This window comes from Polaromonas jejuensis NBRC 106434 (assembly GCF_001598235.1).
GTDB classification, from domain to species: Bacteria; Pseudomonadota; Gammaproteobacteria; order Burkholderiales; family Burkholderiaceae_C; genus Polaromonas; species Polaromonas jejuensis.
Genome location: NZ_BCYO01000013.1, coordinates 1 through 54,782, shown reverse-complemented (window position 1 = coordinate 54,782; position 54,782 = coordinate 1). Strand labels below are relative to the sequence as shown.

Annotated in this window: 55 protein-coding genes, 1 tRNA gene and 3 pseudogenes (1 of these 59 running past the window's edge); 24 read left to right on the top strand and 35 right to left on the bottom strand. The window is 61.2% G+C overall.

Translation table 11 applies throughout. The features are described 5' to 3' along the window. The 6 genes from PJE01S_RS24565 to PJE01S_RS15250 all read right to left on the bottom strand — a co-directional run. Window positions 1-3,018: the 5' portion of a PilC/PilY family type IV pilus protein gene (locus tag PJE01S_RS24565; protein ID WP_157090349.1), read on the bottom strand. 1,581 nt of this gene lie to the left of the window's left edge; the window shows 3,018 of its 4,599 coding nt (coding positions 1-3,018); it begins with the start codon at window positions 3,016-3,018; its stop codon lies off the left edge, out of view. Between the two features lie 22 nt (window positions 3,019-3,040). Further along, window positions 3,041-3,715 (bottom strand): pilus assembly PilX family protein, encoded by a 675-nt coding sequence (locus tag PJE01S_RS15270; RefSeq protein WP_157090348.1) that lies wholly within the window; start codon window positions 3,713-3,715, stop codon window positions 3,041-3,043. Then, window positions 3,640-4,677, bottom strand: coding sequence for a PilW family protein (locus PJE01S_RS15265; protein ID WP_068834493.1), 1,038 nt, complete (start codon window positions 4,675-4,677; stop codon window positions 3,640-3,642). The genes PJE01S_RS15270 and PJE01S_RS15265 overlap by 76 nt, the downstream gene beginning before the upstream one ends. A 1-nt stretch (window position 4,678) precedes the next feature. Continuing rightward, on the bottom strand, window positions 4,679-5,146 hold the full coding sequence (gene pilV / locus PJE01S_RS15260; protein ID WP_169804388.1) for a type IV pilus modification protein PilV: 468 nt from the start codon (window positions 5,144-5,146) through the stop codon (window positions 4,679-4,681). 10 nt (window positions 5,147-5,156) lie between these two features. After that, the gene (locus PJE01S_RS25765) at window positions 5,157-5,786 is read right to left on the bottom strand and encodes a GspH/FimT family pseudopilin (RefSeq protein WP_068834491.1); all 630 of its coding nucleotides are present in this window, start codon (window positions 5,784-5,786) and stop codon (window positions 5,157-5,159) included. Between the two features lie 62 nt (window positions 5,787-5,848). Beyond that, window positions 5,849-6,274, bottom strand: a complete 426-nt coding sequence (locus PJE01S_RS15250) for a type IV pilin protein (RefSeq protein ID WP_068834490.1) — start codon at window positions 6,272-6,274, stop codon at window positions 5,849-5,851. A gap of 156 nt (window positions 6,275-6,430) precedes the next feature. Between PJE01S_RS15250 and PJE01S_RS15245 the strand changes: the two genes are divergently transcribed. The 5 genes and pseudogenes from PJE01S_RS15245 (at window position 6,431) to PJE01S_RS25990 (ending at window position 10,354) form a co-directional block, all read left to right on the top strand. Beyond that, window positions 6,431-7,012, top strand: coding sequence for a hypothetical protein (locus PJE01S_RS15245; RefSeq protein ID WP_157090347.1), 582 nt, complete (start codon window positions 6,431-6,433; stop codon window positions 7,010-7,012). Window positions 7,013-7,164: 152 nt separating this feature from the next. Then, a pseudogene (locus PJE01S_RS25995) lies at window positions 7,165-8,018 on the top strand (IS630 family transposase); the annotation flags it as partial. 433 nt (window positions 8,019-8,451) lie between these two features. Then, complete coding sequence (locus PJE01S_RS15225; RefSeq protein WP_068834486.1) at window positions 8,452-9,753, top strand: aminotransferase class V-fold PLP-dependent enzyme; 1,302 nt, start codon at window positions 8,452-8,454, stop codon at window positions 9,751-9,753. Between the two features lie 126 nt (window positions 9,754-9,879). Further along, window positions 9,880-10,182: a hypothetical protein gene (locus PJE01S_RS15220; RefSeq protein WP_068834485.1), complete on the top strand. Its 303-nt coding sequence runs from the start codon at window positions 9,880-9,882 to the stop codon at window positions 10,180-10,182. 40 nt (window positions 10,183-10,222) lie between these two features. Continuing rightward, on the top strand, window positions 10,223-10,354 hold the full coding sequence (locus tag PJE01S_RS25990; protein ID WP_339374673.1) for a hypothetical protein: 132 nt from the start codon (window positions 10,223-10,225) through the stop codon (window positions 10,352-10,354). A 108-nt stretch (window positions 10,355-10,462) separates the two neighbouring features. On the opposite strand, the gene queF is transcribed toward PJE01S_RS25990, so the two are convergent. The 7 genes from queF to PJE01S_RS15185 all read right to left on the bottom strand — a co-directional run bounded on the left by queF (window position 10,463) and on the right by PJE01S_RS15185 (window position 16,611). Beyond that, window positions 10,463-11,308, bottom strand: a complete 846-nt coding sequence (gene queF, locus PJE01S_RS15215) for an NADPH-dependent 7-cyano-7-deazaguanine reductase QueF (protein ID WP_068834484.1) — start codon at window positions 11,306-11,308, stop codon at window positions 10,463-10,465. 6 nt (window positions 11,309-11,314) lie between these two features. Continuing rightward, the gene (locus tag PJE01S_RS15210) at window positions 11,315-12,223 is read right to left on the bottom strand and encodes an alpha/beta fold hydrolase (RefSeq protein WP_068834483.1); all 909 of its coding nucleotides are present in this window, start codon (window positions 12,221-12,223) and stop codon (window positions 11,315-11,317) included. Between the two features lie 130 nt (window positions 12,224-12,353). After that, a complete protein-coding gene (locus PJE01S_RS15205; protein WP_068834482.1) occupies window positions 12,354-13,223 on the bottom strand; it encodes a 2OG-Fe(II) oxygenase in 870 nt (289 codons plus the stop codon). Between the two features lie 23 nt (window positions 13,224-13,246). Then, on the bottom strand, window positions 13,247-14,023 hold the full coding sequence (yaaA, locus tag PJE01S_RS15200) for a peroxide stress protein YaaA (protein WP_068834481.1): 777 nt from the start codon (window positions 14,021-14,023) through the stop codon (window positions 13,247-13,249). Window positions 14,024-14,120: 97 nt separating this feature from the next. After that, window positions 14,121-14,711, bottom strand: a complete 591-nt coding sequence (locus tag PJE01S_RS15195; RefSeq protein ID WP_068834550.1) for a DUF3501 family protein — start codon at window positions 14,709-14,711, stop codon at window positions 14,121-14,123. 23 nt (window positions 14,712-14,734) lie between these two features. After that, complete coding sequence (locus PJE01S_RS15190) at window positions 14,735-16,084, bottom strand: (Fe-S)-binding protein (protein WP_068834480.1); 1,350 nt, start codon at window positions 16,082-16,084, stop codon at window positions 14,735-14,737. 104 nt (window positions 16,085-16,188) lie between these two features. Next, the gene (locus PJE01S_RS15185) at window positions 16,189-16,611 is read right to left on the bottom strand and encodes a rubrerythrin family protein (protein ID WP_068834479.1); all 423 of its coding nucleotides are present in this window, start codon (window positions 16,609-16,611) and stop codon (window positions 16,189-16,191) included. A gap of 633 nt (window positions 16,612-17,244) precedes the next feature. Here PJE01S_RS15185 and PJE01S_RS15180 point away from each other — a divergent pair. Both PJE01S_RS15180 and galU read left to right on the top strand, forming a co-directional pair. Further along, window positions 17,245-20,151, top strand: a complete 2,907-nt coding sequence (locus PJE01S_RS15180) for a valine--tRNA ligase (protein WP_245660796.1) — start codon at window positions 17,245-17,247, stop codon at window positions 20,149-20,151. Window positions 20,152-20,193: 42 nt separating this feature from the next. Continuing rightward, window positions 20,194-21,090, top strand: a complete 897-nt coding sequence (gene galU / locus PJE01S_RS15175) for a UTP--glucose-1-phosphate uridylyltransferase GalU (protein ID WP_068834478.1) — start codon at window positions 20,194-20,196, stop codon at window positions 21,088-21,090. 55 nt (window positions 21,091-21,145) lie between these two features. Here the strand turns inward: galU and PJE01S_RS15170 are convergent, their stop codons facing one another. The 3 genes from PJE01S_RS15170 to cysM all read right to left on the bottom strand — a co-directional run bounded on the left by PJE01S_RS15170 (window position 21,146) and on the right by cysM (window position 22,981). After that, window positions 21,146-21,373, bottom strand: coding sequence for a sulfurtransferase TusA family protein (locus tag PJE01S_RS15170; protein ID WP_068834477.1), 228 nt, complete (start codon window positions 21,371-21,373; stop codon window positions 21,146-21,148). 71 nt (window positions 21,374-21,444) lie between these two features. Continuing rightward, a complete protein-coding gene (locus PJE01S_RS15165) occupies window positions 21,445-21,978 on the bottom strand; it encodes an NUDIX hydrolase (protein ID WP_068834476.1) in 534 nt (177 codons plus the stop codon). A gap of 100 nt (window positions 21,979-22,078) precedes the next feature. After that, window positions 22,079-22,981: a cysteine synthase CysM gene (gene cysM, locus PJE01S_RS15160; protein WP_068834475.1), complete on the bottom strand. Its 903-nt coding sequence runs from the start codon at window positions 22,979-22,981 to the stop codon at window positions 22,079-22,081. 39 nt (window positions 22,982-23,020) lie between these two features. Between cysM and PJE01S_RS15155 the strand changes: the two genes are divergently transcribed. Then, a tRNA-Leu gene (locus PJE01S_RS15155) sits at window positions 23,021-23,105 on the top strand. Window positions 23,106-23,342: 237 nt separating this feature from the next. Here the strand turns inward: PJE01S_RS15155 and PJE01S_RS15150 are convergent. Both PJE01S_RS15150 and PJE01S_RS15145 read right to left on the bottom strand, forming a co-directional pair. Beyond that, entirely contained in the window at window positions 23,343-23,738 is a 396-nt protein-coding gene (locus PJE01S_RS15150) for a tautomerase family protein (protein ID WP_068834474.1), read from the bottom strand. Window positions 23,739-23,925: 187 nt separating this feature from the next. Further along, window positions 23,926-24,144 carry a hypothetical protein gene (locus tag PJE01S_RS15145; protein ID WP_068834473.1) on the bottom strand — a complete coding sequence of 73 codons (219 nt, stop codon included), beginning with the start codon at window positions 24,142-24,144 and terminating at the stop codon, window positions 23,926-23,928. Between the two features lie 76 nt (window positions 24,145-24,220). Here PJE01S_RS15145 and ssb point away from each other — a divergent pair. Then, window positions 24,221-24,465 (top strand): annotated as a pseudogene (ssb, locus tag PJE01S_RS24550) (single-stranded DNA-binding protein); the annotation flags it as partial. Window positions 24,466-24,477: 12 nt separating this feature from the next. Here the strand turns inward: ssb and PJE01S_RS15135 are convergent. After that, a complete protein-coding gene (locus tag PJE01S_RS15135; protein ID WP_068834471.1) occupies window positions 24,478-24,699 on the bottom strand; it encodes a hypothetical protein in 222 nt (73 codons plus the stop codon). Between the two features lie 76 nt (window positions 24,700-24,775). Between PJE01S_RS15135 and PJE01S_RS25985 the strand changes: the two genes are divergently transcribed. Next, complete coding sequence (locus PJE01S_RS25985) at window positions 24,776-25,282, top strand: DNA cytosine methyltransferase (RefSeq protein ID WP_068834470.1); 507 nt, start codon at window positions 24,776-24,778, stop codon at window positions 25,280-25,282. Further along, entirely contained in the window at window positions 25,219-25,782 is a 564-nt protein-coding gene (locus PJE01S_RS25980; RefSeq protein ID WP_068834469.1) for a DNA cytosine methyltransferase, read from the top strand. Before PJE01S_RS25985 ends, PJE01S_RS25980 begins: the two co-directional genes overlap by 64 nt. A gap of 97 nt (window positions 25,783-25,879) precedes the next feature. Here the strand turns inward: PJE01S_RS25980 and PJE01S_RS15120 are convergent, their stop codons facing one another. After that, the gene (locus tag PJE01S_RS15120; RefSeq protein WP_068834468.1) at window positions 25,880-26,119 is read right to left on the bottom strand and encodes a DUF1488 family protein; all 240 of its coding nucleotides are present in this window, start codon (window positions 26,117-26,119) and stop codon (window positions 25,880-25,882) included. Between the two features lie 164 nt (window positions 26,120-26,283). On the opposite strand from PJE01S_RS15120, the gene PJE01S_RS15115 reads away from it, so the two are divergent. After that, window positions 26,284-27,477, top strand: a complete 1,194-nt coding sequence (locus PJE01S_RS15115) for an RtcB family protein (RefSeq protein ID WP_068834467.1) — start codon at window positions 26,284-26,286, stop codon at window positions 27,475-27,477. Window positions 27,478-27,647: 170 nt separating this feature from the next. Here PJE01S_RS15115 and PJE01S_RS25760 read toward each other — a convergent pair whose 3' ends face one another. After that, window positions 27,648-27,842 (bottom strand): hypothetical protein, encoded by a 195-nt coding sequence (locus PJE01S_RS25760; protein WP_157090346.1) that lies wholly within the window; start codon window positions 27,840-27,842, stop codon window positions 27,648-27,650. A 46-nt stretch (window positions 27,843-27,888) separates the two neighbouring features. Here PJE01S_RS25760 and PJE01S_RS15110 point away from each other — a divergent pair, with 46 nt between their 5' ends. Further along, window positions 27,889-28,785 (top strand): methylglyoxal synthase, encoded by an 897-nt coding sequence (locus PJE01S_RS15110; RefSeq protein ID WP_157090345.1) that lies wholly within the window; start codon window positions 27,889-27,891, stop codon window positions 28,783-28,785. A 305-nt stretch (window positions 28,786-29,090) separates the two neighbouring features. Beyond that, complete coding sequence (locus PJE01S_RS15105; RefSeq protein ID WP_245660795.1) at window positions 29,091-30,038, top strand: S1C family serine protease; 948 nt, start codon at window positions 29,091-29,093, stop codon at window positions 30,036-30,038. 100 nt (window positions 30,039-30,138) lie between these two features. Here the strand turns inward: PJE01S_RS15105 and PJE01S_RS15100 are convergent, their stop codons facing one another. Then, window positions 30,139-31,065, bottom strand: a complete 927-nt coding sequence (locus PJE01S_RS15100; protein ID WP_068834547.1) for an NAD-dependent epimerase/dehydratase family protein — start codon at window positions 31,063-31,065, stop codon at window positions 30,139-30,141. A gap of 85 nt (window positions 31,066-31,150) precedes the next feature. On the opposite strand from PJE01S_RS15100, the gene PJE01S_RS15095 reads away from it, so the two are divergent. Both PJE01S_RS15095 and PJE01S_RS15090 read left to right on the top strand, forming a co-directional pair. Beyond that, window positions 31,151-32,191 carry a CDP-6-deoxy-delta-3,4-glucoseen reductase gene (locus PJE01S_RS15095; protein ID WP_068834465.1) on the top strand — a complete coding sequence of 347 codons (1,041 nt, stop codon included), beginning with the start codon at window positions 31,151-31,153 and terminating at the stop codon, window positions 32,189-32,191. A 152-nt stretch (window positions 32,192-32,343) separates the two neighbouring features. Further along, window positions 32,344-33,336 carry a Bug family tripartite tricarboxylate transporter substrate binding protein gene (locus PJE01S_RS15090; protein WP_068834546.1) on the top strand — a complete coding sequence of 331 codons (993 nt, stop codon included), beginning with the start codon at window positions 32,344-32,346 and terminating at the stop codon, window positions 33,334-33,336. Window positions 33,337-34,007: 671 nt separating this feature from the next. On the opposite strand, the gene PJE01S_RS15085 is transcribed toward PJE01S_RS15090, so the two are convergent. The 5 genes from PJE01S_RS15085 to PJE01S_RS15065 form a co-directional block, all read right to left on the bottom strand. Beyond that, window positions 34,008-34,724 carry an ABC transporter ATP-binding protein gene (locus PJE01S_RS15085; RefSeq protein ID WP_068834464.1) on the bottom strand — a complete coding sequence of 239 codons (717 nt, stop codon included), beginning with the start codon at window positions 34,722-34,724 and terminating at the stop codon, window positions 34,008-34,010. A gap of 52 nt (window positions 34,725-34,776) precedes the next feature. Beyond that, window positions 34,777-35,544: an ABC transporter ATP-binding protein gene (locus PJE01S_RS15080; protein WP_068834463.1), complete on the bottom strand. Its 768-nt coding sequence runs from the start codon at window positions 35,542-35,544 to the stop codon at window positions 34,777-34,779. 12 nt (window positions 35,545-35,556) lie between these two features. Further along, window positions 35,557-36,642 (bottom strand): branched-chain amino acid ABC transporter permease, encoded by a 1,086-nt coding sequence (locus PJE01S_RS15075; protein WP_068834462.1) that lies wholly within the window; start codon window positions 36,640-36,642, stop codon window positions 35,557-35,559. A 39-nt stretch (window positions 36,643-36,681) separates the two neighbouring features. Continuing rightward, complete coding sequence (locus tag PJE01S_RS15070) at window positions 36,682-37,611, bottom strand: branched-chain amino acid ABC transporter permease (RefSeq protein ID WP_068834461.1); 930 nt, start codon at window positions 37,609-37,611, stop codon at window positions 36,682-36,684. Window positions 37,612-37,869: 258 nt separating this feature from the next. Continuing rightward, entirely contained in the window at window positions 37,870-39,168 is a 1,299-nt protein-coding gene (locus PJE01S_RS15065; RefSeq protein ID WP_068834545.1) for a replication-associated recombination protein A, read from the bottom strand. A gap of 301 nt (window positions 39,169-39,469) precedes the next feature. On the opposite strand from PJE01S_RS15065, the gene PJE01S_RS15060 reads away from it, so the two are divergent. Next, entirely contained in the window at window positions 39,470-39,925 is a 456-nt protein-coding gene (locus tag PJE01S_RS15060) for a GNAT family N-acetyltransferase (protein WP_068834544.1), read from the top strand. A gap of 59 nt (window positions 39,926-39,984) precedes the next feature. Here PJE01S_RS15060 and lolA read toward each other — a convergent pair whose 3' ends face one another. The 3 genes from lolA to PJE01S_RS15045 form a co-directional block, all read right to left on the bottom strand. Further along, a complete protein-coding gene (gene lolA / locus PJE01S_RS15055; protein ID WP_068834460.1) occupies window positions 39,985-40,629 on the bottom strand; it encodes an outer membrane lipoprotein periplasmic chaperone LolA in 645 nt (214 codons plus the stop codon). Window positions 40,630-40,634: 5 nt separating this feature from the next. After that, window positions 40,635-42,977 carry a DNA translocase FtsK gene (locus tag PJE01S_RS15050; protein ID WP_068834459.1) on the bottom strand — a complete coding sequence of 781 codons (2,343 nt, stop codon included), beginning with the start codon at window positions 42,975-42,977 and terminating at the stop codon, window positions 40,635-40,637. Window positions 42,978-43,054: 77 nt separating this feature from the next. Next, window positions 43,055-43,732, bottom strand: coding sequence for a Crp/Fnr family transcriptional regulator (locus PJE01S_RS15045; RefSeq protein ID WP_068834458.1), 678 nt, complete (start codon window positions 43,730-43,732; stop codon window positions 43,055-43,057). A 176-nt stretch (window positions 43,733-43,908) separates the two neighbouring features. Between PJE01S_RS15045 and trxB the strand changes: the two genes are divergently transcribed. The 3 genes from trxB (at window position 43,909) to rpmG (ending at window position 45,431) form a co-directional block, all read left to right on the top strand. Next, entirely contained in the window at window positions 43,909-44,853 is a 945-nt protein-coding gene (trxB, locus tag PJE01S_RS15040; protein WP_068834457.1) for a thioredoxin-disulfide reductase, read from the top strand. Window positions 44,854-45,018: 165 nt separating this feature from the next. Next, window positions 45,019-45,252, top strand: coding sequence for a 50S ribosomal protein L28 (rpmB, locus tag PJE01S_RS15035; protein ID WP_068834456.1), 234 nt, complete (start codon window positions 45,019-45,021; stop codon window positions 45,250-45,252). An 11-nt stretch (window positions 45,253-45,263) separates the two neighbouring features. Then, on the top strand, window positions 45,264-45,431 hold the full coding sequence (gene rpmG / locus PJE01S_RS15030) for a 50S ribosomal protein L33 (RefSeq protein WP_007863188.1): 168 nt from the start codon (window positions 45,264-45,266) through the stop codon (window positions 45,429-45,431). Window positions 45,432-45,698: 267 nt separating this feature from the next. On the opposite strand, the gene PJE01S_RS15025 is transcribed toward rpmG, so the two are convergent. Next, complete coding sequence (locus PJE01S_RS15025) at window positions 45,699-46,898, bottom strand: DesA family fatty acid desaturase (RefSeq protein WP_068834455.1); 1,200 nt, start codon at window positions 46,896-46,898, stop codon at window positions 45,699-45,701. A 198-nt stretch (window positions 46,899-47,096) separates the two neighbouring features. Next, window positions 47,097-48,353, bottom strand: coding sequence for an RsmB/NOP family class I SAM-dependent RNA methyltransferase (locus PJE01S_RS15020; protein ID WP_068834454.1), 1,257 nt, complete (start codon window positions 48,351-48,353; stop codon window positions 47,097-47,099). Between the two features lie 55 nt (window positions 48,354-48,408). Between PJE01S_RS15020 and PJE01S_RS15015 the strand changes: the two genes are divergently transcribed. Together PJE01S_RS15015 and PJE01S_RS15010 are read left to right on the top strand one after the other, a co-directional pair. Next, window positions 48,409-48,645: a DUF1653 domain-containing protein gene (locus PJE01S_RS15015; protein ID WP_068834453.1), complete on the top strand. Its 237-nt coding sequence runs from the start codon at window positions 48,409-48,411 to the stop codon at window positions 48,643-48,645. 45 nt (window positions 48,646-48,690) lie between these two features. Continuing rightward, window positions 48,691-50,307 (top strand): peptide chain release factor 3, encoded by a 1,617-nt coding sequence (locus tag PJE01S_RS15010; protein ID WP_068834452.1) that lies wholly within the window; start codon window positions 48,691-48,693, stop codon window positions 50,305-50,307. Window positions 50,308-50,420: 113 nt separating this feature from the next. Here the strand turns inward: PJE01S_RS15010 and PJE01S_RS15005 are convergent, their stop codons facing one another. Beyond that, entirely contained in the window at window positions 50,421-51,791 is a 1,371-nt protein-coding gene (locus tag PJE01S_RS15005) for an esterase-like activity of phytase family protein (RefSeq protein ID WP_068834543.1), read from the bottom strand. 403 nt (window positions 51,792-52,194) lie between these two features. On the opposite strand from PJE01S_RS15005, the pseudogene prfC reads away from it, so the two are divergent. Then, window positions 52,195-52,505: pseudogene (gene prfC / locus PJE01S_RS25205) on the top strand (peptide chain release factor 3); the annotation flags it as partial. A gap of 181 nt (window positions 52,506-52,686) precedes the next feature. Here prfC and PJE01S_RS14995 read toward each other — a convergent pair. After that, window positions 52,687-52,923, bottom strand: a complete 237-nt coding sequence (locus tag PJE01S_RS14995; protein ID WP_068834450.1) for a hypothetical protein — start codon at window positions 52,921-52,923, stop codon at window positions 52,687-52,689. Between the two features lie 2 nt (window positions 52,924-52,925). After that, on the bottom strand, window positions 52,926-53,954 hold the full coding sequence (locus PJE01S_RS14990) for a 1-aminocyclopropane-1-carboxylate deaminase (protein ID WP_068834449.1): 1,029 nt from the start codon (window positions 53,952-53,954) through the stop codon (window positions 52,926-52,928). A gap of 229 nt (window positions 53,955-54,183) precedes the next feature. Between PJE01S_RS14990 and PJE01S_RS14985 the strand changes: the two genes are divergently transcribed. Beyond that, complete coding sequence (locus tag PJE01S_RS14985; protein ID WP_068834448.1) at window positions 54,184-54,648, top strand: Lrp/AsnC family transcriptional regulator; 465 nt, start codon at window positions 54,184-54,186, stop codon at window positions 54,646-54,648. Window positions 54,649-54,782 lie beyond the last annotated feature (134 nt).

The window sequence follows — 54,782 nt, the reverse complement described above, 5'->3', positions numbered from 1 at the left end:
CAAAGCCTCGCCAGCCGCCCCGCCTGTCGCAACCGTCGTATTGGTTTGCGCGGTCGCACTAATGCAATCCGTGCCTGTAGCACAGAACTGGGATAGTCCGGTAATCTGGGTGGGAAATGACGGTGGTGAAGTGCTAATGTTGGGCGTGGTGAAATTGCTCTGCAGACTTGCAGCACCCAAAGCCGCCCATGTGAATGAAATCAGACCCGACGTCCCTTTGGTGTAGATATTGCGGCTGGTATAAGCCTTCGCGTCAAGCGAGGTCTGTGCTGACCAATCGTATTTGGTCGGATCGGGATTCATGTGGTCATAAGTCGGCACGCTGCCGTCACTCAGGCTCATGGTCTGACGGATCAGTTCACCGGACCACTCCACCGACTTGAAGTAGGAACTGAACTGAAAGTTGTTGTTGGAAGTGATCTTCGGGTTAGTGGTAGCCGCCGCGGCTGCGGTGCCGGGTTGCGGCGTGTTAATAATGACATTGAGCGAGCTTGAAAGCGCGTTCGCCAGCGTCGCCGGGTCAGTGGCGCTGAAGTAGTTACCATGTCCATTCACCGCCGCATGCCAAAGGTCGTCAACATTTTCGATCTGATCCGATCCGGGTGTAGGCCAATTACATGGTTTGCCATTAGCACTTTGCCACGAGCAGTTGGTTGATCCGGCAATATTGCCTTTCCACACGTCAAAATAATCACCGGCCGTGTCGGTCAGATAGGACGGCGAAAAAACCATCCTGCCGCGGGCGCCCAATCCCAAGGTAAAGGTGGTCATGTGTTGCCAAGTCGCAGTATCCAGCCCATTTGGGGGCACCTTATTCGCCAAACAAAGATCGTTAGCCGTTGTGGCTGGCGAAATAATCGGCCCTGTGCAGTTGCCTAGTGCACTGGTTCTCAAGTTAGTGTTGTAGTAGTAGGCGGCCACGTCCGCCAGGGTATCTGATGTCCCGCCAGCTGAGGTAACAGTCACGGTGGGCGTCCCCGCTGTCGGTCCCGTCGTCGCCACGACGGTGTAGGCGGGCGTCGTCCCACCGGACGTAGTTGTCGAAGTAATGGCTGGTGTGGTCGTGCCTGCAGCCGGGAGCGAAGCCGTGGCAGTGCAAACGTTGTTCGGGCTGGGGGTGCCTGCAGTCCATGATCCAAAAACATCCGATGTGGCGGGCGTCGTGGTCGTGCTTACGTTGCTTGTCAATGAGAATGTCGGGGTCGTCGGCGTAAGGGCACCTACCGTTCCGGGAACCCCGTTCGTGATGGTTTGAGTGGTGGTCTGAGACGCCGTGTAGCGGTCGACGTTTGTAGTCGTTGAACCTGAAATGGTTTCAGTTTGGGTATATGGTGTGGTTGTCACACTATTTCCGCTCACTGCGGCCGCGCCTGGACAAGCTAGCGGGGTATTGCTGGGGTAACCTGAATCAATTGCCTGCGCAGAAACGCAACTTGCAGCATTGGTATTTCCTGTTGTGCTGCTGACCAAGTACCAGGTAACGCCACTCGCATCGGTAACGGATGCATTTCCAATGGGAGAAACAGGGTTGTTGCTGCTGCTACCCCGACAAAACCAGGGATGAATGGAACTGCTGGACGTGCCGATGGCAATACAACGGTTGGAATCTGGGTTGGAACTGGAGGCTGTTGTTCCCAATCCTAGCAAGTGTGAACCGCTATAGGAGTTCCCGGCGTTTCCTTTGTCTTTGGCGCTGGTAGGGGCGGTAGCAATCAGGTTAGGTGGCGTACCGGAGGAAGTACAGGATGCCCCGATAGTCGTCGTGTACTTGGTCCATGTTCTGGTGGTTGTAGCGCCAGTGGTGACCGTTTTCCGATCCTGCGTGCTGGTGTACGGCGTCACGATGGTACTGGTGGATGTGGCGCCGTCGTTGTACGGTCGCGGCAGGCTCCCGTCCTGGTTGTCCATCGTCGTCGTACCGTCCAGCTTCTTGACGTTGCTGTCCGTGCCGTTCCAGAAACCGTCGGTGGAAAGGATGGTGTAATTCCGCTGGCAAGCGTACTGGACGGGATTGGTTACCGTGGTGCCATTGAGGTTTGTAATCTGTCCCGCGTACATTCTTCCGGCATTGGCAAGAGCCTCGCGCAAAGGTGTGCTGTTATTGGCTACGCTGCTGTAGAGCTTGGTGTACCAATTTGATTTTTGGCTGCTGTCAAAGTCGGCAATATTCAGAAAAGCCGGCGAGGCATTGTTGTCGATGGTCATGAAGCCGACGCGGAAATGACTGTTCAGCGTCTTGAATGCTCGACCAGACGCCGTTTTCATCATTAGCATGCGAGTCCTGTAGTAGCTATACCAGTTGGCGAAATTGGTTCGCTCATCCGTACCGCCCGGTCCCGAAGTTGCGCTTACAGTTTTCTTGGTAAAGAGGGTGTTGACTGCATTTGTGCCGTCGACTTTCGTCGTTGATCCGATAGTGCTGTTGCATTCCTTGTAAAAAATACCGTTGGTGCTGTAGTAATCTTTCTGCTTTGCAGTCGTCTGCGCACCCGAATAGACGTAGTAATACGCAGCCTGGGCTGTATCTATATTGTTGCTATTGATGTCCGCCTTGAAGCTCTTACTCAAATCAGTCGTGCCAGATCCCGTTTTGTATCCGTCTTTCCAAGCCGAGGTAAAACTGGAATTCGAATAACTTGTTCCTGTAGCATCCACCGGCGGGCTATAGGTGATCGCGGGGTTGTAATAAACGCCATTGCATTGGCTGCTCGGGAACCCATATTTTCCGGAGAAGTTGTTGGCATCATCGGGCATGAAGTCCCAGTCCATGCTCCCCGAATCGTCGAGCACAAACATCACGTTCGGTTTGACTTCGGTTGTCGCCGTGGCGTTTGTAAAGATCGGCCCTGTCGCAACGTCGGTCGTAGCCGCCAGTGCATCACCTGTGCCAGGCCAAACCTGCACCAGCCCGAAAAAAAGTAGAGGCAATAGCGTCCGACCGAAATGATTCAATACCCAATGATTTTTCATGTCAATTTCCGGTTGGTCGATCAATTGATGATCCATTTTGGATTTCATCGTGTTGTGCAGCCGACTTCCGTTACATGGAAACGATCGCCTGAACATAACTTGCGGTGTTTCGCGGGCCAACAACGCGCACAGTTATCCGGTAGTAGACCGCCGTGCTGAGCTGGATTGTGTCTTCTCCCGCGCCTTCGTTATTGCCGGCTGGGCTTGCGCCTGGTGGAATCGCGCAAAAAGCGCCGTTTCGGTTGCCGGTGGCGCTACACAAGCGCTGAATCACAAAGCTGATGGTGTTGCCCGACGCGTCCGGGGTGCCAGGCGAGGCACTGCACACCCCCCCGGCCATCGGCAATAGACATACCCCGTTGGCGGACAGGTCGGCCCAGAGTTTTTCACCAAGATGGAACGCAGCGTTGTTTGCCGTTGACGCGGTATAACCCACTGTAGGGAGGTGATTGTCCAAAGAGGCACCGTTGTTTTGAGATTCGAGCCACGCGATGGCAGTCTCGACACCCGCATCGGCAGAGTGTGTCGCTGCTTGCTGGAATGCCATGTTGCCGGCAATTAGGTTTGAGGTATCCATTGAGCGCATCAGCGCCAAGCCGCCTAGCGTCATCACAATTAAAATGATCAAGGCCACGATCATCACCACGCCGGCCTGCGAGCGGCGAGCGGCTAGCATCCAGCCATCCAGGCTACGTTGCGCACCGGCACCACTGTTTGAAATACTTTGTAGCGGTAGTTTTTCCATGTTGCGTTACCTGATAAGACGACGGGGTCGTCAAGCGTGGTGCTGTTGGGAAGAAATGTGCCTTCCCAAACCGGCGCAACCAAAGTTGCCGCTGCAGCCGACTGTGCGCTACGCGCAACCAGTGCCATGCGAACGGCGGAGGTTCTCGACCAAAGACAGGCCGTGTTGGGCGTCGACCGGTCATAGACATCGACTGCGACAAAAGGCGCTGTCGTTTTGCGCCCGTACTGTGCTCGCAGACTGACGATATTGTTGGCGATGGGCACCCATACTGCCGCCGTGTTGTTATTTGCCGCGCTACCGCAATCGTTAATGGTGTAGTCACACATCGTCAGGTTGCCATTGCGAATGGCGTAGGCCACGACTTTGATTGTCTGACCCAAGTTAAAAAGCGTATCCCCTGCAGTCATGACCGCGGCCGATTTCAGGGTCACGGATCCGGCCACGCTGGCAACCTGGTCGAGAGTGAGGCTGCAGGTAGCGCCGTGCGCTGGAGGGGCCTCGACTACCTGGTCGTTGGCGGCGAACGCAGTTGGCGTCTGCACGACATTACCCGCCGCGATAATGGCGTCGCCCTGCGGCGAGCCGTTGCTGTTGCCGTAGAGCACCAGCAAAGTATCGGTATTCGCATCCTGCCCGGTAATGCTGGCATGGTTAATCGTCACCGGCGCCAGGGCAGGCAGCGTTACGCCGGTACGCAAAAGCAGGTCACAGCCAACTACCTTGGTATCGGCAACGCCATAGCCCCCCATGCGAATGTCGCGCTGCACGGCGTAAAGTGCCACCACGCCTTCGCTCATGGCATCGCCGTCGCTGGTCGTGGTGAGCTTGTTTTGCTCGGACAAGGAAAACACCTGCATGATGATGATGACGCCAAACAGCCCAATAGCCAAGGCGACCATGAGCTCAACCAGGCTGAATCCCCTTAAGCGTTGGCGAGTCGGGTTCACGATAGGGAGCATGTCAGCCTCCAATTTGAGCGACAACCACATAGTTGTGGCTGCTCGTCTCGTTGGGCGCTTGCCAGAAAATGGTGATGGTCACCAAACTGCTGGGAAGGCTTGTCGAAACCACCGGTGTGATGGTGACGGTCGGCGGATTGGCTTGCACGCCCGCGCCCGGCAGGGTTTGCAGAACCGTTCCCTTCGCAGATGCCGACCCCAGCCATGCCAGATAGGCGGTACCGTTGGGGCTGGCGAAAGCTGTTTGCAACGTGGCTTGGGTGCGGTCGCTAACCCACATCTTGCCAATCAACTCGTTGGCCAGCAGGGCAGCTTCGCTACGGTACTTGGCGTCGCTCATCGCCTTGACGGCGGACGCCTGCAAGCCAACGATACCGAGGATGCCCACCGAAAAAATGAGCAGGGCGATCAGGACTTCAATAAGCATCGAGCCGGTTTGTTGGCTTGCGCGGGGTAAAGGTGGCGTCATAGTCATTGCCTCAGCAGCCACGGGGATCAGTGCTGGCAAGCGATGGATCGCACATGCGCACCTGGCCATTTGGGGAAACGACGACGCGCAGGCAGCGCATTTTCCCTGCTGCAGCACAGACGCCGCCGGTGGGGTTGGTGATGTTTATGTTGATGTTCGCACCGGGAACGGGGCTCAATCGCCCCATGCCGTTGAAGGTGATCTGTGATTGCCCTGCCGCAACAACCGCATTGCGCGAGCCCTCGGAGGCAGAGCGCATCTGGATGATGCGCGGTGCCGGATTATTCACAGCGTCACTGACAGGAAAGGCTTCATTGATGAATGCGTTGGCGCATAAGCCGGCGGGATTGTCAAAACTGATCACCCAGTTGGGGCCTGCTGCAGAGAGGGCGCAGGTGGCATCGGCCGTGGTAGTCAGCCAAAAGCTAACCTGGGTATTGCGCCGCACCGCTTCAGTTCTCGCCATCTGCAAGCCGTTTTGAATTGCCTCTGCGCTATTGCGGATTTGGGAGTTTTGGATCCAGGTACTGAAGCTCGGTATCGCAATGACGGACAAAATAGCAACGATCACCAGTACGACCACCAGTTCTATCATGGTGACGCCACGCTGCAACAGCTCGGGTTCGGGAAGTGGCCCCATCAAATAGCGCGAACGACCAGCCCCCCCAAGAACACTCGTGCGGCATTTGTTATAACCGCCAACTAACATGTGCCGCCTTTTGATGTCACCCAGCAAGCAGCATTTGCGGTCCATCCGGTGGGCACAGCAGTGGTTGCCTTCACGTTTTGCTGGTTAATGGTGAATACAAAGCCGGTCATCGACTCTTTGCCAACCGCTTGGAGCGTGTAGCTTGTCGCGGTCGCCGCCGACGCGCACGAAAAATCGAAATACTTGCTGGTGGTGGTATCAGCAGTAGTAGGACAAGCAGGAGCGGCCGCATAAGTGCGGTTGTCCTGAAAAAACTGCTCCATCTGTACCCGTCTGGTGGCAAGATTCGAGGTCGCATCAGGAATTCTCCCCCTGATGACATACTGTTGATACGAAGGTAATGCAACCATTGAAAGTATGCCGATGATGGCAACGACAATCATCAGTTCAACGAGGGTGAAACCATTCTGGGAATTCATTGGATATCTCATTTGAGGACGCCTGATTTAAATCGATGGTTGCGATAATAGTCAGCTCCAGTCGACAAATGGTCGATTTCCCAGCATGAACGGTCAAGTCATCGAAGCCACAGCCTCACTCCTTCATTTAGGCCCTTCTGCACTGCAGATGCAATCATGAATTCGGCTTCTGATTTGAAGCGTGTATTTGTCGCGTTGGTGATCTCTTGCCTGCTGCATGCGGCACTCGCTCTGATGCTTTTTCTTGGCGGAAGCAAAAGCGCCTCCAATCCTGATGTGGAGGGTGGGCAGAGACTCAAGCCTTCGCGAGCCTTGAGCGTCACGCTGTTGTCGCAGAAAGGTACCGCGGATCCAGTTGCACCGGCATCCATCAAAGAGGCAAGTCCGGCGGGGAATGACGCCAAGGGGCTCGATCTAATCCCCGTGCCAGAGCCTATGTACTACCCCACAAATCAACTTACAAAACCCCCTAAACCGACTGCTGAAGTCGAGCTGGATACACCAGAAATCAGGTCAATTGTTGCGTCTGGAGCGATCATCCTGAACCTTTGGATTAACGAACTCGGCGAAGTAGTCTTGGTCGATATCGAAAAAAGTGAAGTGCCAGAGCTTGCCTCCGGATTGGCTGTTAAGGCTTTCAGGCATCTTCGCTTCGAGCCAGGCGAGATTAACGGCCGACATGTCGGCAGCTTGATGAAAATCGAGATCACCTACGACGACCGACCGGCATCGCCTTAAACACGGTTGCACGCCAATTCTTACCGCAAAGTAAAGCCTGAATCCGTGACCTCAAACGAAGCTGTCATCCCCTCATTTTGAACATTTACTCACCAATCCGTAATTCAAGCGACAAACAGGAGCTTTCATGAAGCGTGATGGTCTCATGATTCATGAAACGAGACGGCCGCACGCCGGAGCAGGCCACGCTGGAAGAATTTCGCCTGCTTGCACTGCGCCGGGTGCGCGAGGGGGAGAGCCCCTCTGAGGCGATCAAGTCTCTGGGCATGAGCCGAACATCGATCTACCGCTGGCTCAAGGCGGTTTCGGGACGTGGCAAAAGAGCGCATGCGCTGGCCTCGCGCCCTGCCACGGGGCGTACCTGCAAATTGACACCAACCCAGCAAGCCTAGGTCTTTCGTTGGATCAACGGCAAAGACCCGCGCCAGTACGGGCTGGACTTCGGGTTGTGGACGCGGCAGATTGCCGCCACCCTGATCGAGCAGAAGTATGGGCTCAAGCTGGGTGTAACGGCGGTGGGCAGACTGCTTGCGCGCTTGGGGCTGAGCCCGCAAAAGCCCTTGCAACGCGCCTACCAGCGCGACCCGCAAGCCATCGAGCGTTGGCAGCACGAAACCTATCCGGGCATTGCTGCGGCGGCCCGGCAAAGCGGCGCCGAAATCTATTTCTGGGACGAGTCGGGGTTTTGTGCGGATGCCGTGCAAGGCAAGACCTGGGGCGTGCGGGGAAACACGCCGGTCATTGAGCGGCCGGGGCAGAGACAGTCGATCTCGGCGGCCTCGGCGGTCAATGCCAAGGGGGCTTTTGGTTCGCCACCTACCAAGGGGGGCTGACGGCAGAGCTGTTTATAGAGCTGCTCAAGAAAATGATGCGTGGGCGCACCCGTGCGGTTCACCTGATCGTAGGCGGGTTGGCAACCCACAAGAAAGCCCACGTCAAAGAGTACATCGCCAGTACCAAAGGAAAGCTGACGATGCACGTTCTTCCGGGCTACGCGCCAGAATTGCAGCAGGTTTTACGTTGTACTTTCGACACGCAAGCAGATGAACGGTTGACTGGAGGCGATAAGCGGTACTGGCACGACCAGCCCGCTGAACGCTAAGCTTGTCAGCCATGGGACGACGCAAGAGCGCCGAATTCAAAATTCAGAGCCCAAAGCGGCCTCAGCCGATGTTCATCTTGCGCAGTCAGCTATCAATTAGATAGCAGCTACCAACCGGCTGTTTTTAGCAGGCACTATTCAGTGTGGCCAGGCAGGCGATCAGGTCGGCCCGCTCCCGGGCAATCGCGACCTGAAAACCATACCCTGCCCGGCTGGACGGCTCTAGCCATGGCTCGATGCGTAGCCAGGCCCCAGCAATGACCTCCGCCACAACGACACAGGCCTGACATGTCGTGCAGATATAAAACCGAAACTTAATTCTCAAGGATATCGTTCCATGTTCCCTGCCAATCGTCGAGGTTTCGTCATGGGTCTGATGGCTGCGGCATCAGCCACCACAGCCAATGCCCAGGCTCAAGCCTACGCCCGCAAATTGCCCCTTCTGCCCGCAGGCAGTGATGCCCCCCTCGCGACCGACCACTCGTACTGGGCGGCAGTGCAATCGCTTTACACCGTGACGCCCGAAACGGTGAATCTGGAGAACGGCTACTGGGGCATCATGGCCGACCCGGTGCGCAGTGAATACCAGGCCAAGACCGACATGGTGAACCGTGAGAACTCCTACTACGCGCGCTCCCAGTTTGGCAAGGACGCTACCGAAGCCCGGAAACTGCTCGCCACCGCCGTGGGAGCAGCCCCCGAGGAGATTGCCTTCACCCGCGGCGCCACCGAGGCCTTGCAGCTGCTGATAGGCGGCTACAACAAGCTCAAGGCGGACGACAGCGTTCTGTATGCCGACCTGGACTATGACTCCATGCAGTACGCGATGAACTGGCTCAAGGACCGGCGGGGCGTGAATGTGGTCAAGTTCGCCATTCCCGAGCCCGCCACGCGCGAAGCGGTGCTGCAGACCTACCAGCAAGCCCTCACGAACAACCCCAAGGCGAAACTGCTGCTGCTCACCCATGTGAGCCACCGCACGGGGCTGGTGATGCCCGTGGCCGAAATCGCCGCCATGGCCAAGGCACGCGGCGTGGACGTGGTGCTGGATGCAGCGCACTCCTGGGGGCAGATAGACTTCAAGGTGGAGCAACTGGGCGTGGACTTTGTCGGCTTCAACCTGCACAAGTGGATAGGCGCACCGGTGGGCCTGGGCTTCATGTACATCGCCAAGGGGCGTCTGGCCGACATCGACCGCGCCATGGCCGATGAGGACTGGCCCAGCGACGACATCCGCTCACGCGTGCACACCGGCACCTACAACTTTGCGGCCCTCCTGACCTTGCCCCGGGCGCTGGCCTTGCATGCGGAGATCGGCCCCAAGGCCAAGGCGCTTCGTTTGCGCTACCTGCGCGACTACTGGGTCAGCCGCGCCCGCGAACTCAAAGGCGTCGAGATCCTGACGCCGGACCAGCCCGGCATGGCCGCCGGCATCACATCCTTCCGCCTGGCCGGCAAAAGCACGCCGGACGAGAGCAAGGCGCTGGTCGCGCAATTGCGCGACAACTACGGCATCTTCACGGTGCAGCGTACGGGCCTGGCCAAAGGCCCTTGTATCCGCATCTCGCCGGCGCTGTACACCACGGAGGCCCAGCTTGACCGCTTTACCGCCGCCCTGAAAGCCATCACGGCCAGTTAAATCACAACACGGCCTCGGTCCCTTAAAAACCGCTGGAAAAGGCCGTCCGCGCAACCCGGACGGCCTTGGGGATATTGACATAAGCTTTCATGAAACTTACATTGAATCCTCTGTACGGAGGTTTTCATGGCACACCCTCTCAGACCTCATGCGTGGGATCCCCTCACCCTGGCACAGCTGCATCGCCTCAAAAAATGGCACGAGTCCCATGAGCGTACGCAGCCGGTGGAGTTCCATGTCTGGGAATGCGTGCTCACCGTATGGGTCATGGGCTGGATAGGCTGGCTGCCGGCCTTTGCCTTTGAAGCGCCCTGGGCGTATCCGCTGTGCCTGCTGGGCGTGCTGACGCCCCGGCTCTATGTGTCCTGGCGCGCGCGCGCGCATGAGGCCCAGCGTCTCAGGTGTGACTGGCTGGACCTGCTGAGCTGACTGAGAGTGCGGGGATGAACGCCCATGCCGGCCCAGCGACATGGGCTGGCTGCAAAGCGCCGCCTGGCGCGAGCAGCATGTGCGCGAATCCGTGACGGCCCTGAAGGAAAAGCGTGCGGGCGATTTCGCGGCGCTTCTCCCGCTGAAATCCTTCAAGGAAATCGGCCTTTAGCCCACGCACTACGGGCGCAGGAAGCTATTTTTTTGATAGCAAATCCACAGTCGCCAACTGAGCGCCGTCCAAAAGGAGCACTGATTCAGCAAGCAAACCTCGCTTGTGTCACTGCCGCGCAGTACGAATGTTCGCCGGCAGTGCCAGCGGATGGCTGGTGCGAAACGGGTTGATGTCCAGACCGCCGCGGCGCGTGTAGCGCGCATACACCGCCAGCTTGGCCGGCTTGCAGCGCGCCCACACGTCCATGAAGATGCGCTCCACGCACTGCTCATGAAACTCGTTGTGCTTGCGAAAGCTCACCAGGTATTGCAGCAGCCCTTCCTGGTTGATTTGCGGGCCTGAATAGCTGATCTGCACGCTGCCCCAGTCGGGCTGGCCCGTCACCAGGCAATTGCTTTTGAGCAGGTTGCTGGTCAGCACCTCGCTCACCGGCTGCTCGTCAAAGGCGGCCGTCAGCAGCTCGGGCGCGGGCGTGTAGTGCGTGCATTCCACGTCGAGGCGGTCCAGGCTCAGGCCATCGAGCTCGTGCACCGGCTCGCGGTCAAACATCTCGGGCAGCAGCAGTTTCACGCCGACCGACGCCGCCTGCGGCGCGCCGCGCCAGGCGGCTTCGCCGATGTCGGCCCTGAGCCGCGCCTGCACTTCGGCGGCATCCGTGAAAAGCGTGTTGTTGAAACTGTTCAGGTAGAGCTTGAAAGACTTGCTCTCGATGATGTTGGGGGTTTCGCAGGGCACGGTGAAATGCGCCAGCGCCACCTGCGGCTTGCCGCGCCGGTTGAGCCAGCTCAGCTCAAATGCCGTCCACAGGTCGGCGCCGAGAAATGGCGGCGCGCCGGTCACGCCGATTTCGGCGCGCTTGCCGGCCCGCGGAATCGGGAACAGCAGCGAGGCATCGTACTGGTCGGCATAGGCCGAGGCCTTGCCGAGCTGGGAATGTTCAGGGATGGTCATGTGAATTCACTTTCTCTGGCTTGCACTTGCGGCCTGGAAGTGCGGAATCAATAGCGCCAGCAGCCGCTCCACCACGCCGGGTGGCAGGTCATGGCCCATGCCTTCAATGCCGGCCAGCCTGGCGCCGGGAATGCGGCGGGCGGTGTCCTCGCCGCAGGCAAACGGCACCAGGGGGTCGGCCTTGCCGTGCACCACCAGCGTGGGCACCGTGATGCCGGCCAGCGCCGCGGCGCGCGCGCCGTCGGCCACGGTCGCCACCATCTGCCTGAGGATACCCTGCGGGTGAAAGCTGCGCTCGGTGGCGGCCGTCACGCGCTCGCGCAGCATGGCGTCGTCCATCGGGAAACGGGGGCTGCCTATGGCCTTGAAGAGCTTTACCGAATGCTCGATGGCGGCCTGCCTGCCCTTGCCCGCCGGGCGGCTGAGCAGCGCGCGCGTCAACGCGGGCTGGGCCTCGGGCAGGCCCCGCGCCCCGCTGGAACTCATGATGCTGGACAGGCTCAGCACGCGCGCCGGCGCCAGCAGGGCCAGCCGCTGCGCCACCATGCCGCCCATGCTCACGCCCACGGCATGCGCCTGGCCGATCTGCAGCGCGTCGAGCACGCCCAGCGCATCGCGGGCCATGTCCTGCAGGCTGTAGGGCGGCTTGATGCGCAGGCCGATGCGGAATTTGAAGCCTTCCCACAGCAGGTTGCGCGTGCCCAGGTGGTCGAAATGCTGGCTCAGGCCAATGTCGCGGTTGTCAAAACGCACGACGCGAAAGCCGGCATCCACCAGCGCCTGCACCATGGCGGGTGGCCAGGCAATCAGCTGCATGCCCAGCCCCATGATGAGCAGCACCACGGGCCGGCCCATGGCATCGCCCGGGTGGGTGTCTTCAATCTCGATGTCGATGTTGTTGGCTTTGATTTTCATAGTGGATTATGGTCCCCGCGCCGCGATGCAACTCCCACCAGCAGGGGCCGCGGAACTGGCTCTGCCAGGCCGCAGGCGCCGCCCCCTTGAGGGGGGAACAGGCTACACGAAGTGAGCCTGGACGGGCGTGTTACACGAACTCCCGCTCCCGCAGCCATTTGGTGGCAATCCACTTCTCGCCAACCGTCACGGGGTCGCCGCCGTGCAGCGTGAGGCTGCAAGGGTGGGCGCAGCCGTAGCTGAAGAAAACCGCGTGGCCGCGCCGGGGCGCAACCTGCAGGCCAATGTCCGGAAACACGGTGGCGCCCCCCTCCTGGGGCTCCTGCAGGTACATGACCAGGGTGGCCACGCGCTGCCCGCCGCGCTGCAGCAGGTTGGCTGTTCCCGGCTCGGCCGGGTCAAAGTAATCGTAATGTGGCTTGTACTGCGCGCCCTCGCGGTAGCGCAGCACCTGCAGGCCTTCGCCCTTCTGCACGGGCCAGTTCAGCAGCCTGGCAATGCGCGCCTCCACGCGCCGGACCACGGCGTTTTCGCCGCGCGTGAAAAACATGCCCTGGCTGGTGCGGTCGCGGTTGCGCTCTTCGCCGCCGGTCTGGGTGTCCACGGTCAACGAGCGCGACAGCCGCGGCCTGGCCGCTTCCACCAGCGCTTCGCATTCGCCGGCGCTCAGCAAATGGCCCAACACCACGAGGCCGGGATGTTCCAGGCGCTGGAGCACCTCTACCCACTTGTCGCCGGCATCCACCAGCACGCCGGAATCCGCCGGCGCCACGGACGGCACGGCCAGCACAGGCGGCACGGCAGGCGTATCAACGGGCACCACCAGCGAAGACATGGCTTCGGGCGTGAGCCGCAGCGCCCGGCTGGCGGCGGCGTGCTGCCAGCCGGCATCCAGCAGCGCCTGGCAGATCGCCGCCCTCGGGTGACCCAGCGCAGTCTGGGCGGCAATCCAGGCCCGCAACTCGCGGGTGACAGGCTGGACGGCGCCCTGCTGCTTCATACGCGGCCTTGGGTTCAATGGCCTCAGGCGCCCTGCTTGCGCCGGAACACCAGGCGGTCCGGCTCGGACACCGAAGGCTCAAAGCGGTAGCCTTCGGCGTCGAAGCCCTCCAGTTTTTTGACCGTGACCAGTTTCTTTTCAATCGCGTAGCGCACCATCAGGCCGCGCGCGCGCTTGGCATTGAAGCTGATGATCTTGTACTTGCCGCCCTTGAACTCTTCAAACACGCAGCTCACCACGCGGGGTTTCAGCGCCTTGCGGTCCACCGCCCTGAAATACTCTTCGCTGGCCAGGTTGACGACCACCGGCGAGGTGCCGGCCGCGGCACGTTCATTGAGGTAGTCAGAAATTTGCGAACCCCAGAACTGGTAGAGGTTTTTGCCATGCTCGGTGGCCAGCGAGGTGCCCATTTCAAGCCGGTAAGGCTGCATCCGGTCGAGCGGGCGCAGCACGCCGTAAAGCCCGCTCAAAATGCACACATGGTCTTGCGCCCAGGCCAGTTGCTGATCGCTCAGGGTCCTGGCGTCCAGCCCGCCATACACGTCGCCATTGAAGGCCAACACCGCCTGCCTGGAGTTTTTGGCGCTGAATCTGGGCGACCAGGCCTGGTAGCGCGCCACGTTCAGGCCGGACAGCGCATCCGACAGCTTCATCAAAGTGCTGATTTGCTGCGGCGTCTTCGTTTTGAGCACCTCGATCAGGGCGGCGGACTGGCGCGCGAAGAGCGGCTGGGTGTGCGTGTCAATGTGCGGCGGGGTGTCGTAGTCCAGCGCTTTGGCGGGCGAGAGTAAAAACAGCATGAGGTCGAGTGGTCGAGGTAAAGCAAAGGCCTGACTTTACGTCAGCGGCGCACCCGGCGCCCAGCCCACCGCCGGCAAACCCTGGGAAACGCCCGGATCAGCGCAGATCGCCGGCCAGTGAGGCCAGCGTTTCCGCCGGAATCATCACATGCGCGGGATAGTGGGCATGGTCGCAGCCCAGCTTGACGTTGGCGCCGGCCCGGACTGCCGCGCACATGGCCGGGTCGAGCTCAAAGCGCACAAAGTGCACGGCCGAGGTTTTCTCGTCGTTCTCGCGGTCCAGGTCTTCGTCGGCAATCGCGTAGACGCGGGCGTGGCCTTCGACCTCCACAAACACCCGGTCTTCGACCCCGATCAGGCGCGCCAGCTCACGCTTGCGCTCGTTGACGTCGGGGTACTCCAGCAGCAGGGTGGCCTTCCAGTTGCTGCCGTCGGGCACCAGCGGCGCATAGGCCTCGATTTCCTGCGCTATGCCCTCTGCCTCAAAGATTTTTTCGAGACGCAGCATTTCCTGGATCTGGTAGCGAATGCTGGTCTCGCTCTCAAACTGCAGGTTGATGTGCTCGCCCAGATGCACGCTGCGCAGCTGGCGGTGCGCCATGATGGCGAGCTTGTTCTCCTTGCGGTATTTGCTGTAGGCCTCCAGCGTCATCAGGCTGTCGGCGGTAATTTTTCCGGTGATTTTCATGGCTTGTTGCATCCCGTGCGGGTTCATTTCAGGCCGTAGGCCCGGCGTATCAAGGTCAGCGGATGCTGCTGTGGCGGCGCACCCAGTTGGTTGACTTCAAAGCCCTGGGCAATGTGGTGGCCGCCCAGCGGGCAATCGCTGCTGACCACATCGGGCAGGCCGCCGTCCTTGTGGCTGGCCATGGCCTTGAACAGCGGCTTGCCGATTTTCATGGCCTGCTGGTGATAGGGCACTTTCACGCCGAAGGTGCCGGCATGGCCCGAGCAGCGCTCGTGCGTATGCACGCTGGTGCCGGGCACCATCTTGAGCATTTCCTCGGTCTTCTTGCCGATGTTCTGCACCCGGCCATGGCAAGGGATCTGGTAGCTGATCTTGCCCAGCGGCGTGCTGAATTCGGTCTTCAGCAGGCCGTCGCGCTTGCGCGCCATCAGGTATTCAAACGGGTCCCACATGTGCTCCTTGACCAGCTGCACCTCGGCATCATTCGGATACATCAGCGGGATCTCCTGCTTGAACATCAGCGTGCAACTGGGCACCGCGCTCAGGATGGCGTAGCCGTCTCTCGCATACTTCGCCAGCACCGGGATATTGGCCTCCCTGGCTGCGTCCACCGAGTCCAGGTCACCGAGTTCGAGCTTGGGCATGCCGCAGCATTTTTCTTTCTCGACCAGCACGTAGGGCACTTCGTTGTGGTCCAGCACCTTGAGCAGGTCGTGGCCTATGCCGGGCTCGTTGTAGTTGATGTAGCAGGTGGCGTAGATCACCACCTTGCCGGGTGTCTTGGCACCGTCTTTCACCGGGTGCGGCGGCGATTCCAGCGCACCCGAACGAAACTTTCTCGTCGCCAGCTCGGGCAGCCAGGCATTTTTGTCCACGCCCAGCACTTTCTCCATCACGGCGCGCGCCGGTTTGGTCTTGTTGACCGCATTGGCCAGCTGCACCACGATGGGAATGCCGGCGAACTGGCCATGCACATCGGTGGAGGCCAAAAACCGTTCGCCCATGCCCACGCCGCCCTTTTTGAACTTGATGGCCTTGGCGCGCAGCATGGTGTGCGGGAAATCCACGTTCCACGGATGCGGCGGCACATAAGGGCATTTGGTCATGTAGCAGAGGTCGCACATATAGCACTGGTTCACCACTTTCCAGTAATCTTTTTTGTCGACGCCATCAACCTCGCCGGTCTTGCTTTCATCGATCAGGTCGAACAGCGTGGGGAAAGTCCCGCACAGGCTCACGCAGCGCCGGCAGCCATGGCAAATGTCGAAGATGCGCCCCATCTCATGCAGGGTCGCGTCCTCGTTGTAGAACTCCGGGTTTTTCCAGTCGATCGGGTGACGGGTTGGCGCTTGCAGATTGCCTTCTGTGGCCATGCTTTGTCTCTGTAGTTGTGGGTTTGCAAAAAGGCTCACGAAAAGGCTTGCAAGAAGCCCTTTCGCAAGCCGCTACGCCTGTGCGCGGCGTAGCGGGCAAGGCATTAATCCACCAACTCAGCCAAAGCCTTGGTGTAGCGGTTCGCGTGTGATCGCTCCGCCTTGGCCAGGGTTTCAAACCAGTCGGCCACTTCGTCGTGGCCTTCTTCACGGGCGGTTTTGGCCATGCCGGGGTACATGTCGGTGTACTCGTGGGTTTCGCCTGCGATGGCAGATTTGAGGTTGTCGCGGGTCGCACCGAAGGGCATGCCGGTGGCGGGGTCGCCGCACTGTTCCAGCCACTCCAGGTGGCCGTGCGCGTGGCCGGTTTCACCTTCTGCAGTCGAGCGGAACAGTGCTGACACATCGTTCTGGCCTTCAACGTCAGCCTTGTTGGCGAAATACAAATAGCGGCGGTTGGCCTGTGATTCGCCGGCAAATGCGGCTTTCAGGTTCTCTTCCGTCCTGGAGCCTTTGAGAGCAGCCATGGAAATCTCCTTAACAGGTTGATGAGCTAAATCGCCGGTACTGCAAGCCGGAAGTAGCGGAACACCATGAAAGTGATGGATTCCCGCCCAAGGCTTGCAACGCGGCCATGGGTGTGAAAACGCGCTTTCATGTTTCGATATTTTCGGGTTGGCGTACCAGGAGCCTCGAGCAAGGTGGTCGAAGACAGCATCACCATAGCGCTGTTGGCGCAACGCGTCCAGTTGCCGGAATCAATGCGCAGAATTGCCACAAGCTATGCGGGGACGGCAATTAACAATCATTCTCAACTGGATGCCGGCCGCCACAGGGCCCTGGATTTGGCGCTGACCTTGCCCCAGCCCCGCCGGTCTGGCCCGCTGCGGGGCACCGGGGACTTGGGTTCGCTATCTATTCAATAGCGGACTGCGCATATACAGAAATGGCTACAAGGCTAAACCATTCATTAAAACCGGCTGCAGCCATGGCCGCCGGCAGCGCCGCGGCCTGACGCTTGGCCGTGCCCCGGCCCAAGGCGAGGCCCGGGCTGGCAGGAGTGGCCGCCCTCCCCGGCAAGGAATGGCGCGTCGAATAAAATCAGCACAGTTCCATCCAACCCAAGGCGGCATCCCTGCGATGCCGCTTTTCATTGCCCCATGACTGAAGCCGCCATCCCTACCCCCGCCCCTTCCGCCGCCGCTGGCACCGCCAGGGTGTCACCGCCCACACCGGGATTGGACAGCCTGGCCAAGTCGTTCGAGCCGGCCGCCATCGAGAAGCACTGGGGCCCCACCTGGGAGCAAAGCGGCCAGTACGAGCCCACGCTGGATGCCAGCAAGGAGTCGTTCGCCATCCAGCTGCCGCCGCCGAACGTGACCGGCACGCTGCACATGGGCCATGCCTTCAACCAGACCATCATGGACGCGCTGACGCGCTACCACCGCATGAAGGGCGACAACACGCTGTGGGTGCCCGGCACCGACCACGCCGGCATTGCCACGCAAATCGTGGTGGAACGCAAGCTGCAGGGCGAAGGCAAAAGCCGCCATGACCTGGGCCGCAAGAATTTCGTCGCCAAGATATGGGAATGGAAGCAAGAGTCCGGCTCCACCATCACGCGCCAGATGCGCCGCATGGGCGACTCGGTGTCGTGGAAGCACGAGTACTTCACCATGGACCCGAAGATGTCCAAGGTCGTCACCGCCACCTTTGTGCAGCTCTATGAACAGGGCCTGATTTACCGCGGCAAGCGCCTGGTCAACTGGGACCCCATCCTCAAGTCCGCCGTGAGCGACCTGGAGGTCGAGAGCGAAGAGGAAGACGGCTTCCTCTGGCATATCCGCTACCCGCTGGCCGACGGCTCGGGCTCCCTGACCGTGGCCACCACCCGCCCCGAAACCATGCTGGGCGACGTGGCCGTGATGGTGCACCCCGAGGACGAACGCTACCAGCACCTGATCGGCAAGGAAGTCGTGCTGCCGCTGTGTGACCGCAACATCCCCATCATTGCCGACGACTATGTGGACAAGGCGTTCGGCACCGGCGTGGTCAAGGTCACGCCCGCGCACGACACCAACGACTATGCCGTGGGCCAGCGCCACAATCTGCCCATCATCGGCGTGCTGACGCTGGATGCCGCGATCAACGACAACGCGCCCGAGCAGTACCGCGGCCTGAACCGCTTCGATGCCCGCAAGTCGGTGGTGGCCGATCTGCAGGAGCAGGGCTTTCTGGTGGAAGTGAAGAAACACAAGCTCATGGTGCCGCGCTGCGCGCGCACCGGCCAAATCATCGAGCCCATGCTGACCGACCAGTGGTTTGTCGCCATGAGCAAGGTCAGCGAGCAGGACCCGACCGGCAAGTCCATTGCGCAAAAAGCCATCGACGCGGTCGAGAGCGGCGCCGTCAAGTTCGTGCCCGAGCAGTGGGTCAACACCTACAACCAGTGGATGGGCAACATCCAGGACTGGTGCATCTCGCGCCAGCTCTGGTGGGGCCACCAGATTCCGGCCTGGTACGACGAAGACGGCCAGGTCTATGTGGCCACCGACGAGGCCGCCGCCCAGGCCCAGGCGCCCGGCAAAACCCTGCGCCGCGACGAAGACGTGCTGGACACCTGGTACTCCTCGGCGCTGGTGCCCTTCTCGTCCCTGGGCTGGCCAGAGAAAACCAGGGAGCTGGACCTGTTCCTGCCCTCCAGCGTGCTGGTCACCGGCTACGACATCATCTTCTTCTGGGTCGCCCGCATGATCATGATGACCACGCACTTCACCGGCCAGGTGCCCTTCCACCACGTCTACATCCACGGCCTGGTGAAGGACGCCCACGGCAAGAAGATGAGCAAGTCCGAGGGCAATGTACTGGACCCTGTGGATCTGATTGACGGCATCGAACTCGCCCCGCTGCTGGACAAGCGCTCGCAAGGCCTGCGCAAGCCCGAAACCGCGCCGCAGGTGCGCAAGAACACCGAAAAAGAATTCCCGGCCGGCATCCCCGGCTATGGCGCCGACGCGCTGCGTTTTACCTTTGCCTCGCTGGCCAGCCTGGGCCGCAGCATCAACTTCGACAGCAAGCGCTGCGAAGGCTACCGCAACTTCTGCAACAAGCTGTGGAACGCCACGCGCTTCACCCTGATGAACTGCGAAGGCCAGGACTGCGGCCTCGCCGAGCACAGCAAGGAGCAATGCGCGCCCGGCGGCGAATTTGAAAACTACCTGAACTTCTCGCAGGCCGACCGCTGGATTTCATCGACCCTGCAGCGCGTGGAAGCCGACGTGGCCAAGGGCTTTGCCGACTACCGCCTGGACAATGTGGCCGGCAGCATTTACCAGTTCGTCTGGGACGAGTTCTGCGACTGGTACCTGGAAATCGCCAAGGTGCAAATCCAGCTGGGGACCGATGCGCAACAGCGCGCCACGCGCCGCACGCTGATCCGCACGTTGGAAGCCATGCTGCGCCTGGCGCACCCGCTGATTCCCTTTATCACCGAAGAGCTCTGGCAAAAAGTGGCACCGGTTGCCGGCAAGTCGGGCAAGTTCATCGGCATCGCGCCGTATCCGCAAAGCCAGCCCGAAAAGATCGACCCGCAAGCCGAAGCGCATGTGGCCAAGCTCAAGACGCTGGTGGATGCCTGCCGCAATCTGCGCGGTGAAATGAAGGTGTCCCCGGCCACGCGGCTGCCGCTGTTTGTGGTTGGCGACAGCGCCTTCATGACGGGCGTGGCCCCTGTGCTCAAGGCACTGGCCAAGCTCAGCGAAGTCAAGGTGTTCAATGACGAGGCCGCCTGGGCAGCCGCAGCGCAGGCCGCGCCCGTGGCCGTGGTCGGCGAGGCCCGCGTCTGCCTGCACATGGAGATCGATGTGGCCGCCGAAAAAGCGCGCCTGGGCAAGGAGGCCACGCGCCTGGAAGGCGAGCTGGTCAAGGTCAATGCCAAGCTGGCCAACGAAGCCTTTGTGGCCAAGGTGCCGCCCGCCGTGCTGGAGCAGGAACGCAAGCGCCTGGTCGACTTCACGGCCACGCTGGAGAAGATCCGCGACCAGCTGGCGCGCCTGAACCAGGCCTGAGCCGCCAGTGGCTCAAAAATAGACCTTTTTCCCACACAGTCCATGCAAAAAACCACCCTTAAGAAAGCCGTTTTCCCGGTTGCCGGACTGGGGACACGCTTTCTGCCCGCCACCAAGGCCCAGCCCAAGGAAATGCTGCCCGTCGTGGACAAGCCGCTGATCCAGTACGCCGTGGAAGAGGCCTACTCGGCCGGCATTCGCCACATGATTTTCGTGACCGGGCGCAACAAGCGGGCCATTGAAGACCACTTCGACACGGCTTACGAGCTGGAAAACGAGTTGGAAATGGCGCAAAAACATGCGCTGCTGTCGCTGGTGCGCTCCGTTCAACCGGATGACCTGCACTTTGCCTTTGTGCGCCAGCCGCGCTCGCTGGGTTTGGGCCATGCCGTGCTGTGCGCCGAACATCTGGTCGGCAATGAACCCTTTGCCGTCTTGCTGGCCGATGACCTGATGGTCGGTCCGGCGGGCGGCCCCTCGGTGCTGGCGCAAATGGCGGCGCAGTTCGCGCAGCTTCAGCAGTCGGTGCTGGCCGTGCAGGAAGTGCCGCTGGCGCAGACGCGCCGCTATGGCATCGTGGCCGTTGATGCGGCCCAAGCCGCCAACCCAGGGCTGATGAAGGTGCGCAAGATCGTGGAAAAGCCTGCGCCGGAGGTGGCGCCGTCGCGCATGGGCGTGGCCGGCCGCTACATTCTCACGCCGGCGATTTTTGAGCATATCCGCCGCCAAGCCACGGGGGTGGGCGGCGAGATTCAGCTCACCGACGGCATTTCAAGCCTGCTCGGCGAGGAAAGCGTTTACGCCCTGCAATACCAGGGCAAGCGCTACGACTGCGGCAGCAAGGAAGGTTTTCTGGAAGCCACGGTGGAACTGGCGCTGCAACACCCCGAAGTTGGCGAGCATTTCCGCGCCTACCTGAGCCAGCTCCAGCTCGGCTAAACCCGGCGGGCGGCGGCGAACGAGCACGGCCGGGCGAATGGCGCGCCCTTCGGCTTCAGCGCCGTTTCAGCACGTGGATGAAGTCGTCGCCGACCGTCTGCTGCTCCACCAGCTCATTGCCGGTCTGCTTGGCAAAGGCCTGGAAGTCGCGGGTGGAACCGGCGTCGGTGGACACCACGCGCAGCAACTGGCCGCTGAGCATTTCGGCCAGCGCCTTTTTGGCCTTCAGAATGGGCAACGGGCAGTTCAGGCCGCGGGTGTCTAGTTCTTTGTCGATGTGCATGGAAATCCTTGGAATGCCGGCATTTTAAGCAAAGCAAGATGCCGGCCGTGCCGACACGCTTCCCGCCGTGGTTATTCGGCCTTTTTGCCCCACTCTACAAACTGCGGCGCATGGCCGCGCGAGCGCAACCAGTCCGCCAGCGCATACCCGGTGCCTGCCGGCCAGCATTTGACAGCGTCAAGGTCGTAGAGCTGGTACTCCAGCAGTTCGGGCGAGAGCCGGACCTCGCCCGTGCAGACCGCGTGGTAGGCAATGATCACCTGGTTCATGCGCTGGAAATCGTATACGCCGATCAGCGCCAGCGCCTGGGTGTCCAGATTGGTTTCCTCCTTGATTTCGCGCGCAATGCCGCCCAGCGGGGTTTCGCCCGCCTCCATGAAACCGGTGATCAGCGCAAACATCCGGCCCGCCCATGCAGCGTTGCGCGCCAGCAGGACCTGTCCGTGGTATTCAATAACAGCGGCCAGCACGGGGGTGGGATTGTTCCAGTGCGTGTAGTGGCAGGCGGGACAGCGCAGACGCGACTTCTCGCCGCCATCCTCCATCTGCGACACCATGGCCAATGGCGTCGCGCAGCTCGGGCAAAACCTGTAGTCGTGGCTCATGGGTGGTGCGAAAAGGTCAGCGATTCACTATGCTTTTTATAGCTGCATGCGCCCGTTCAACAAGGGCCGCATGCGGTTTTGATTGTGAACCGGAGAAAACTCAGGCCGGAAAGACGCCGGTGGACAGGTAGCGGTCGCCGCGGTCGCAGACGATGAAAACAATCACTGCGTCTTTCACCGTCCTGGCAATTTCCTGCGCCACCCAGCAGGCCCCGGCCGAGGAAATGCCGGCAAAAATGCCTTCCTCACGCGCCATGCGGCGGCACATGTCCTCGGCATCGCCCTGGCTGACCAGCACCAGTTCGTCGACATAGCGCGGGTCATAAATTTTTGGCAAATATTCCTGCGGCCATTTGCGGATGCCCGGAATGCGCGAACCCTCGCTGGGTTGCGCACCTATGACCTTGATGGCCGTATTCTTTTCCTTCAGGTAGCGCGACACGCCGGTAATCGTGCCCGTGGTGCCCATGGCACTGACAAAATGCGTGATTTTTCCGGCCGTATCGCTCCATATTTCCGGCCCGGTTGCTTCGTAATGAACACGCGGATTGTCGGAGTTGGCAAACTGGTCGAGCACCCGGCCCTTGCCCTCCTGCTGCATGCGCTCGGCCAGGTCGCGCGAATGCTCGATGCCGGCGCTCTTGGGCGTCAGTATCAGCTCGGCGCCATAAGCCTTCATGGTCTGGGCGCGCTCTATGCTCAGGTCCTCCGGCATGATCAGGATCATGCGGTAACCCTTGATGGCGGCGGCCATGGCCAGCGCAATGCCGGTGTTGCCCGAGGTGGCTTCAATCAGCGTGTCGCCCGGCTTGATGTCGCCGCGCTCTTCGGCGCGCCGGATCATGGACAGCGCGGGGCGGTCCTTCACGGAACCGGCCGGGTTGTTGCCTTCGAGCTTGCCCAGAACGACGTTGCCGCGGGCGGCGTTTTCGCTGGCGTAAATGCGTTGCAAGGCGACCAGTGGCGTTTTGCCGATCGCGTCTTCAATGGTTGGGTAATTCATACGCCACACTGTGCCATAATTTCGTTCTTCGCTTTTATTGCCCGGGTGGTGAAATTGGTAGACGCAGGGGACTCAAAATCCCCCGCCGCAAGGCGTGCCGGTTCGATTCCGGCCCCGGGCACCATAGCTTTCTTGCTATGATTTTTAAGCGAATGAGGCAACTTTTGCCGCAAAGAATTTAGGGGATTTGCCGCAAAGGCAATTACGGCCAGCACTATCGGCGTGCTGGAATCGCCCTGATGGACAGTTATCCGCCTGGAAGCTGGCCCCTGCGGCCTGCAGGCGCTTACCCAACAGCCAAACTATCGGTCAGCTTCTGGCTGTTGAGGGGGAGTCCATATAGGAGGGGTTAGAGCGCACTCTAGACATCTACGGGATAGCCCAGATCAATGTCGCAGACCGCCTGCCCCCCGCGAACGCCGATGTTCTCCGGAGGAAGTTCATGAAGCCGAACGAGGACGCACTGCGGCGGAATCCCAAGGGGTTCGAGCCCTTTCACAATGCCTTGATATAGGCGACGCTTGGCATCGACGGAGCGGCCCGGTAGGACGAAGATGCTGATGTTCGTAAGCCGCTCTGGATCAGGGCAATCGAGCCGCCCCAGGAATCTTGAAGGCTTATGGACCGTGAGCGTGACGTTTCGATGGACGGGAGAAACGCGGAACGCTTCTACCAAGGCGGCGTGGACCGCTTCCATCAGCGCAGCCTCGTCGGCCGGCGTGTACTCTCTTCGAACCTCGATGGTGGTGCTTGGCATCTGGGGATTCTGGCTCAAGTGGCGACCGCAACGGTACGGAGACCGGTGTCGTGCGCTCTAACTTTGGTATATCCCGCAAAAGCGCGGAATAACATGGCAGGCTGCCGGATAACACGGCATGCCGAATTCGAAATAACTGTTTGCTGCCATAAAGTTGCGTCACTATACATGTACGCAAGCACGCGGTTTAACCGGCAGCTGTCGGCCTGTTCGGCGCAGCACCCAGCTTCAAAAACTCTTCGTTGGCCACTTCGGCAGCGTCCCGATGGCCCTGCGTCGGCCACAGTTCGTAAGCCAATTCGAGCAGGTTGTGCTCGTCTGCCTCGCCCTGGACGAGCTCGCAGTACGCATCTGCGAACTGCTGCGCCCAGACGGCGCTCGCGTGGTGTTCCGACCCGTCTTCCATAGCGCAAAGTATGACCGAAATGACCCGCAGGCACGCGACTCAACCAGTAGCCGTTGCCACCAATTGATCAGCCGGGTACCTGCGCAAGGGCTCGCAGGTCTACATTGAAGTCAGCCTGCGCACGCGCAAATGGACCGACCAGAGCGGCGTTGAAAAGTACAGCACCGAAATTCGCGCCGACCAGATGCAGATGCTCGGCAACCGGCAGTCGGGCGGCGATGACGGCCCCAGCGCAGCGCAGCCGCACCGGCAGCACGCCCAGCGCCAGCGCCGCGCCCATCGTCAGGCTTTGACGACATGGATGACGACATTCCGTTCTAAAAAGACGCCAGATCAGTGAGCCAGGGCGGCCACCAGCTGATCTGCGGCCTGAGCGGCCTCATCGCGGGTTGGCCAGGTCCTGTCGCTGTCGTTTAGCGGTGGCAGCGACTCGACGTGAACAACTTCGATGTACCAAGGCCCATCTGGGTAATGGCACAGCTTGGCCATGTAGTTCCGGCCGTTTGCCACGCCTGGGACGAATTCCTCAATCGGTTCTGGTTTTTCTAGTTCCATGTCGGTTTCTTTGTAAATCCCGATTATCCGCAGCCCAACCCGCCCTCCTGGCGGGTTTCTTATTTCCGAGGACAACATGAAAGCAATCGACTTGTTTGCTGGCGCTGGCGGCTTCAGCACTGGCGCCGTGATGGCTGGCTGCGAGGTGGTGTGGGCAGCCAACCACTGGCCCGCCGCGGTGGCCGTCCATGCCGACAACCATCCAGCCAGGGTGCACGCCTGCCAGGACCTGCAGCAAGCCGACTGGACCAGCGTGCCAGCCCACGATCTGCTGATGGCCTCCCCAGCCTGCCAGGGCCACAGCCGCGCCAAGGGCAAGGAACGCCCGCACCACGACGCCATGCGCGCGACAGCGTGGGCCGTCGTGTCGGCAGCAGAATGCCATCGCCCCGCCTCGTTGCTGGTGGAAAACGTCCCTGAGTTCGCGAAGTGTGCGCTCTACCCGGCATGGTGCGCCGCCATGGATGCGCTGGGCTATGCGCTGGCGCCCATGGTGCTGGATGCTCTGCCGACCATGGCGTGGCCCAGCACCGCCGCCGGCTGTTCATTGTTGGTACGCGTTCAAAGCATCCGGTCGAGCTGAGCCTTCCGGCACGCCTGCATGTAGGGAGCGGTCAGATCATCGACTTTGATGCCGGCCGCTGGCCAGTCATCAACAAGCCGGGCCGGGCCATATCAACCCTGTCCCGCATCAGCTCGGGGCGTGCCGCCCACGGCCCACGCTTTGTCACCGCCTACTACGGCAACGAGGCGGGCGGACGCAGCCTGGATCGCCCTGTCGGCACCATCACCACGCGCGACTGCTGGGCCGTCATCGCTAGCAACCGCATGCGCATGCCGAGCGTTCCTGAATGCCGTCGCGCCATGGGCTTCCCCGACAGCTATCGCCTGCCCGAGCGGGCCAAGGATGAATGGCCTTCTGGCCTGGAGCGACGCCCGGATTATGGGCCCCAGGAAACGAATCCGACCGACGCAGCGGTCAATGCCGCAAGCAGCCCGGCCAGTTTTGCGCCTTTCTCTGCCAAAACCATGGCATCCGGCCGAGTTGTCCCGACCAGCATCTCCTGCCATGTTCGGTTGTAGTCCTCGGTTGCTGCGAGCCACGCCTCGGTCGCCTTTTGAAATTCTTCCCGACTTGTCGCCATTGCCGTCTCCTTCGCTTGAAAGCCACAGTATGACTTCAGAAATGTGCGTTCGTCACCAGAATACCGTCGCCAGGGGATGTGGCACGGTAGACCTCTTCGGCAATGGGCGCGATCCGGTCCAGGTTGGCCAACAGCGTCTCCACCGCCGATTCCCGTGTCGCGCCAAACGGGGCCTCAAGGGCCTCAAGGCTAATCCAGCAGATCAGCCGTTCGCCTCCGGGGTAGATCGAAAACTGGACCACGTCGTATGTGTCAAGAAATTCAGCGCTTGGCATGATTTTCCCACCAGTTGAAAGCCGCATACGCTCAGGGCTGCAGCACGAGCTTGACCATCACCGGGACGATTGCGGCTGTGATGGGACGCCTTCGACAAGCAGGCGAACTGGCAACCTTACTTGTGGATCGAACGGGTGCGGGCAGAACTGAGCAAGGAGAAATCATGCAAGTCATCAAAGAGCCTGGGGCATTCCCCATCAAAGCATGGACCGACAGCATCGAGAATTCGGCACTCGTTCAGCTCAAGAACCTCGCGCGGCTGCCCTTCCTGTCAAAGAACGGCGTGGCCGTGATGCCGGATGTGCATGCAGGAATTGGCGCGACAGTGGGCAGCGTCATCGCGGCGCACAGGGCCATCATCCCGGCCGCCGTTGGCGTTGACATTGGATGCGGCATGAACGCGGTTCGGCTGTCGCTCAAAGCAACAGACCTCCCAGATTCTTTGAAGGCCCTGCGCGACCAGATCGAGCACGATGTACCAGTGGGTTTTTCAGCGCATCAGAAGAGTTCAGTTATCGAAAGCAACTGGTCGCAGCGCAATGCGCTGCACCGTCAGTGGATGGCGCTATTCGCTGATTTTCCCGGGCTGAAGGCGAAAAATACCAGCGTGGAAACCCAGCTGGGCACGCTGGGCGGCGGAAACCACTTCCTTGAAATTTGCCTGGACGAGTCGCAGAACGTCTGGATCATGCTGCATTCAGGCAGCCGCGGCACGGGCAATGCCATCGGGCGCTACTTCATCGAAAAGGCCAAGGAGGAATGCGAACGCTGGCACATTAAGCTGCCTGATAACGACCTGGCCTACCTGCCTGAAGGCTCAAAGACTTTTGACGACTATGTACGGGCTGTTGAGTGGGCGCAAACCTACGCACTGGAAAACCGCGCTGTGATGATGGAACTCATACTGAAAGCGCTGCGCAAGCGCCTCCACACCCCATTCGAAGTCACCCAAGAGGCGATCAACTGCCATCACAACTATGTGGCCCGGGAAAACCACTTCGGGCAGGACCTCTGGGTCACGCGCAAGGGGGCCATCCGCGCGCGCGAAGGCGACTTGGGAATCATCCCAGGCTCGATGGGCCAACGCAGCTTCATCGTTCGCGGCAAAGGCAACCTTGAGTCGTACTGCTCTTGCAGCCACGGGGCCGGGCGCGCCATGAGCCGGACCGAAGCCCGCAAGCGATTCAGTCTGTCGGACCTCGTGGCGCAAACGGTCGGCGTTGAATGCCGCAAGGACAAAGATGTCATTGACGAAATCCCTGGTGCCTACAAATCCATTGATGCCGTTATGGATAACCAGCGCGATCTGGTGGAGGTCGTCCACACCCTGAAGCAAGTTCTTTGCGTGAAGGGTTGACCATGGGCACTAAATCTGAAACCGCCCAGCAAGGAGGCGCACTGTGAACGACTTGATGACCAGGGCTGACATTGCCCGCATGGTGAACATCGAGCCCCGCTAGGTGTCTGAGGTGCTGGCGCTGTCCACCCGACTCAAGCGCCGGGCCCGGGATGATGTGCAAAACTGGCTCAACCAGCAGCGTAAAAAGTGCAGGCGATAATGTCGTCAAGGCCTCGACGGCGGCGGAAATTCAAGCTGCCGCCGTCGAAGCCGGAACAAGATTCATCCCGCAAAATATCCCGCAAAATGCCCATGAGCCGCGTCAATGCCAGTCGTTCGATTCCGGCCCCGGGCACCAAATACCAAAAGCCGTCGCCGCTCAACCGGAGACGGCTTTTTTTGCTTCGGACCGCCTGAAAGTCACCACCGATGCCATTGCCATCACCCCATCCCCTACGTTTCGGCCTGGTCGCGCATCGGCGCCACCGCCAGGCTGACAGCGGCCTGGCCCGCTGGATAGCGGCCTGCGAGCCGGCCATCCGCGCGCTGGGTCTGGGCCTGCACGCGGTCGGCGGAACTTACGACGCGCTGGCAGGTTCGGGCCGGCTGGCCGGCTACGCGCCCCTGGTGCGTTATCCCTTCGGCTATGAAGGTGGCCTGATGCGGCTGGTGTCGCATGTGGCGGGCGCTGCCGACCCCAAGGATGCACTGGACGGCGTGATCTACCTGACCGATCCGGTCGATCCGTCCTCGATCTACCCGGAGGCGCTGGCCCTCAAGCGGCAATGCGTGACGCACGGCAAACCCTTTGTGTCCACGGCGGCGGGCGCCATCGAATGGATTGCGGTTGAACTGGCGCACGCGGGCCTGGGCGGCGTCGGCGTCGATGGCGCTGAACGGCTCTTCGCGCTGCAGACACAGACGGTCGCGCTGATCGCCCACGACGCCCTGAAGGATCGCATGGTCGATTTCGCGGCCACGCATTTCGAGCTGCTCTCGCGCTTTGCCGGCCGCGTGGCGACCGGCACCACGGGCAGCCGGCTCAATGACATGGCGTGGGCGCGCGGCTGGCCCAAAGACCAGAACTGGGTTCGGCCCTACCTGAGCGGACCGCTGGGCGGCGATGCGCAAATCGCCGAACTGGTGCTGGACCACCGCTGCCACAAGGTCATTTTTTTCGAAGACCCGCATGTGGCGCGCCAGCACGAGGCCGACATCCAGTTGCTGGAGCGCGCAGTCTGCAGTGCCGGCGTGGAAACCACCTGCTTCAACTCGCCGATGATGGCGCATCGCTGGGCGCAGGCGCTGGGCTTGCGGCCGGCGTAACGGCGCTCCGGGGACGTCGTCGGGCGGGTCATGCGGACCCATGCCCGGAGGCACGCCTTGCGCCCCTTCATGCCTGCGCATACCGGATCAATCATGCAGGGATGGATTGCCCTCCTCAAGCGGGATTTTTTGGCCCTGGCACTTGCAACGGCATTCAATTGAGCGCATTCTTGAATAGCGGCTTTTCACCGGTTCGGGAGTCCGTCATGCGATCATTCCGTCATTGGCTCTACCTCCTTTTTTTGGTGTCAATGCTGTGTGTCGCGACCACTCACGCGGCCACCGTTCAGCCAGCGACCCCGCAGATGATGATCGACGCACTGGCCAAAGCCAGCGCGGCGGTCGTCGGCATCAAGGTCACGGTGGCTGAGGACGCGCGGTCTGCCGAAACCCTGGGTCAGCGGCGCAGCGGCTCGGGGGTGCTGATCGGTCAGGACGGCCTGATCCTGACCATTGGCTATCTGATGCTGGAGGCCGAGCAGGTTGAAATCTTCACGCAAGACAACAAAACCCTGCCGGCGCGTGCCGTGGCCTACGACCAGGCGACCGGTTTCGGGCTGCTGCGGCCTTTGCTGCCGCTGCGCGGCATGAGCGGCGTCACGCTGGGCAACAGCGCGGACCTGAAGCCCGGTGAGCTGCTGATGGCCGTCACCGGTCCGCAAGCCGACGACGATGGCGATGTCCACATGACCTGGCTGATCAGCAAGCGCGCATTTTCAGGCTATTGGGAGTACCACATCGAGACGGCCCTGTTCACCAGCCCGCCCATCGTGGCCAGCGGCGGCAACCACAGCGGCGCGCCGCTGTTCAACCAGAAGGGCGAGCTGATGGGCATCGGCTCGCTGCTGGTATCGGATGTGACCGGGGAAAACCGCCACTTGCCGGGCAATATGTTTGTGCCGGTGGATTTGCTGCGCCCCATCCTCGCCGAACTGCAACAGTCGGGCACCAGCCTGAAAAGCCACCGGCCCTGGCTGGGTCTGATCTCGAACGACCAGGACGGTCGCATCCAGATCATGCGCGTCAACAAGGACAGCCCGGCGCAGTTGGCCGGGCTGCAAACGGGTGATGTGGTGCTGGCCGTGGACGACACCAAAGTCACCACGCTGGAAGAGTTTTACAAAAAGCTGTGGGACCGGTCCGCGCCCGATGCCGAAATCAAGCTCACGGTGCTGCACGGTGCCGACATCAAGACCATTGTGTTCAAGGCGCAAGACCGCATGCTGACACTGAAAAAGCCGTCCGGCATCTAAGACTTGAAGCCGACTCCTTCGGAGTTAAATTTAGCCGCATCCCTTTTCTGGTGGACGTAATAAGCTCCTGTTTTTATAGCATTTTGACTGCGTCACAGGTTCACTGATTCGCCAAACCCTGCACCACCGTCGGGTAGCGCAGCACCAGCTTCAGCTCTTTTTTCAGGCGCTGGTTGTCCAGCTGCCGCGACTCGCTCATGAAGCTCAGCAGCATCAGCGGCAACTGCTGTTGCGCGGTGTCGCGCGCCACGCGCGGCGGCCTTGGCAGCCGATAAAGGTCAGCCGCCAGGTCAAAGTAATCGCCCATCAGCAGCCGGGTGTCGTCACAGGCGTTGGTCACGCGTTGCGGCTTGCCGCGCCACAGGGCCGCCAGGCAGGCGCGCGCCAGGTCGTCGGCATGGATGTGGCTGGTGTAGACGTCGTCTTCGGGGCGCAGCACCGACGTGCCCTTGAGCAGGCGCGCGCGCGGCGTGCCGCCTTCGCGGTCGGGTGCATAAATGCCCGGAATGCGCAGGATGTGCACCGGCGTGCCGGTGGCGCGACCGAACAGGCGCAGATGGTCCTCGGCATGCACACGGCGCTGCGAGCGCGGCGTGCGCGGATTCACGGGCCGCGTTTCGCTCACACGCGCGCCCCCGCAGTCGCCGTAAACCCCGCTGGTCGAGCCGTACACCAGCGACTGCGGCAGGCGGCGCAAACGCAGGATGCGCAGCAGGGCCAGCGTGCGCGGATCGCTGCGCCAGTCCGGGTTGTCGCCGGGTGGCGGCGCCAGATGCACCACGCGGGTGGCCAGGCCGGCGAGCCGGCGCAAGCTGGCGTGCTCATCCAGATTGCCGAGCAAGGGCGTGATGCCCAGCGCACGCAGCGCCGGCACGCGCTCTGCGGACGAGGTCAGGGCCAGCCGCCTGACACGCGAAGGCAGCTGCCGCGCCACGCGCAGGCCGACATCGCCGCAGCCGACGATCAACACACGCTGCCGGCGAAAGCGCGAAGGCAGCGCACCAAGGGGATTTAGGTTTGAGGGCAAAATTAGGGTTTGCTGGACAATCAGCCAGGCCAAATGAGAGATCGTGACAGATCACGCCACAGAACTTGCCAAGGATACAGAAAATATGAGCTTCAACGTGACCGTGCAGCCCAGCGGCCGGGCTTTTACCGCCAATGCCGAGGAGCACCTGCTGGCGGCGGCCATTCGCCAGGGCATTGGCCTGCCTTACGGCTGCAAGGACGGCGCCTGCGGTTCCTGCAAATGCAGGAAACTTGAAGGTACGGTGACTCATGGCACGCACCAGGTCAAGGCCCTGTCGCCCGAGGAAGAGGCCAACGGCTTCATCCTGACCTGCTGCGCCGTGGCGCACAGCGACGTGGTCATCGAATCACGCCAGGTGACCGACGAGAGCGCCTACCCGATCAAGAAAATGCCGGTGCGCGTGAGCGCCATGGCGCGCAGCTCGCACGACGTGATGGTGATCCGCCTGCAGCTGCCGGCCAGCGACACCTTCAAGTACCACGCCGGCCAGTACGTGGAGTTTTTGCTGCGCGACGGCGCCCGCCGCGCCTACTCCATGGGCAACGCACCGCACACCCAGGCCGACAACCCCGGCGTGGAACTGCACATTCGCCACATGCCGGGCGGCAAATTCACCGAGCATGTGTTTGGTGCGATGAAGGAAAAGGAAATCCTGCGCATCGAAGGGCCTTACGGCAGCTTCTTCCTGCGCGAGGACAGCGACAAGCCCCTGGTGCTGCTGGCTTCCGGCACCGGCTTTGCCCCCATCAAGGCGCTGATCGAGCACATGCAGCACAAGGGCATCACGCGCCCCGCCGTGCTGTACTGGGGCGGCCGCCGGCCGGCCGACCTGTACATGAACGACTGGATGCTGGCCAAGGTCGCCGAGATGCCCAACCTGCGCTACGTGCCGGTGATCTCCAACGCCCTGCCCGAAGACCTGTGGACCGGCCGCACCGGCTTTGTCCATAAGTCGGTGCTGGAGGACTTTCCCGATCTCTCTGGCCACCAGGTTTATGCCTGCGGCGCGCCGATTGTGGTGGAATCGGCCCGCAGCGAATACAGCGCAGTGGCCGGCTTGCCGGCCGAAGAATTTTTCTCCGACCCATTCACCACCGAGGCCGACAAGGCCCAGGCGGTCTGAGGCAAGGACCGAAGAAACTATCAAATTGATAGCTGAAAGCGCTTGCGGCTTGAGGGCTGCAGGCGCTTTTTTACTTGAGTCTCAAAAAGCCGTCGTCCCCTGTACCGGCAGGCCTCGGGGTGAGCTTGCCGAATCCTTGTAACAATATGAGCATGAACACCCGACACCTTCTGCCTTTCCTCGCCAAAATCCTGGCGCTCATTTCCATCGCCACCCTGGGCTTTTCCGCCACGCTGGCGCAGGCCCAGCCCAAGGTCATGCGCATCATCGTGCCCTATGCATCCGGCGGCCCGATTGATGCGACCGCCCGCCTGATGGCCGAACGCGTCAAGGATTCACTGGGCACCGTGATCATCGAAAACCGCCCCGGCGCCGGCGGCAACATCGGCGTGGACGCGATTGCCAAGGCCGCCCCCGACGGGCTGACCATTGGCATCGCGGCCGTGGCCACGCATGCCATCAACCCTTGGCTCTTCAGCAAGATGCCCTATAACGCGGCCACCGACTTTGCGCCCATCACGCAAATGGTGCGCGTACCCAATGTGCTGGTGATGAATGCCGAAACGGCCCAACGCCTGCACATCAACACCCTGGCCGACCTCATCCAGTACGCCAAGGCCCATCCCGGCAAGCTCAACTACGCCAGCGGCGGCAATGGCAGCGCGGGCCACCTGGCCGGCGAGATGTTCAAGTCACAGGCCGGCATCTATGCGCTGCACATTCCCTACAACGGCGGCAACCCGGCGCAGCTCGCGTTGCTGGCCGGCCAGGTTGACTTCAACTTTGACAACCTCGCCACCGCCTCGGCCAACATCAAGGCCGGCAAGCTCAAGGCGCTGGCCGTGACCACCGCCAGGCGCAGCGCCATGCTGCCCGAGGTACCCGCCGTGGCCGAAACCCTCAAGGGCTTTGAGATCGACACCTGGTGGGGACTGGTGGCCCCCGCAGGCACGCCCAAGGACGTGCTTGCCAAGCTCAGCCAGGCCTACATCGCCGCCTTGCAAGCGCCTGAAACCAGAGCCCGCTTTGCCACGCTGATGGCCGAGCCGGTGGGCAGCAGCCCGGAACAGTTTGGCGCCTTCATGAAAAGCGAGTTGCGCAAGTATGAAAAAGTGGTGAAGGCTTCCGGGGCTCGGGTGGATTGAGTTTTCAAGCGTTTTAGTGCTCTAGCCCAGGTAGTATGGGCGCAGGCAGCTACTGAATTGATAGCTATTTCCCTTTGCTGCCAAGCCGGGTCTCGCCCCGGCGGGCGAGTTACTTTTTGAACACCAAACCTAACGAAAAGAAAGGCGACCCTGCTGTCTGCGACCCTTCGCTGCGCTACGGGCACCCTGTGGTGCTCGGTCCAGCCGGGGTCTCGTGCAAACTCGCCTGCGGCTCAAACAAGCACGAGCCCTGATCCGTCTGGCCCTGCGCTCCTCAGCGCATACAGAAGGGGGTGGGGAAACAAATACCAACAGCCACGCTCCGCAGAACGCGCTTTGCGCGTTCTGCTCCCCGATTCCGATTTCTTTTCCCCAACCCGTCCTGGCTGGGCTGAGCAGCGCAGGAGGGGACGGATTAAAAATTTCAGATGTCCGAAGGCTGCGCAGCAGACAAGTTTCTGAAATTTCCGTCCCCTCCGAGCAGCGCAAGGAACCGCGAAGCGGCCCAGACTGCGGGTCGCCTTTTCTTTGGGTACTTTCTTTTGGCGAAGCAAAAGTAAAGTGCCTCGCCTGCCGGGGCGAGTCCCGGCCTGGTAGTGAAGAGCACCCGCTATCAATTCAGTAGCTTCCTACGCCCGCTTCACAAGGGCCGGAGCACCAAAAGGCTTAGATTATTCGCCCAGATAGGCCGCCCTGACCCGAGGATCATTGAGCAGCGCTTTCGCATCCCCACTCATGGAGATGTTGCCCGACTCCATGACATAGCCCCGGTTGGCAATGCCGAGCGCGCGGCTGGCGTTCTGCTCGACCAGCAAAATGGTCACGCCGCGCGCGGACACGTCGCGCACCACCTCGAAAATCTTGTCCACCATGATGGGCGACAGGCCCATGGAGGGCTCATCGAGCAGCAGCACCTTGGGCCGGCTCATCAGCGCACGGCCCATGGCCAGCATCTGCTGCTCGCCGCCCGACAGGGTACCGGCCAGCTGGTCCTTGCGCTCGCGCAGCCGCGGGAACAGCTCGAACATCTTCTCGATGTCGGCGGCGATTTCGGCCTTGTCGTTGCGGATGTAGGCGCCCATCTGCAGGTTCTCGGTGATGCTCATGCGGGCGAACACGCCGCGGCCCTCGGGCACCATGGCCAGGCCCTCTTTGACCATATCCCAGGCACCCCGGCCGCGTATGCTTTTTCCCATGTATTCGATGTCGCCATCCAGCATGGGCTGCGTGCCGGTGATGGCCTTCATGGTGGTGGTCTTGCCGGCACCGTTGGAGCCGATCAGCGTCACCAGCTCGCCATCGTTGACTTCAAGGTCAACGCCCTTGACCGCCTGGATGCCGCCATAAGCCACTTTGAGGCCGGTCACTTTAAGAAGAGTGTTTGCCATATTTATTTCCTTGCGGGACTGATCTTTAGCTCTGTCCCCAACTGTTTAAGGCTCAATGACCCGTGCCCAGATAGGCGGTGATCACTTTTTCGTTTTTCTGCACCTCGGCGGGCGCGCCTTCGGCGATCTGCTTGCCGTAATCGAGCACCGTGACCCGGTCGCACAGGCCCATGACCAGCTTCACGTCGTGCTCAATCAGCAAGATGGTGCGGTTGTCCTTGCGGATCTGGTCGATCAGCTCGCGCAGATGCACTTTTTCGGTGGCGTTCATGCCGGCGGCCGGCTCGTCCAGCGCAATCAGCTGCGGATCGGTGGCCAGCGCGCGGGCGATCTCCAGACGCCGCTGGTCGCCGTAGCTCAGCGTGCGCGCCTTGAAGTCGGCGTACTTGCTGATGCCCACGTACTCCAGCAACTCCCGGGAACGCTTGGCAATGGCGGCCTCTTCCTGCTTGAAGCCCGGCGTGCGAAAGACCGCGCCCAAGAGGCCGGATTTGGTGCGGCTGTGGCGGCCAACCATCACGTTCTCCAGGGCCGTCATCTCGGGAAACAGGCGGATGTTCTGAAAGGTGCGGGCAATGCCGGCCTTGGCCACCTCGTGCACCGCCGTGGGCGTGTAGGGCTTGCCGGCCAGCTCGAAGGTGCCGCTGTCCGGCTTGTACAGACCGGTCAGCACATTGAAGAAGGTGGTTTTTCCGGCGCCGTTGGGGCCAATCAGGCCGTAGACCTGACCGCGCTCGATATGGATGCCGACATCGCTGAGGGCCTGCAGCCCGCCAAAGCGCTTGGAAACACCGGCAACTTTAAGAATGGTTTCACTCATGTCGCAATCTCCTTACGCTTTGGCCGGTTTGGACGGCGACTTGCCGTGCTCCGGCGAGGGCCAGAGACCGCGCGGGCGCATCAGCATGATGACAATCATGGCCAGCGCAATCAGCAGCTGGCGCAGGATGGCGGAATCCAGCCGGCCCTCGGTCATGGCCTGCAGCGGCCCGGCCACATGGCGCAGTATTTCTGGCAGCGAGGCCAGCAGCAAGGCCCCCAGAATCACGCCGGGCAAATAACCGATGCCGCCCAGCACCACCATGGCCACCATCATGATCGACTCCATCAGGCTGAAGGACTCCGGCGAGACAAAGCCCTGGAAGGCGGCAAACATCGAACCCGACACGCCGCCAAACGTGGCGCCCATCGCGAAGGCCAGCAGCTTCATGTTGCGGGTGTTGATGCCCATGGCCTTGGCGGCAATCTCGTCTTCGCGAATAGCCATCCAGGCGCGGCCTATGCGCGAATTTTCCAGCCGGTGGCAAATGAGCACCGAAAACATGACCAGCACCAGAAAAAGGTAGTAATACATGGACACCGAGTTGACCTGGAAGCCGAAAAGATCATGCGTCTTGCCCAGATCGAAACCAAAAAACTTCATGGAGTCGATCTGGTTGATGCCTTTGGGCCCATTGGTCAGGTTGAGGGGGCGGTCCAGGTTGTTCAGGAACACCCGGATGATTTCGCCAAAACCCAGCGTCACGATGGCCAGGTAGTCACCACGCAGCTTGAGCGTGGGCGCGCCCAGGAGGACGCCAAAGAAACCCGCGAGCGCGGCCGCCGCCGGAATGGTGGCCCAGATCGGCAGGTGCAGGCCGCTGGGGAAGGCGGCGGCAATCGCCGGAAAGGCCTCCGCCAGATGCGGCGAGCCGAGCAGCGCAAACATATAGGCACCGACCGCAAAAAAGGCCACGTAGCCGAGGTCCAGCAGGCCGGCAAAGCCGACCACAATATTGAGCCCCAGGGCCAGCAGCACATACAGCAGCGTCATGTCGACAATGCGGACCCAGGCGTTGCCGCCCTGCTGCAGAATCAGCGGCAGCACCAGCAGTGCCACCGCGGCAATCAGAAAAATCACCAGTTTGTTGGATTTCATCAGAATTTCTCCTTGTGGTTCGGCTTGGATAGCGCGGGCTCAAGCCCGGTCCGCGACCCGTTCACCCAGCAAGCCTGAGGGCCGCAGCGTCAGGATAAAAATCAGCACGATAAAGGCAAAAATATCCGAGTACTGGCTGCCCAGCACGCCGCCCGTCAGCGGGCCGATGTAGCCCGCACCAATGGATTCGATCAGCCCCAGCAAAATGCCGCCCAGCACCGCCCCGCCCAGATTGCCGATGCCGCCAAACACGGCGGCGGTAAAGGCCTTGAGACCGGGCAAAAAGCCCATGGTGTGCTGGACCGTGCCGTAGTTGGAGGCGTACATGACACCGGCCAGCGCGGCCAGGATGGCGCCAATGATGAAGGTGGCCGAAATCACCGTATCCGGGTGCACCCCCATCAGCGCGGCCACGCGCGGGTTTTCGGCGGTGGCCCGCATGGCCCGGCCCAGCCGGGTGTAGTGCACCAGCCACATCAGCACCGACAGCGACACCGCGGTGGCGCCCAGGATGAACAGCTGCGTCACGGTGATCACGGCACCGCCGAACTGGAAGGGCTCGCTGGGCAGCAGCGTGGGATAGGGCTTGTAGTTGGGCTTCCAGATGATCATGGCCAGCGTCTGCAGCAGCAGCGACATGCCGATGGCGGTGATCAGCGGCGCCAGCTTGGGCGAGTTGCGCAGCGGCCGGTAGGCAATTTTTTCGATGGTGAAATTCAGTGCCCCGCACACCACGAAGGCGATCAGCAGCGAGATCAGCAAGATCAGCCAGCCCGGTGTTCCCGGCATGGCTTCCTGCATCCAGCGGATGATGGTCCAGCTGGTGAGTGCGCCCACCATCAGGACCTCGCCATGCGCAAAATTGATGAGGTTGATGATGCCGTACACCATGGTGTAACCCAGGGCAATCAGGGCATACATGCTGCCCACGACCAGACCATTGATGATCTGCTGAAGGAATACTTCCATTCTCACTCTCCCGTTTGATTGAGATCGCCAATCCAGCTCGTACCGCGAACCCCTGGGATCACCACGAGGACGCATGAGCTAACAAAAAGCCCGCCTATCAAAACCAGGTGACTGGGTTGGGTGGCGAGCTAATTCACAAATTGTAGCCACGGGGCTCTAGCGAGAATCGGGCCAAGAGGGCCGTTTTTGCGGGGTTTACCCTTGAGAGTATTTATTTTTTTGAGCGCACCAGGGTTTATCAGAGGGTTTGGCGCCACATCAGTTTTTCTGATTGTTCTTTAGTTTCAGCTCGTTCAATTTATCGGCAATCCGGATCTCCAGGCCCCGGTTGACGGGCCGGTAAAAGCCGGGCGCCGCCATGCCGTCGGGAAAATAATTTTCACCGGCGGCGAAGCCGTCTTCCTCGTCGTGGGCGTAGCGGTAGTTCTTGCCGTAGTCCAGCTCCTTCATGAGCCGCGTGGGCGCATTGCGCAGATGCAGCGGCACCGGGCGCGTGCCGTCTTGCCTGATGAAGGCCTTGGCCTCATTGAAGGCCTTGTACACGGCATTGGACTTGGGCGCCACCGCCAGGTAAACCACGCACTGGGCCAGCGCCAGCTCGCCCTCCGGCGAGCCCAGCCGTTCATAGACCTCGGCCGCGTCGAGCGCCAGCCGCAACGCCCGCGGGTCCGCCAGGCCGATATCTTCGCTGGCCATGCGGACCAGGCGGCGCGCCATGTAGCGCGGTTCGGCACCACCGTCGAGCATGCGCATGAACCAGTAGAGTGCAGCGTCGGGGTCGGAGCCGCGCACGGATTTGTGCAGCGCCGAAATGGTGTCGTAAAACTGCTCGCCGCCCTTGTCGTAGCGGCGCAGGCGCTCGCCCAGCACCTTGAGCAGCCAGGCGTCGCTCACGCCGGTGACCTTCTCGGCCCTCGCCGCCACGCTGAGCGACTCCAGCGTATTGAGCAGGCGCCGGGCGTCGCCGTCGGCGTAGGCTATGAGGCGATCGGCCGCCTCATCCGCTATGGTTTCAATAGCTGGCAGCGCCCGTTCCTCAAGGACCCTGGCGACGATTTGCTTGAGATCGGTCTCGCCAAGAGGCTGTAGCACATAGACCACGGCGCGTGACAGCAAGGCTGAATTCACCTCGAACGAGGGGTTTTCGGTGGTGGCCCCGATAAAGGTGAACAGGCCGCTTTCCACATGCGGCAAGAAGGCGTCCTGCTGGCTTTTGTTGAAGCGGTGCACCTCGTCGACAAACACGATGGTGCGCCGGCCGCCCTGCGCTTGCCAGATGCTCGCCTGCTCGACCGCTTCGCGAATGTCCTTGACGCCGCCCAGCACCGCCGAAATGGTGATGAAATGCGCGTCGAAACTGCTGGCCATCAGCCGGGCGATGGTGGTTTTTCCGACGCCGGGCGGGCCCCAGAGAATGCAGCTGTGCGGCTGGCCGGACTCAAACGCAATGCGCAGCGGCATGCCCTCGCCCAGCAAATGCTGCTGGCCTATGACTTCACCGAGGTTTTGAGGGCGCAGGCGCTCGGCCAGGGGCTGGTGGGTTGCGGAGGTCGCCATGGTCTGCTTGCGCTGCGCCGTCATGCGGCCAGCGGACGGGGGTGGAAAACCGGGGCGTCCATCATGGACGCTGCGCCCGGGCGGCGACCGGCTTGATGGCCTGAAGGGGTAGCGGTACTATGCATCGTCATCAAGTTTATCGGACACGGGTTCGAGGTGGCCGGAAGAGTTTGAGGTCTGCCGGACCTTGCCAGCGGCAGGCCTGCAAAACCAGCCCCGCCCGCATCGCCAGCAAGAGCAATCCGCCCGTGGCGCAACAAACGCCTGGAACCATCAACGCCCAACGCGATTGGAGGCCGTGATGTCTGACTTGTCCATACGCCGGGCCCGGCCGGAAGACGTTCCAGGCATCACCGCTTGCGTGTGTGCCGCCTACCTTCACTACATCGAGCGCATCGGCAGGCAACCGGGACCCATGCTCAAAGACTATGCCGACACCGTGAGGCAATGCCAGGTTCACGTCGCCGTTCAAGACCATGCGGTGGCTGGCGTCATCGTGCTGCAACTCACCGACGAAGGCTTCTACCTGGACAACGTCGCCGTTCACCCGTCGGTCAAGGGCAGCGGTATCGGTCGCCGGTTGCTGGAACTGGCCGAATTGGAGGCCCGCCGCCAGGGCTACGCATCGATCTATCTGGCCACCCACGAGCTGATGACGGAAAACCGCGCGCTCTACTTGCGCATCGGCTACGTCGAATACGATCATCGCGTCGTCAACGGGTTCCCACGGGTGTTCTTCCGGAAGTCCTTGTCATAAGACAGGAACGCGCCCCTTCGGCAGTAGGGACTCGGCTGGCAAGGACGCCAGAGGCCGGATTACTGCCGGATCACGTCCGCGCCCTTGGGCGGCTTGAACTGGAAGGTGTCTGAAGGCAGGTTCGGGTTGACCTCCACCTTGCTGAAGCTCAGCACCGAACGCTGGCCGAAGCTGTCGAGGATTTCCAGCGCAGCCAGCCCGCTTGACTTCTCGCCGGCGCGAAAGCCCACGCGCACGGCTTGCAGCTGGCCGTCCCTGGCCTTGGGCGTGGCGACCACCCATTGCAGGCCATCCTTGTCGGGGGCTGCGGCCAGCGTGAAATCCGCCTGCAGGGCGCGCAGATCGGGCGCGGCTGCAATCAGGGCGGCGGGGGTGGAGCCCAGTGCGCTGGACTGCTTGCGCGCGGTGACCTGGTTCAGGTCCACGTCGTACAGCCACAGCGTCTGGCCGTCGGCGACTATGCTTTGTTCAAAGGGCTTTTTGTAGACGAACTTGAAGCGGTTGGGCCGGGAAAACTCGAAGGTACCGCTGGAGGTCTTGCTGCGCGCGGTTTGCCCTTCCTTGGCCGGGGCCGTGACCACCTGGCTGAACTCGGCGCGGCCGCTGCTCACCGTCCTGACGAAATTTTCAAGGCTTTCCAGGCCATTTGCCCTTGCGGACAGGGCGCAAGTAGCTATCAAAAAAGTAGCGACCAGAGTTTTCATGAAGCTCACTCCGCCCGTGTGGGCACCAGGATGTCGCGCTGGCCACTGCCACTCATGGCGCTGACCAGCCCGGCATTTTCCATGTCTTCGACCAGTCGCGCGGCGCGGTTGTAGCCGATCTTGAGGTGGCGCTGCACCAGCGAAATGCTGGCCTTGCGGTTTTTCAGCACCACTTCCACGGCCTGGTCGTACATTGGGTCCTTCTCGCCGCCACCGCCTGCCTCGCCCAGCATGCCTTCGCCCTCGCCATCGACCGTGCCGCCTTCGAGCACGCCGTCTATGTAGTTGGGCTCGCCCTGCTGCTTGAGGTAGGCGACCACGCGGTGCACCTCGTCATCGCTCACAAAGGCGCCGTGCACGCGGATCGGAAAGCCCGTGCCGCTGGGCATGTAAAGCATGTCGCCCATGCCCAGCAGGGCTTCGGCGCCCATCTGGTCGAGGATGGTGCGGCTGTCGATCTTGCTGCTGACCTGGAAGGACAACCGCGTCGGGATGTTGGCCTTGATCAGGCCGGTGATCACGTCGACGCTGGGACGCTGCGTGGCCAGCACCAGGTGAATGCCGGCGGCGCGGGCCTTTTGCGCCAGGCGCGCAATCAGCTCCTCGATCTTCTTGCCGACCACCATCATCAGGTCGGCCAGCTCATCGATCACCACCACGATGTAGGGCAGGCGCTCCAGTGGTTCGGGCTGCTCGGGGGTCAGGCTGAAGGGGTTGTAAATGAACTCCCCGCTCGCCTTGGCTTCGTCGATCTTGACGTTGTAGCCGGCCAGGTTGCGCACGCCCAGCTTGCTCATCAGCTTGTAGCGCTTTTCCATTTCGGCGACGCACCAGTTCAGCCCGTGCGCGGCCTGCTTCATGTCGGTCACCACGGGCGCCAGCAGGTGGGGAATGCCCTCGTAGACGCTCATCTCCAGCATCTTGGGGTCTATCAGCAGCAGGCGCACATCGCGCGCATCGGCCTTGTAGAGCAGGCTCAGGATCATGGCGTTGATGCCCACGGATTTACCCGAGCCGGTGGTGCCGGCCACCAGGCAGTGCGGCATTTTGGCCAGATCGGCCACCACGGCGTGGCCGCCTATGTCCTTGCCCAGGCCGATGGTGAGCAGGGACTTGGCCTCGTTGTAGGCCTGGGAGCCCAGAATCTCGCTGAGCTTGATCGACTGCCGCTTGGCGTTGGGCAACTCCAGCGCCATGTAGTTCTTGCCGGGAATGGTCTCGATCACGCGTATGGACACCAGGCTCAGGGCCCGCGCCAGGTCCTTGGCCAGGTTGACGACCTGCGAGCCCTTCACGCCCGTGGCCGGCTCGATCTCATAGCGCGTGATGACCGGCCCCGGCGCGGCGGCCACCACCCGCACTTCCACGCCAAAGTCCTTGAGCTTTTTCTCGATCAGCCGCGAGGTCATCTCCAGGGTCTCGGGCGCCACGCCTTCCTGCCGCAGCAGGGCACCGTCGAGCAGGTCGACCTGCGGCAGCTTGGAGTCGGGCATTTCGCTGAAGAGCGGCTTTTGCTTTTCCTTGATGACGCGCGCGCTTTTTGGAATGTCCATCAGCGTCGGCTCGATCAAAACCGGCACCGGGTGATGCTCTTCAATTTCGATGCGCTCGTCGATCAGTGTTTCCTCACGCTCACGCGCGGCGCGTTTTCCAACGGCCAGGTCTTCGGCCATTTCACGTTTTTCGCGACGCGAGGCTATGAGGTTGTCAATCCAGGCACCCAGCGCCAAGGCCACACGAGCCCAGGAAAAACTGAACACGACCGACACGGCAATCACGCCCAGCGCGATAAAGACCAAGCCGGAACCGGCAAAGCCCAGCCATTTGACGCCCAAGGCGCCAACCAGATAACCCAGCACACCGCCGGCATGGCCTGGCAGCCTGGCTTCAAAACGATAAAGGCGCGACCACTCGAGCGCCGTACTGGCCAGCAGCAAGAGCAGCAGGCCCAGCCAGAAGCGGATGCGACGGGCCTGTTGGGATTTTCCCGAGGCCAGCGCTTCGCTGCGCAGCCCGCGTGCCAGTGATGACAGCCAGACCTGAGCGCCTGCCGCCAGCGCCCACCAGACGGAAAAACCCAGCAAAAAGTAGCTGGCGTCCGCCAGCCAGGCGCCCAGACGGCCGCCCCAATTTCTGGCGGCAAGCTGTGCGCCGCTCACGACCTCGACATTGCCGGAGGTCGACCAGGCGGCGTCCAGCGGCGAATAGCTGAGCAGGGCTGCCAGCCAGAAGATCAGGCCGAGCAGGCCCAAGATCAGGCTGACTTCGTGAGTGAAGCGTTTCATGCCGCCGGGCGCAGGCGCGGCAGAGGTATTTCTGGAGTTCAGGGTATCGAGTGAGTAAGTCATGGCCCGACGCAGAGCTTACCGCAGTTGGGTAAGGCCCCGAAAGCCGCTGCGAGTGTCAAAACGGTCGGCAGCAGCCGTCAACCCAGCGAATGAATGTGCTCTTTCACCAGAACGGAGCCGTCCTCGCGGGTTTCGATGAAGCCCCGCTCCTCAAGGTCCTTCATGACCCGGCTGACCATCTCGCGGGAGGCACCCACCATCTTGGCCAGATCCTGGCGCGACACCTTGTCGCGTATCACGGCGTTGCCTGCGCCACCCTGGCCGGCAAACTCCAGCAGTGCACGGGCCACACGGCCGTACACATCCATCAGCGCCAGCGATTCAATTTGGCGGTCGGCGTGGCGCAGCCGCTGCACCAGGCCTTTCAGCACCGCATAGGTCATGGAGCTGTTCTCGGGCATGCAGCGCGCAAACTCCTGCCGGCCGAGGACGAGCGCGTCCGTCTGAATCTCCGCGCGCACCGTGGCCGAATGCGGCTCGTTGTCGATCAGGCTCATCTCGCCCACATAGTCGCCGGGGTGCATGGTGGCCAAAATGACCTCGCGACCCCGGACATCGGTGGTGACGACGCGCGCACGGCCCGTCAGGATGATGGACAGGGCATCTGATTTCTTACCCTGCTCCACAATAGGTTCGCCACGCTTGAAACGGCGCTTCGCCACGGCATCAGCCACAGACTCCGCCTGGCTGGCCGTCAGCATGGAAAAAAGCGGTACCCGGCGAATCAATTCCAGGTTGGACACCATTGTTGCCATAGCAGCTTACTCCTAACCTCACAACCGACTCGGGCGGCATGAGTTCATACAATGGTCAGTATTTTGCAAGAAAACGGATACCGTCAAAGTTTTACCTTCTGCAGCACTTTTGTGCCCACTTTGGTGCCACTTGACTCTACCTGAGTTCCAACTCTTTCCCAACCAGTTTTTTCATCATGAAACATTCCAAAGTTCTCATCCTCGGTTCAGGACCCGCGGGCTATACCGCAGCGGTGTATGCGGCGCGCGCCAACCTCAACCCCGTGCTGATCACCGGCATCGCCCAGGGCGGCCAGCTCATGACCACCACCGACGTTGACAACTGGCCGGCAGATGTTGACGGCGTGCAGGGGCCGGATCTGATGCAGCGCTTCCTGGCCCATGCGGAGCGTTTCAAGACCGAGATTATTTTTGACCACATCAACAAAGTCGATTTCAGCCAGCGCCCTTTCACCTTGACGGGCGACAGCGGAAGCTACACCTGCGACACCCTGATCATCGCCACCGGCGCATCGGCCAAATACCTGGGACTGGAGTCGGAATCCGCCTTCATGGGACGCGGCGTTTCCGGCTGCGCCACCTGCGACGGATTCTTTTACCGTGAGCAGGAGGTCTGCGTGGTGGGCGGCGGCAACACCGCCGTCGAAGAAGCGTTGTACCTGTCCAACATTGCCAGCAAGGTCACGCTGGTGCACCGCCGCGATCAATTCAGGGCCGAAGCCATCCTGATCGACAAACTCCACGAGAAAGTTGCGGCGGGCAAGATTGAACTCAAACTGCACCACACGCTGGACCAGGTACTCGGCGACGCCTCGGGCGTGACCGGCGTGCGGCTCAAAAGCACGCGGGATGACTCCACCAGGGACATCGCGCTCAAGGGTTGCTTTATTGCCATTGGCCACCAGCCCAACACCGAGATTTTTGCCGGCCAGCTGGAGATGAAAGACGGCTACATCATCACCAAAACCGGCCTGCAGGGCTTTGCCACCATGACCAGCGTGCCTGGCATTTTTGCCGCCGGCGACGTGCAGGACCACGTGTATCGCCAGGCGATTACCAGCGCGGGCACGGGCTGCATGGCGGCACTGGATGCACAGCGTTTTCTGGAGCAGGCGCAGTAAGCGCAAAATCCCTTATAATTAAAGGCTTTGCCAAATCTGGCCCTTAAAGGCTAGTCTTGGCAACTCCGGGTTACCGCCACCCTTTCCTGGCGAGGTGAGGCAGAAATGACGACAGGCGCCTAGCGCTTGGACGATGTGACTGCTGTTAAAAATATTGGAGTGCTCATGGCACGCGTATGTGAAGTAACGGGCAAGCGCCCGATGGTGGGCAACAATGTCTCCCACGCCAACAACAAAACCAAACGCAGGTTTCTGGTGAATCTGCAGTACCGCCGTTTCTGGGTCGAAAGCGAAAACCGCTGGGTTCGCCTGCGCGTTTCCAGCGCAGCCCTGCGCCTGATCGACAAAAACGGTATTGATGCTGTGCTCGCAGACCTGCGCGCACGCGGCCAAGCTTAAGGAGCACCATCATGGCTAAAGGCGCACGCGAAAAAATCAAGCTGGAATCCACTGCCGGCACCGGTCACTTCTACACGACCACCAAGAACAAGAAAACCACGCCCGACAAAATGCTGATCATGAAATTTGATCCCAAGGCACGCAAGCACGTGGAATACAAGGAAATCAAGCTGAAGTAATTCAGCCTGATGCCTGCAACACCCTGTGTTGCCAAAAAACCCGCTGCATCCCAGCGGGTTTTTTTATGCTTCTTCGCTTCTTCTTTTCTGTCCCCTGCCCCCTCCTGCCCCATCAACCATCCCACCTCCGTGTCAGCCAGGTTTTCCGGCCGGCCACAAGACACCCGGCCAAGCAAGGCCCATAAAAAAGCCGCCCCAGCGACATATCGCTGAGGCGGCTTTGATGATTTCAATTCAGATCAGATCCATCCGAACCATTCCATCGGGTCAGGTGCGTGCGGCACGCAATTTCATCGAGAACTCGCGAAGTGCGGCAATGCCACTTTCTTCGGCGCGGTGGCACCAGGCCTGCAGATCAGTCGCGAGTTGTTCGCGCGAAGCCGATGTGCTGAGCCACATCTGACGCAACTCTTCACGCATGGTGACCATCTTGTCCAGCACCGGGTGCTCGGCGCGAACCTGGGCGATTTGCGGCTTGGCGGCTGCCGGCACCTTGTCATCGTCTCGGTGCAACCAGCGGTTGGCCGTGCGCAACATGGACACGTCGGCTTTTTGGGCTTCCAGCGTCGCGATCTCGGCCTTGCCGGCGCGGCGCAGTTCACGCGCGAAACTGGCCATCACCTCGTAGCGATGGGCAATCAGGGCTTCCAGCGTTTTCTCGTCAGCCACGGGCTGGATCGCGCCCAGCTGAAGCTTGGGCGGCACCTTTTTCACGGTCGCCAGGCCCACTTTTTCCATGGCGCGTATATAGGCCCAGCCAATGTCGAATTCGTAGGGCTTGACCGAGAACTTGGCCGACGTGGGATAGGTGTGGTGGTTGTTATGCAACTCTTCACCGCCAATGATGATGCCCCAGGGCGAAATATTGGTACTGGCGTCAGGCGCTTCAAAGTTGCGGTAGCCCCAGTAGTGGGCAATGCCATTGATGATGCCGGCAGCGGTCAGGGGAATCCAGACCATTTGAACCGCCCAGACCGTCAAACCAGCCGCACCGAACAGCGCCAGGTTGATGATCATCATCAAACCGACACCCTGCCAGCTGTAACGCGTGTAGACATTGCGCTCCACCCAGTCATTGGGCGTGCCATGGCCAAACTTGGCCAGGGTTTCCTTGTTTTTGCTTTCCGCGCGATACAGCTCGGCACCTTTCCAGAAGACGGTTTCAATGCCGCGCGTCTGGGGGCTGTGGGGATCTTCGGCAGTTTCGCATTTGGCGTGGTGCTTGCGGTGAACCGACACCCACTCCTTGGTGACCTGACCGGTACCCAGCCAGAGCCAGAAGCGGAAGAAATGTGAGGGGATGGCGTGCAAATCCATGGCACGATGCGCCTGATGGCGGTGCAGATAAATCGTCACGCTGGCAATCGTGATGTGGGTCGTCACCAGGGTGTACAACACGATTTGCCACCAGCTGGCAGCGAGCAGACCATTCGCCAGCCAGTCAATGGCGGCATCAAAAAAAATCATAAAAGTCCTCTAAACAATCTGCACCAGCTAAGACTTAAAAAGATACGCATCTATACGGCTGCACCAGATAACCCTAGATTGTATGCCGACAGGTCTGAAATGCCAAGACCCTTTTCAGACCCCAACAAAGCCAGAAAAGTTCACAAAATCACAGATAGTCCGGCAAAAAGCATCTACACCATACCTTTTGCCGCCAAATTATTGGGCTTTTTGCCAGACAGCAGCGAAGAAACCATCTGTTTCATGCCGGTAAGGCCAGAGGCGAAGGTAGGGCCCGCTGCCAAGCTTTTCGGCATGCTCCACCCCTAACTGGCTTAGCAATGGCGCTGTTTCAAGGACATTGAACTCTTTATTGGCTGCGCTGAAGGCCTCGGCAATCGCTTCATTTTCATCGCGCAGGACGCTGCAGGTGGCGTAAACCAGGCGCCCGCCGGGCTTCAGAAGGCGTGCCGCGCTTTGCAAAATGGCGGTTTGCTTGGCGGTCAGCTCCTGAATCGCCTTGGGACTCTGCCGCCACTTCAGGTCAGGATTGCGCCGCAAGGTGCCCAGCCCCGAGCAGGGCGCGTCCACCAGCACCCGGTCTATCTTGCCGGCCAGCCGCTTGATGCGGTCATCGCGCTCATGCGCAATCGCCACCGGATGGACGTTGGACAGGCCGCTGCGTGCCAGCCTGGGCTTGAGCGCATCCAGCCGGTGGCCGGAGGTGTCGAAAGCGTACAGGCGCCCGGTGTTGCGCATGGAAGCGCCAATGGCCAGCGTCTTGCCGCCGGCGCCGGCGCAAAAGTCCACCACCATTTCGCCGCGCTTGGCATCGAGCAGCAGGGCCAGCAGCTGCGAGCCCTCGTCCTGCACTTCAATCGCACCGCGCGTGAAGGCATCCAGCCTGGCCAGCTGCGGCTTGTCCGCCAGCCGCAGGCCCCAGGGAGAATACGGTGTCGCTACTGTTTTAATAGCTTCCTTCGCAAGCTCCTTCTGCACTTCAGCCCTTTTATCCTTCAAGGTATTGACACGCAAGTCCAGCCCCGCGGGGGCGTTGAGGCTTTCGACCAGCGGCCAGAAATCATCACCCAACTGGGCTTTCAGCGGCTCGACCAGCCACTGCGGCAGGTTGTGGCGGTGCAGCTCCATCAGGTCCGAGGGCTTGACCTGGTCGCAGCGGGCCAGCCAGTCCTTTTCCTGGTCGCTCAATGCGCTCAGCAGGTAGTCGCGTTCGGCGGCAAAACCCAGAATCGCCAGACGGCGCTCCACGGGGCCGCTGCCATGCTGGGCGAGGTAGGTGTAAAGATTTTTTTTGCGCAACACGCCGTAAACCGTCTCGGCCAAGGTGGCGCGCTCGCGGGGGCCCAGGCGCAGCTCGCGGAAATAGCGCGACACCACCATGTCGGCGGGGTGGTCAAATTTGAGAACCTGCTTGATGAGCTCGGAACAACTGTCGAGTAAGGCTTTAGGATGCATAGCCCCTATTGTCCCATTGCGGCCCTCTGGGCCACTTTTTGAGTCCTGATTGACCATGTCCGACGCCCTTCCCCCGCTGATCACCACGCCGCCCGGCCTGTACCGCCATTACAAGGGCATGCTGTATGAGGTGCTGGGCACGGTCCGCCACAGCGAAACACTGGAGCCCATGACGCTGTACCGGGCGCTCTACGGCGAAAAAGGCCTGTGGGTGCGGCCGGCCGCCATGTTCAATGAAGAGGTCGTGATCGACGGCATCCGGCAAGCACGCTTCACCCGGGAGGCCAAATAGGCGCAGATGGCGGCGGGCCAGCGCCGTCACCGATAATTGAGGGTTATGTCCGAAACCACCGATATCGCCAAACAGGTCAAGCGCCGCCGCACGTTTGCCATCATTTCCCACCCCGACGCCGGCAAGACCACGCTGACTGAAAAGCTGCTGCTGTTCTCGGGCGCCATCCAGATCGCCGGCAGCGTGAAGGCCCGCAAGGCCGCGCGCCACGCCACATCCGACTGGATGGAAATTGAAAAGCAGCGCGGCATCTCGGTGGCCAGCTCGGTCATGCAGATGGAATACCGCGACTGCGTCATCAACCTGCTCGACACCCCCGGCCACCAGGACTTCTCGGAAGACACCTACCGCGTGCTGACGGCCGTGGACGCCGCGCTGATGGTGATTGATGCGGCCAATGGCGTCGAGCCGCAGACGCGCCGCCTGCTGCAGGTCTGCCGCGCCCGCAACACGCCCATCCTCACGTTCGTCAACAAAATGGACCGCGAGGTGCAGGACCCGATGAGCGTGATGGACGAGATCGAGCAGGAACTGGGCATGACGGTCGTGCCCTTCACCTGGCCGGTCGGCATGGGCAAGCTGTTCCACGGCGTTTATGACCGGCGCGAAAAACGCATGCGCGTCTTCAGCCCCGGCGAAGACAAGGCCGGCGGCGACGATGAAATTCTGGCCGGCCTGGACAACGCCGAGGCGGCCAAACGCTTTGGCGCCGAATTCACGCAGGCGCAGGACGAGCTGGAGCTGCTGGAGGGCGCATCGCCCGAATTCAACCGCGAAGACTTCCTAAGCGGCAAGCAAACGCCCATGTTTTTCGGCTCTGCCATCAACAACTTCGGCGTGCAGGAAGTGCTGGACGCGCTGGTCGATCTGGCCCCGGCACCGGCCGAACGCCCGGCCATGCAGCGCGTGGTGCAACCGCAGGAAAAGAAATTCTCCGGCGTGGTGTTCAAGATCCAGGCCAATATGGACCCGGCGCACCGCGACCGCATCGCCTTCCTGCGCGTGGCCAGCGGCGAGTTCTCGCGCGGCATGCGCCTGAAGGTGGTGCGCAGCGGCAAGGAGCTGCGGCCCAACACGGTGGTGAGCTTCATGAGCCAGCGCCGCGAACTGCTGGACACCGCCTTTGCCGGCGACATCATAGGCATTCCCAACCACGGCGTGCTACAGCTGGGCGACACGCTGACCGAGGGCGAGGCGCTGCAGTTCACCGGCCTGCCCTTCTTCGCGCCGGAAATGTTCCGCGCCGTGGAAGTGGCCGACCCGCTGCGCAGCAAGCAGCTGCGCGCCGGCCTCACGCAGCTGGGTGAGGAAGGTGCGATCCAGGTGTTTCGCCCCATCGCCGGCTCGCTGCTGCTGCTGGGCGCGGTTGGCCAGCTGCAGTTTGAAGTGGTGGCGCACCGGCTGGAGCATGAGTACGGCGTGAAGGCCCGCATCATGGGCAGCAACTTCAACCTGGCGCGCTGGGTTACTTCAGATGACACCCACGAGCTGAAAAAATTCATGGATGCCAACGCGCACCGCGTGGCCCTCGATGCCGTCGATGCGCCCACCCTGCTGGTCGATCACAGCGCCACCTTGCGCGCGGTGGAGCAGCAGTGGCCCAAGATCAAGTTCCATGCGCTGCGCGAGCACGCCGGGCTGGTTTTTCAGGCGAAGATGTAGTGATTTAGGGCTCTAGCCCACGATGTACGGGCGCAAGCAGCTACTTTTTTTGTAGCAGAAATAATGAAGAAAAAGGCGGATGCTGGCGACGGCCACGCATCCGCCCCAGCGCTTTAGTTCGCCTTCAGCAAATCGCCGACTTCCAGCAACACCAGCTCGTTGTCGTCGGCCTTGTTGGGCTCACGGCTGCTGGAGAACGGCAGGTTGTTGTCGTTGCCGACCACGATGTGCGTGGCGTCCACCACATCGACGTTTTCAATCGTGAAGAAGGGAAAGGTCAGCACGCCGTTGTTGAGCGGCTTGCGCGCCAGCTTGGCCGGGTCGGCGATAGCCATCAGATCGATGTAGCCGATCTTGCGCAGCGCACCGCCCACGTTGGCATCGCTTAGCTCCACCTTGTAGACACGTTTGAACTTGGCGATGTCGTGAAAGCAATCGGTACGTTTCTGGCCTTCCGGGCAGGCCTTGTCGGCCGTGCCTTCGCCGTTGTCGCGCTCAATGATGAGGCCGGTCGTACCGTCGATCATGTTGAAGTCGCCAATCGCGTGGCCGTTGTTCTCCAGCACATACTTCCAGTGGCGGCCGGTCCAGGTTTCGCGCTTCACATCGAACTCGAGCACGCGCAGGTAGTCTTTGTCGTTCAGCTTCTCGTTGGCCTTGGCAGACGCATCCCACAACGCGCCTTCCAGCAGCGCATAGAGCTTGCTGCCGTCTTTGGACACCGCCATGCCTTCAAAGCCCTTGGAACGGCGCACCTGGAAATCCACCGCACCGCCGGGCACGGCCGGCGTGGTCACAGCCGGATGATCGGGCGAGCGCACCACCTTGCCGTCGACCAGCGTCTCAAACACGGCCAGCACTTTGCCCTTCAGGTCGGTCTTGATCAGGAAGGGGCCGAACTCGTCGCCAATCCACAGGGCACCGCCGGCAAACTGGAAGCTCTCGGTGTCGAAGTCGCTGCCCGTCAGGTAGCGCTGCCGTGTGCCTTCATGGACGATGCGAAACGGCACTTTTTTGTCCGGATCATGCAGGAAAATCGTTTCCAGGCGCTTCATGCTGCCGCCCTTGAAGTCGATGCGGTAGCGGTTGAGGTACAGCATCGAATCGGGCGAGTTGGCCTTGGAACCAAAGCCGTTGTCGGTCAGGATCCAGAAACTGCCGTCGGGCATTTTCTTGATGCCGGAGTGACCCTGCAATGGCTGACCCTTGAAGGGCAGGGACACGCCGGTGGGGCGGCCGGCCGACAAGCCTTCGACCGTGCCGACGGCCTCCACGCGCTTGCCCGTGGTGAATTTGGCGCTGATCTGCAGGTCTTGCGGCGCGTCCTTGGGCGCTGCGATAAAGGACTTTGCGGGCATCACCACATGGCCGGCCAGGGTGGCGGAATAGGCGGGAACAGCGGTCTGCGCGTAAAGCGGTGATGAAGCCAGGGCGGCAGCAGCCGCAGCAATAAGAGCGAGCGCCAGCGCCCCCAGCGGCAGCATGGGGGCCGTGGCCAGAAACTTCAGGGCTGTGCGTCGGGTGGGGTGGGTAGGATGAGCCAGGTCGGGCATTTTTTTGATTCCAAGGGTTAGGCGCAGGCCGTGGAAGAGCCCGCGCTGCTGGAATCATAAAAACCGTGCGTGACAGTTTTTTGAAAGGATTTTGAAAGGAGCGTCGTTCTGTGGGTGAAGCAAGCGCAGGCGGCGCTTGAAAATTCAAGGAATCATCACGAGCTAGGCAACGGCACGTCAAAATGACCTCGCGTGGAATTTCCCCAAAAGGCAGCCCATGATGACCTCACTCAACATCGACTTGGTGTCCGACGTTTCCTGCCCCTGGTGCGTGATTGGCCTGAAGTCGCTGGATCAGGCGCTTGCGCGGGTGGACCAGGATATCAAGGCCGAGCTGCTGCTGGGCACGGTGGGCCAGCTGCAGTTTGAAGTGGTGGCGCACCGGCTGGAACATGAGTACGGCGTCAAGGCCCGCATCATGGGCAGCAACTTCAACTGGCGCGCTGGGTCACCTCCGACGACGCCAACGAGCTGAAAAAATTCATGGACGCCAACTCGCACCGCGTGGCCCTCGATGCCGTCGATGCACCCACCCTGCTGGTGGACCACAGCGCCACCCTGCGTGCGGTGGAGCAGCAGTGGCCCAAGATCAAGTTCCATGCGCTGCGCGAGCACGCCGGGCTGGTTTTCCAGTCGAAGATGTAGGCGATTTAGCCTTCAAGCCCAATCAATATGGGCGCAGGAAGCTACATTTTTCATAGCAAAATCGTTCGGGACAGTATGCCGACGGTACGAGTTGCAACGCCGGCTTCAGCACACGGGCATTCAAAAGCGGATGGCGGCATAGACCGCATCCGCCGTCCTCTCCCCATCCACCATCAAGACCTCAGATACAGGAAAGATCCTTCCATCGGCCAAGTGAGTCTGACGCGTGGGTGACTTGCACCAGGCTGGCAACGGGCTCATCACCCAATGTCAGCGCCAGGACCACGGTGTGCACCGCCGGATCCTCCAGCGCCGCACGCAGCATTCCCGTGCCGGCTTCACTGCCCGGCGCTGCCGTGCGGAGCAAATCGAGCAGGCGGGCGCCGAGCACCGGGTCCAGCGCGGCGGGCAAATCCATGGTCAGCCGTTGCGAAACAGGAAACTGTAGGCATTGAGGGCCGGCACGCCGCCCAGGTGCGCATAAAGCACGCGCGAGCCGGCCGGGAATTCGCCAAGGCGGACCTTGTCGATCATGCCCTGCATGGACTTGCCTTCGTACACCGGGTCGGTCAGCATGCCCTCCTGCCGTGCGCACAGGCGGATCGCCTCCAGCGTGCCTTCGGACGGCAGGCCGTATTCGGGGCCGCCATAGCGGGTGTCCAGCACAACATCCTTCTCGGTGATGTCACGATCCAACTCGACCAGCCTGGCGGTGTTCTGTGCAATGCGCAGGATTTGCGCCCTGGTTTGCGCGGGCTTGGCGGAGGCATCGATGCCGATGACCCGATCGGCCCGACCGTCCGCGGCAAAGCCGACCACCATGCCGGCCTGGGTACTGCCGGTGACCGAGCAGACAACGATGTAATCGAATTTGAAGCCAAGCTCGGCCTCCTGCGCCCGCACTTCTTCGGCAAAGCCGACAAAGCCCAGGCCGCCATAAGGATGCTCGGAGCAGCCGGCCGGAATGGGAAAGGGCTTGCCGCCGGCTTTGCGCACATCGTCCATCGCCTGCTCCCAGCTCGGGCGAATGCCGATATCGAAACCGGCCGCATCCAGGCGCACGTCGGCGCCCATGATGCGCGACATCTCGATATTGCCAACGCGGTCGTACACCGCATCGGAATAGTTCACCCAGTTCTCCTGCACCAGCACGCACTTCATGCCCAGATGCGCCGCCACGGCCGCCACCTGGCGCGTCTGGTTGGACTGGATGCCGCCGATGGAGACCAGCGTGTCGCAGCCTTGCGCCAGCGCCTCGGGAATCAGGTATTCGAGCTTGCGGGTCTTGTTGCCGCCGAAGGCCAGGCCGCTGTTGCAGTCCTCGCGCTTGGCATACAGCTCGACCTTGCCGCCCAGGTGGGCGCTCAGGCGCTTGAGCGGCTGGATGGGCGTGGGGCCGAAGGTCAGCGAATGTCTGGGAAACTTTTTGAGATTGAGCGTGAGTGGCATGGATCGTGGTTCCGGTGAAAGCCCCATTGCGTGGACTGTGATGGCCGCAAAAAAGGAGGGCATGGCTGGCTCTAAGGTGTTGAACAGTCGTGCATAAATCGTAGCCAGACATGGCAGAAATTAATTGCATACTCTTGATGACAAAGCTATGCATTCATCTTCTTTCGGGATTTGAATAAAATTAATTTTGATATTTTTTGAATTCATGCAATATTTATCCAATACATCTATGGAAATCACACTCGACCGGATTGACCGCAAGCTCCTGAAGCTGCTGCAGCAGGACGCCTCCCTGCCCAACATCGAATTGGCTGAAAAAACCAACCTCAGCCCGCCCGCCTGCTCGCGGCGCATTGCCAAGCTCAGGGAGCTGGGGCTGATCCGCAAAACCGTGGCGCTGGTGAACCCGCGGGCGCTGGGCTACAACGGCCTGGTCATCATTGGCGTGGTGTTGGACCGCTCGACCACCGACTCCTTTGCCGCCTTTGAAAAGGCGGCCGCCGGCCTGACGGGCTGTCTGGAAGTGCAACTGGTGACCGGTGAATTTGATTACTTTGTGAAGCTGCGCATTCAGAGCATCGACTCCTTCAACGAATTGCATGCGGCGCAGTTGATAGGTCTGCCGGGCGTGAGGCAGATTCGCACCTTTGTGTGTTTGAAAGAGGTGTTTGAGACTACGGCGATTCCTGTTTGAGCCCAATGAATATGAGCGAAAACAGCTATTGAATTGATAGCCAATTCGGTCGGCCGCGTTGATGTTGGGGCTGTGGGTTTTCACTACCAGGCCGGGCCTCGCCCCGGCGGGCGACTCACTTTCTCTTGCTTCGC

Excerpts from the sequence above, each read along its gene's own strand:
- PJE01S_RS15270 (WP_157090348.1), bottom strand. The coding sequence starts at position 3,715 with ATGGAAAAACTACCGCTACAAAGTATTTCAAACAGTGGTGCCGGTGCG.
- PJE01S_RS15265 (WP_068834493.1), bottom strand. The coding sequence starts at position 4,677 with ATGCTCCCTATCGTGAACCCGACTCGCCAACGCTTAAGGGGATTCAGC.
- pilV (WP_169804388.1), bottom strand. The coding sequence starts at position 5,146 with ATGACGCCACCTTTACCCCGCGCAAGCCAACAAACCGGCTCGATGCTT.
- PJE01S_RS25765 (WP_068834491.1), bottom strand. The coding sequence starts at position 5,786 with ATGGGGCCACTTCCCGAACCCGAGCTGTTGCAGCGTGGCGTCACCATG.
- PJE01S_RS15250 (WP_068834490.1), bottom strand. The coding sequence starts at position 6,274 with ATGAATTCCCAGAATGGTTTCACCCTCGTTGAACTGATGATTGTCGTT.
- PJE01S_RS15245 (WP_157090347.1), top strand. The coding sequence starts at position 6,431 with ATGAATTCGGCTTCTGATTTGAAGCGTGTATTTGTCGCGTTGGTGATC.
- PJE01S_RS15225 (WP_068834486.1), top strand. The coding sequence starts at position 8,452 with ATGTTCCCTGCCAATCGTCGAGGTTTCGTCATGGGTCTGATGGCTGCG.
- PJE01S_RS15220 (WP_068834485.1), top strand. The coding sequence starts at position 9,880 with ATGGCACACCCTCTCAGACCTCATGCGTGGGATCCCCTCACCCTGGCA.
- PJE01S_RS25990 (WP_339374673.1), top strand. The coding sequence starts at position 10,223 with ATGGGCTGGCTGCAAAGCGCCGCCTGGCGCGAGCAGCATGTGCGCGAA.
- queF (WP_068834484.1), bottom strand. The coding sequence starts at position 11,308 with ATGACCATCCCTGAACATTCCCAGCTCGGCAAGGCCTCGGCCTATGCC.
- PJE01S_RS15210 (WP_068834483.1), bottom strand. The coding sequence starts at position 12,223 with ATGAAAATCAAAGCCAACAACATCGACATCGAGATTGAAGACACCCAC.
- PJE01S_RS15205 (WP_068834482.1), bottom strand. The coding sequence starts at position 13,223 with ATGAAGCAGCAGGGCGCCGTCCAGCCTGTCACCCGCGAGTTGCGGGCC.
- yaaA (WP_068834481.1), bottom strand. The coding sequence starts at position 14,023 with ATGCTGTTTTTACTCTCGCCCGCCAAAGCGCTGGACTACGACACCCCG.
- PJE01S_RS15195 (WP_068834550.1), bottom strand. The coding sequence starts at position 14,711 with ATGAAAATCACCGGAAAAATTACCGCCGACAGCCTGATGACGCTGGAG.
- PJE01S_RS15190 (WP_068834480.1), bottom strand. The coding sequence starts at position 16,084 with ATGGCCACAGAAGGCAATCTGCAAGCGCCAACCCGTCACCCGATCGAC.
- PJE01S_RS15185 (WP_068834479.1), bottom strand. The coding sequence starts at position 16,611 with ATGGCTGCTCTCAAAGGCTCCAGGACGGAAGAGAACCTGAAAGCCGCA.
- PJE01S_RS15180 (WP_245660796.1), top strand. The coding sequence starts at position 17,245 with ATGACTGAAGCCGCCATCCCTACCCCCGCCCCTTCCGCCGCCGCTGGC.
- galU (WP_068834478.1), top strand. The coding sequence starts at position 20,194 with ATGCAAAAAACCACCCTTAAGAAAGCCGTTTTCCCGGTTGCCGGACTG.
- PJE01S_RS15170 (WP_068834477.1), bottom strand. The coding sequence starts at position 21,373 with ATGCACATCGACAAAGAACTAGACACCCGCGGCCTGAACTGCCCGTTG.
- PJE01S_RS15165 (WP_068834476.1), bottom strand. The coding sequence starts at position 21,978 with ATGAGCCACGACTACAGGTTTTGCCCGAGCTGCGCGACGCCATTGGCC.
- cysM (WP_068834475.1), bottom strand. The coding sequence starts at position 22,981 with ATGAATTACCCAACCATTGAAGACGCGATCGGCAAAACGCCACTGGTC.
- PJE01S_RS15150 (WP_068834474.1), bottom strand. The coding sequence starts at position 23,738 with ATGCCAAGCACCACCATCGAGGTTCGAAGAGAGTACACGCCGGCCGAC.
- PJE01S_RS15145 (WP_068834473.1), bottom strand. The coding sequence starts at position 24,144 with ATGGAAGACGGGTCGGAACACCACGCGAGCGCCGTCTGGGCGCAGCAG.
- PJE01S_RS15135 (WP_068834471.1), bottom strand. The coding sequence starts at position 24,699 with ATGGAACTAGAAAAACCAGAACCGATTGAGGAATTCGTCCCAGGCGTG.
- PJE01S_RS25985 (WP_068834470.1), top strand. The coding sequence starts at position 24,776 with ATGAAAGCAATCGACTTGTTTGCTGGCGCTGGCGGCTTCAGCACTGGC.
- PJE01S_RS15120 (WP_068834468.1), bottom strand. The coding sequence starts at position 26,119 with ATGCCAAGCGCTGAATTTCTTGACACATACGACGTGGTCCAGTTTTCG.
- PJE01S_RS15115 (WP_068834467.1), top strand. The coding sequence starts at position 26,284 with ATGCAAGTCATCAAAGAGCCTGGGGCATTCCCCATCAAAGCATGGACC.
- PJE01S_RS15110 (WP_157090345.1), top strand. The coding sequence starts at position 27,889 with ATGCCATTGCCATCACCCCATCCCCTACGTTTCGGCCTGGTCGCGCAT.
- PJE01S_RS15105 (WP_245660795.1), top strand. The coding sequence starts at position 29,091 with ATGATGATCGACGCACTGGCCAAAGCCAGCGCGGCGGTCGTCGGCATC.
- PJE01S_RS15095 (WP_068834465.1), top strand. The coding sequence starts at position 31,151 with ATGAGCTTCAACGTGACCGTGCAGCCCAGCGGCCGGGCTTTTACCGCC.
- PJE01S_RS15090 (WP_068834546.1), top strand. The coding sequence starts at position 32,344 with ATGAACACCCGACACCTTCTGCCTTTCCTCGCCAAAATCCTGGCGCTC.
- PJE01S_RS15085 (WP_068834464.1), bottom strand. The coding sequence starts at position 34,724 with ATGGCAAACACTCTTCTTAAAGTGACCGGCCTCAAAGTGGCTTATGGC.
- PJE01S_RS15080 (WP_068834463.1), bottom strand. The coding sequence starts at position 35,544 with ATGAGTGAAACCATTCTTAAAGTTGCCGGTGTTTCCAAGCGCTTTGGC.
- PJE01S_RS15075 (WP_068834462.1), bottom strand. The coding sequence starts at position 36,642 with ATGAAATCCAACAAACTGGTGATTTTTCTGATTGCCGCGGTGGCACTG.
- PJE01S_RS15070 (WP_068834461.1), bottom strand. The coding sequence starts at position 37,611 with ATGGAAGTATTCCTTCAGCAGATCATCAATGGTCTGGTCGTGGGCAGC.
- PJE01S_RS15065 (WP_068834545.1), bottom strand. The coding sequence starts at position 39,168 with ATGGCGACCTCCGCAACCCACCAGCCCCTGGCCGAGCGCCTGCGCCCT.
- PJE01S_RS15060 (WP_068834544.1), top strand. The coding sequence starts at position 39,470 with ATGTCTGACTTGTCCATACGCCGGGCCCGGCCGGAAGACGTTCCAGGC.
- lolA (WP_068834460.1), bottom strand. The coding sequence starts at position 40,629 with ATGAAAACTCTGGTCGCTACTTTTTTGATAGCTACTTGCGCCCTGTCC.
- PJE01S_RS15050 (WP_068834459.1), bottom strand. The coding sequence starts at position 42,977 with ATGACTTACTCACTCGATACCCTGAACTCCAGAAATACCTCTGCCGCG.
- PJE01S_RS15045 (WP_068834458.1), bottom strand. The coding sequence starts at position 43,732 with ATGGCAACAATGGTGTCCAACCTGGAATTGATTCGCCGGGTACCGCTT.
- trxB (WP_068834457.1), top strand. The coding sequence starts at position 43,909 with ATGAAACATTCCAAAGTTCTCATCCTCGGTTCAGGACCCGCGGGCTAT.
- rpmB (WP_068834456.1), top strand. The coding sequence starts at position 45,019 with ATGGCACGCGTATGTGAAGTAACGGGCAAGCGCCCGATGGTGGGCAAC.
- rpmG (WP_007863188.1), top strand. The coding sequence starts at position 45,264 with ATGGCTAAAGGCGCACGCGAAAAAATCAAGCTGGAATCCACTGCCGGC.
- PJE01S_RS15025 (WP_068834455.1), bottom strand. The coding sequence starts at position 46,898 with ATGATTTTTTTTGATGCCGCCATTGACTGGCTGGCGAATGGTCTGCTC.
- PJE01S_RS15020 (WP_068834454.1), bottom strand. The coding sequence starts at position 48,353 with ATGCATCCTAAAGCCTTACTCGACAGTTGTTCCGAGCTCATCAAGCAG.
- PJE01S_RS15015 (WP_068834453.1), top strand. The coding sequence starts at position 48,409 with ATGTCCGACGCCCTTCCCCCGCTGATCACCACGCCGCCCGGCCTGTAC.
- PJE01S_RS15010 (WP_068834452.1), top strand. The coding sequence starts at position 48,691 with ATGTCCGAAACCACCGATATCGCCAAACAGGTCAAGCGCCGCCGCACG.
- PJE01S_RS15005 (WP_068834543.1), bottom strand. The coding sequence starts at position 51,791 with ATGCTGCCGCTGGGGGCGCTGGCGCTCGCTCTTATTGCTGCGGCTGCT.
- PJE01S_RS14995 (WP_068834450.1), bottom strand. The coding sequence starts at position 52,923 with ATGGATTTGCCCGCCGCGCTGGACCCGGTGCTCGGCGCCCGCCTGCTC.
- PJE01S_RS14990 (WP_068834449.1), bottom strand. The coding sequence starts at position 53,954 with ATGCCACTCACGCTCAATCTCAAAAAGTTTCCCAGACATTCGCTGACC.
- PJE01S_RS14985 (WP_068834448.1), top strand. The coding sequence starts at position 54,184 with ATGGAAATCACACTCGACCGGATTGACCGCAAGCTCCTGAAGCTGCTG.